Consider the following 57,510-nt stretch of genomic DNA (forward strand, 5'->3'; position numbering starts at 1 on the left):
CCCACGCTTATCGGCTGTTAATTTTTAAAGATCTGTCTGTCGCAAACGCGCTTGGCGCTGTTTGCATCGCTGCGAATCGTTTTGTTCGTCAGCAGCAGAGAAACGAGATTATGTAGCAGTTTGTTTATCGCGTCAACTACTTTTTTGCGATTCGTTTTAAATCTTTTCGTCTCGCTTAACTTCCGCTTTGACTACTTCCAATTAAAACGCCTTACAACCTGCTTCACTACTCCTTGCTTCGCCGACATCCGTCGCTCTGTTTTTCAACTTCACTTCGTGTGCCGCGTCAGCAGGGGGCGAACTATAGCAACGCACTACATGCCGCGCAAGCACTTTCGAAAAAATCTCGAAAATAATACAAGTGCGGTGCTTCGCCATCGACGCCAAATTCCCACAAACCCCTGACTGGAAGCGGTTTCCGCAGGATATGAATAAATAGTAAATCATTCAGAAAAAAGGGCCGCCCTGACGGGCGCCCCTTTCTTCTCCATGGAAAGAAAAATGATCAGGCGTTCTTGAACACCGCCGGCCGCTTTTCCAGGAAGGCCTTCATGCCCTCCTTCTGGTCCTCGGTAGCGAAGCAGCTATAAAAGAGCGCGCGCTCATACTTCATCCCCTCGGACAAGGTGGTCTCGTAGGCACGATTGACCGAATCCTTCACCATCATCGCCACCTGGCGCGGCATCTCGGTAATGGTCACCGCAACCGCCATGGCTTCTTCCATGAGCTTGTCGGCCGGCACGATGCGCGACACCAGCCCGGCGCGCTCAGCCTCCTGTGCATCCATCATGCGTGCCGTCAGCGCCAGGTCCATGGCCTTGGACTTGGAGACCGCACGCGGCAGGCGCTGCGTACCGCCAGCGCCCGGGATGATGCCCAGCTTGATCTCCGGTTGCCCGAACTTCGCATTGTCGGCCGCGATGATGAAGTCGCACATCATCGCCAGCTCACAGCCACCGCCCAGCGCATAGCCCGCCACTGCGGCAATCACCGGCTTGCGGATGCGGCGCAGGGTCTCCCAGTTGCGGGTGATGAATTCCCCATTGAAGACATCCATATAATCAAACCCGGCCATCACGCTGATATCAGCCCCCGCCGCGAAGGCCTTCTCACTGCCGGTCACGATGATGCAGCCGATCTCTTCCTGAGCATCGAAGGCCAACAATGCCGTTCCCAGCTCGCTCATCAGAGCGTCGCTCAAGGCATTGAGCGCCTTGGGACGGTTCAGGCGGATCAGGCCGACCTTGTCATGGGTCTCGACCAGGATGTTTTCATAGCTCATAGTGGGTCTCCTTCTTATGAATGAATCGGCAATCCGCCCGGGCGTGGCAGCAACCGGCACGGCGAACCGCAAGAATAAGCCAAAAATAATGCGCCAGTCCGACCTGGCGCAATGACTGCCAAGAATTTCATGCGGGCAAGGCACCACGGGACTATATTGGAGTCATTCCCTGTGCGCAGCGGCGCATTCCCTATCCCTATATGAGGAGGCGAACATGTTCAAGAATATCCTGGTCCCCACGGACGGCTCCGAACGCTCGGACAAGGCCATCGCGACGGCCATCGACTACGCCAAAAACAGCGGCGCAAGCATCGTCGGCATCTCGGTGGCCGAACCCTACCCCTTCTCGCCGCTGGCCGAGAGCTCGATGGCGATCGATCCCGCCCTTTATGAAGAAAACGTCAAAACCCTGGCCAATCAGCACATCAAGAAGATCGCAGATGCTGCGGCCGCCGCCGGCGTACCCTGCCAGACGGAGATCGTGATGTCCTTCAATCCCGATGAAGAAATCATCAAGGCTGCGACACTGCACGGCTGCGACGCCATCTTCATGGCCTCCCACGGGCGCAGCGGCCTCTCGCGCATCTTCCTGGGCAGCAAGACGCAGAAGGTGCTGACGCATTCGACCATCCCGGTGCTGGTACTGCGCTGATCCTTGTACATAAGCTCCTCAATCGGCAAAAAAGCCTGACCCCTCGACAGGATCAGGCTTTTTCATTGCCGCAAGGAAAGCAGGGAAATTCAGTTGCCTCCCGGCGGCGTCATCCCCTTGGGCAGCAGCACCCACATCATGCCGCGCTGCTTCATGGCCCCCGCGCGATCCTCGGCCTCGTCGCCAAAGCCCCAGAAATAGTCCGCCCGCACCACGCCACGAATGGCACCGCCCGTATCCTGCGCCACCACCAGCCGTTGCAGCGGACGGTCACTATTGGGCAGCGTGGTCGCCAGGAACACCGGCGCCCCCAGCGGCACATGCTGCGGGTCGATGGCGATGGAACGCTGCGGGGTCAGCGGGATGCCTTGCGCCCCCTTGGGTCCCTTGGAAGGATCCGGCAGCTTTTCTTCCTTGAAGAAGACATAGCTGGGATTGGCATTGAGCAACTCTTCCTTGCGCGCCGGATTGGCCTGCACCCAGGCCTTGATGTTCTGGGCGGATGCCTGGGAGAGCTCCATCTCCCCCTTGTCCACCAGATAGCGTCCGATCGACTTGTAGGGACGGCCATTCTGGTCCGCATAGGCCAGGCGAATGGTCTCGCGCGACTCCGGCAGATACACGCGGCCCGAGCCCTGCACCTGCAGGAAGAAGGCCTCCACCGGATCATCCACCCAGACGATTTCCTTGCCGGACAAGCTATTGCCCTGCATCAACTCGGCGCGCGTCGGATACGGCACCACCTTGCGTCCGACCACCTTGCCGCGCAGGCGCAGGTTCTTCAGTTCGGGATAGACGCTGGCCATGTCGATGGTCAGCAGGTCGTCCGGCGCCTGGTACAGCGGTGTCTGATACGGCCCGGCGCGGCGGCGCGAACCGCGCAGCAGGGGCTCGTAGTAGCCGGTCACCAGCCCGGTGTCGGTGCCATCAGGATTGAACAGCTGATACGGTGTGAAATAAGTCTCGAAATACTGGCGCAGGAAGCCCAGGTCATTGGCATTGACCTGCTGCGCCGCGCCACAGGCGGCGCGCCACTCGGGCTTGCGAATCATGACCGAGCAGGAAGACTGCAGCGCTGGCCAGGCCTCGCGCAGGTCGTCATTGTTCCAGCCCGGGAGCTGGGCGAAGGTGGTAGCACGCATGGCCGGGCCCGGCTGGGCCACTGGCTTGGGCGACGGCTGGCTCGGAGCCGGCGTGGTGAGCGGCGTGGTCTGGCAGGCCGCCAGCAGGACAGCGACCGAGACCGCCATCGCAGGTACACTAAGACGCCGCAGCGCCGACAGCTTGGCAAAACGATTCAATGACATTGGAGACAAATTCATGTTGTGGTTGATCCTGGAGGCCAGTGCCGCCTTCTTCGTGCTGGTCTTCATCGTCTGGTGGACCATGTTCTCGGGCCGCAAGGAACACAATGGCCGGCCCGTCAGCGCCAGGCAGAAAGAAGCGCAGGAAAAGAAACAGCAGCCAGCGCGAGAGACGACAGACAGCGACCCGCGCTGAAAAATCCGTCGTCCCGCCTCAGGAAGAAAAATTCAGTGCAAGGTGCGCGGCAGTGAAAGCACGAACTCGGGGATGCGCACGTCAAATTGCTCGCCATCCTCGGCCACGCAGAAATATTCACCATGCATGCTGCCCTGGGGGGTCCCGAGCGACGTACCGCTGGTGTACTCGAACTGCTCGCCGGGCTGCAGGAAGGGCTGATGCCCGACCACGCCCAGGCCGCGCACTTCCTGCGCGTGGTTGTTGGCGTCGGTGATGACCCAGTGGCGCGAGATCAACTGGGCAGGGACCGTGCCGGTATTGACGATGGTGATCGCATAGGCGAACACGTAATGCGAACGCGATGGATCGGATTGTTCCTCCAGGTACTGGGTCTTGACCGTCACCGTGAACTCATACGCTGCCATGGAATTTCCTGTGTTGTGAAGGGGACTGCCGCCGCGCCGGCGATCTGCAATCGGGCTTGCCCGCGCGGCTACCCCGGATTGCACACGAATTCAGCCGGCTGCGCAAGCCGATGCGTTCCGCCTGCTCTGCCCGTTCCGGGCCAAGCCAGCCAGCTCATCGGCCGGGCCGGCGACCGCTGCAGCAAGGTAGAATAGCGGTTTTGCCGTCTTCGCGCCTGCGCCCGACGGCCAATGTCGATTCAGCCATCCTTTGTTTACAGCCATGCCGACCTTCCGTATCGCCCCCAGCATCCTGTCCGCCGATTTCGCCCGCCTGGGCGAAGAAGTGCGCAATGTCGTCGCCGCCGGTGCCGATTTCATTCACTTCGACGTGATGGACAACCATTATGTCCCCAACCTGACCATCGGCCCGCTGGTGTGCGAAGCCATCCGCCCGCACGTGCAAGTGCCGATCGACGTGCACCTGATGGTCAAGCCGGTGGACCGCATCATCCCCGATTTCGCCAAGGCCGGTGCCAATCTCATCACCTTCCACCCGGAAGCCTCCGAACACATCGACCGCTCCCTGCAACTGATCCGCGACAACGGCTGCAAGGCCGGCCTGGTATTCAACCCCGGCACGCCGCTGCATTACCTGGATCACGTGATGGACAAACTGGACATGGTCCTGATCATGTCGGTAAACCCCGGTTTCGGCGGCCAGTCCTTCATTCCGGAAGCCCTGAAAAAGATCGCCGAAGTGCGCCGCCGCATCGATGAATCCGGCCGCGACATCCTGCTGGAAGTCGATGGCGGCATCAAGGTCGAGAACATCGCCGCGGCCGCCCGCGCCGGTGCCGACACCTTCGTGGCCGGTTCGGCCATCTTCGGCAAGCCGGACTACAAGGCCGTCATCGACGCCATGCGCGCCGAACTGGCCCAGGTCTGATCGCACCTCCCCTTCGCCAGACGAACAAACAACGAGGTTTACCGGGCATATGAAGAATCTGACCAACATCAAGGCCGCCATCATCGACCTCGACGGCACCATGCTGGATACGGCCGCTGACTTCCACGTCGCGGTCAACCGCATGCGTGAAGAATTGGGACTCACGCCCCTGTCCCAGGAAACCATCGTCAACTTCGTCGGCAAGGGGACCGAGAACCTGATCCGGCGTGTGCTCGCCGTGGACTATGCCGAGGACGAGGCAGCGCAATACTTCCAGCAGGCGCTGGACAGCTACACGGAGCACTACCTGGCCATCAATGGCGACTATTCCTCGCTCTACCCGGGCGTGGTCGAGGGCCTGCAAGCCCTGCGCGCCAAGGGCCTGCGCCTGGCCTGCGTGACCAACAAGCCGCTGGCCTTCGCCGTACCGCTGCTGCAGAAGAAGGGGCTGCGCGATTTCTTCGAGATCGTCTATGGCGGCGATTCCTTCCCGAAGAAGAAGCCCGATCCCATGCCCTTGCTGCAAGTCTGTGAGGATTTCGCCCTGCAACCCGCGCAGGTCGTGGCCATCGGCGACTCCAGCAACGATGCCCAGGCCGCCCGCGCGGCCGGTTGCCGTGTCCTGAATGTTCCGTATGGATACAATCACGGTGAATCTATACACGACGTCGATTCGGATGGTATAGTTTCGACGCTTGTAGAAGCAGCGCAGCAAATCTCGGTGGACTGACAACCCGTCAGCTCACCGGTCGACAGACCGAAGATCCAATCGCGACCCACATCAATGTTTCGTAACAACAAACGAACCGCTCAACCGACAGCCGCCCCTGAGGCCTGGCTGTGGCGACGCTGGCAATTCCAGGCGCAGTAATTGACGCCTGGACCTGGCCGCACCTGCGTGCCAGGTCGTTTGTTGTGGTACCGCATCCTCCGCATTTCCCGTAATTCTCATAACGACACCGCTGACGAGAGTCCGCACCTGTCTGCTGCATCCGCGTGCATCGCGTCCATGGCTTCATGGCGTCTGCGCGCCGGTCTGCGGCCAGGCCCGCGTACCCTACAATGGCGGTCTGGAGTGACACATGACCGAACTCGAATTCAAATCGCTGGCCGCCGAAGGCTACAACCGCATCCCCCTGATCGCCGAAGCCTTCGCCGACCTGGAAACGCCGCTGACGCTCTATCTCAAGCTGGCCCAGAGCCACAACACCGGCAAGAACACCTTCCTGCTGGAGTCGGTGGTCGGTGGTGAGCGCTTCGGGCGCTATTCCTTCATCGGCCTGCCCGCCTCCACCAAGATTCGCTGCAGCGGCCAGCAGATCGAGGTACTGAAAAATGACGAGGTCATCGAGACCGCCCAAGGCAATGCGCTGGAATTCATCGCCGAGTATCAATCCCGCTTCAAGGTCGCCATCCGTCCCGGCATGCCGCGCTTCTGCGGCGGCCTGGCCGGCTACTTCGGCTACGACGCCGTGCGCTACATCGAAAAGCGCCTGGAAAACAGCGCCCCGCAGGATACGCTGGGCCTGCCCGACATCCAGCTGCTGCTGACCGAAGAACTGGCCGTCATCGACAACCTCTCCGGCAAGCTCTACCTGATCGTCTACGCCGACCCCACCCAGCCGGAAGCCTTCTCCCGTGGCCGCCAGCGCCTGCGCGACCTGCGCGCCATGCTGCGCCGCCCGGCCGATGCACCGGTGACCACCGGTTCGGTGCGTACCGAGACCATTCGCGAATTCCCCAAGGACGAATACCTCAAGGCCGTGGCCCGCGCCAAGGAATACGTGATGGCCGGCGACCTGATGCAGGTGCAGATCGGCCAGCGGCTCAGGAAATCCTATGTGGATTCGCCGCTGATGCTGTACCGCGCGCTGCGTTCGCTGAACCCCTCCCCTTACATGTACTTCTACAACTTCGGCGACATGCAGATCGTCGGTGCCTCGCCGGAAATCCTGGTGCGCAACGAATCCATCGGCGAAGGCCAGAAGAAGATCACCATCCGCCCGCTGGCCGGCACCCGCCCACGCGGCTCCACCATCGAGCGCGATGAACAGCTGGCGCGCGAACTGCTGGCCGATCCCAAGGAAATCGCTGAACACGTGATGCTGATCGACCTGGCCCGCAACGACATCGGCCGCATCGCCACCACCGGCAGCGTCAAGGTCACCGACCAGATGGTGATCGAAAAATATTCCCACGTGCAACACATCGTCTCCAACGTCGAGGGCATCCTCAAACCCGGCATGTCGAACCTGGATGTGCTCAAGGCCACCTTCCCCGCCGGCACCCTCTCGGGCGCCCCCAAGGTGCGCGCCATGGAAATCATCGACGAACTGGAACCGACCAAGCGCGGCATCTACGGCGGCGCCTGCGGCTATCTCTCCTTCGGCGGCGAGATGGACGTGGCCATTGCGATCCGTACCGGCGTCATCAAGGACGGCACGCTGTACGTGCAGGCGGCCGCCGGCATCGTGGCAGACTCGGTGCCGGAAATGGAATGGGAAGAAACCGAAAACAAGGCGCGTGCCGTATTGCGCGCTGCTGAACAAGTACAAGATGGCCTGGACGGAGAAATCTAAATGCTGCTGATGATCGACAACTACGACTCCTTCACCTACAACCTGGTGCAATACTTCGGCGAGCTAGGCGAAGAGGTGCTGACCATCCGCAATGACGAGATCACGCTGGATGACATCAGAAAACTGAACCCGGAACGCATCTGCCTCTCCCCCGGCCCCTGCAGCCCCAAGGAAGCCGGCATCTGCGTGGACCTGCTCAAGGAATTTTCCGGCAAGCTGCCCATCCTCGGTGTCTGCCTCGGCCACCAGGCCATCGGTGAAGCCTTCGGCGGCAACATCATCCGCGCCAAGCAGGTCATGCATGGCAAGACGTCCAAGATTGCGCACACCGGCGTTGGCGTCTTCAAGGACCTGCCCACTCCCTATACCGTGATCCGCTATCACTCGCTGGCCATCGAACGCGCCACCCTGCCGGATTGCCTGGAAGTGACCGCCTGGACCGATGATGGCGAAATCATGGGCGTGCGTCACAAGGAGTTCGACCTGCAAGGCGTGCAGTTCCACCCCGAGTCCATCCTCTCCGAGCACGGCCACGCCCTGCTCAAGAACTTCCTGACCGGCAGCGCCCACGGCTGAGACCATTAGACAAATCGAGACAAGACATGCCCATCACTCCCCAAGAAGCGCTGCTGCGCTGTATCGAGCATCGCGAAATCTTCCACGATGAAATGCTGACGCTGTTCCGCCAGATCATGAGCGGCGAGATGTCGCCGGTGATGATCGCGGCCCTCACCATGGGCCTGCGCGTGAAAAAGGAAAGCATCGGCGAGATCGCCGCCGCCGCCCAGGTCATGCGCGAATTCGCCACCAAGGTGCCGATGGCCGACACCTCGCGCCTGCTCGACATCGTCGGCACCGGCGGCGACGGTGCGCACACCTTCAACATTTCCACCGCCTCCATGTTCGTGGCGGCGGCCGCCGGTGCGCGCGTGGCCAAGCATGGCGGACGCAGTGTCTCCTCCTCCTCGGGCAGCGCCGATGTGCTTGAAGCCCTGGGCGCAGACATCAACCTGCAACCCGAACAAGTGGCGCAATCGATCGCCCAGACCGGCATCGGCTTCATGTTCGCCCCCAACCACCACGCCGCCATGAAGCATGCGGCGCCGGTGCGCAAGGAGCTGGGCGTGCGCACCATCTTCAACATCCTCGGTCCGCTCACCAATCCGGCCGGGGCTCCCAACATCCTCATGGGTGTGTTCCATGCAGACCTGGTCGGCATCCAGGTGCGCGTACTGCAACGCCTGGGCGCGCAGCACGCCATCGTGGTCTGGGGCCGAGACAACCTGGATGAAGTCACGCTGGGCGGTGCCACCATGGTGGGCGAGCTGGTCAACGGCGAGATCCGCGAATACGAGATCCATCCGGAAGATTTCGGCCTGTCCATGTTTGCCAGCCGCAACTTGCAGGTCGGCAATGCCACCGAGTCCAAGGAGAAAATCTTCGAAGCCCTGCGTGGGGAACCCGGTCCGGTGCACGACATCGTAGTCATCAATGCCGCCACCGCGCTCTACGCGGCCGGCGTTGCGCCCTCGATCGCCGAGGGCCTGCAGACGGCGCGTGCCACCATTGCTTCCGGTGCGGCGCGTGCCAAGCTGGACCAGTTCGTCCAGGTGACCCGCCAGCTCGGCGGCAAGCACTGATCTCCGCCCCTCAACTCAGACCCCTGACAGGAGCCCCATGTCCGACATCCTCAACAAGATCCTCGACGTCAAGGCCGAGGAAGTCCGCATCGCCAAGCAGCAGCGCGACCTCGCCAGCCTGCGCCGCGATGTGGAAACCGATAGCGAATTGCGCTCGGAACTGCGCAATTTCGAAGAGAGCCTGCGCAGCAAGATCGCCAACGGCCAGGCCGGCGTGATTGCCGAAGTCAAGAAAGCCTCGCCTTCCAAGGGCGTGATCCGTCCCGACTTCAAGCCGGCCGAGATCGCGGTGAGCTATGCCGAACATGGCGCGGCCTGCCTGTCGGTACTGACCGATGAACAATTCTTCCAGGGCTCGCCGGACTACCTCAAGCAGGCGCGCGCCGCGTGTGCCCTGCCGGTGCTGCGCAAGGATTTCATGATGGATCATTACCAGATCTATCAAGCGCGCTCCTGGGGCGCGGACGCCATCCTGCTGATCGTGGCTGCGCTGGACCACGGTCTCATGGCCGACATAGAAGCCTGCGCCCATGAGCTGGGCATGAGCGTGCTGGTGGAAGTCCACGATCAGGCTGAACTGGACGCGGCCCTCAAGCTGAAGACCCGCCTGTTGGGCATCAACAACCGCAACCTGCGCACCTTCGAGACCACGCTCGACACCACGCTGAACCTGCTGCCGCGCATCCCCCCGGAAAAGCTGGTGGTCACCGAATCGGCGATCGCCACCCCGGACGATGTCAAGCGCATGCGCGATGCCGACGTGCATGCCTTCCTGGTCGGTGAAGCCTTCATGCGTGCCCCGGAGCCGGGCGTAGAATTGGCTCGCCTGTTCGCCTGATTCCCCCTCTCACGAAAAAACCTCGCCCGGTGCAGACCGGTGCGAGGTTTTTTTTCGTCCTGAGAGTGACGGTGACCTGAGCAGCGATCAAGCCGAGAAACCGCCATCGATCATCAGGTTGGCACCGGTGATGTAGCCCGCTTCCGGACCTGCCAGATAGGCCACGAAGCTGGCGATTTCCTCAGCCTTGCCATAGCGCGGCAGTGCCATCAGGCCGGTCAGGGAAGTGGCGAAGTCGCTGTTGGCCGGGTTCATGTCGGTATCGACCGGACCGGGCTGGACGTTGTTGACGGTGATGCCGCGCGAACCAAGGTCGCGGGCCAGCCCCTTGGTCAGGCCGACCAGCGCCGACTTGCTCATGGCATACACGGCACCGCCGGCAAAGGGTATGCGGTCGGCATTGGTGCTGCCGATGCTGATGATGCGGCCGCCTTCGCCCATGTAGCGCACGGCGGCCTGGGTCGCCACCACCACACTGCGCACGTTCACGGCCAGGGTGCGGTCCAGGTCTTCCAGCTTGAACTCATCGATGGGGCCCATGGCCAGCACGCCCGCATTGTTCACCAGGATATCGAGCCGGCCGAAGGTCTCCGCGGCCAGGCGGATGGCTTGCTGCAGGGCGGCTGCATCGGCGCTGTCGGCCTGGATCGCCAGCGCGCGGCCACCGGCGGCTTCCACGCGGGAGACCAGGGCTTGCGCCTTGTCCGGCGAAGTGACATAGGTGAAGGCGACGGTGGCGCCCTCGGCGGCCAGGCGCTGCACGATGGCCGCGCCGATACCGCGCGAACCGCCTTGCACGAAGGCCACCTTGGAGGCCAGGGTGGATGCGGATGGGGATGCGGCGGCGTTCTGGATTTGCTTGTTCATGATCTTGCTCCTTGAAAGTGATGGGTTGGTCCCGTCGGCCTGCAGCGGCGTGCTGCTGTGTGCGTCCGGGTTGAAGCAAGTATCGGCGTTTGATTATGTGGCGACTAGCTGGCAATCCCTATCTTCTTTTTAAACCAATGGTTTAGAATCGAGCGATGGAAACCATGACCAGCATCGAATGCTTCGTCGCTGCGGCCCACGCCGGCAGCTTTTCGGCGGCGGCACGCCAGCTCGGCCTGACGTCGGCGGCCGTGGGCAAGAACGTGGCACGGCTGGAGACTTCACTGGGCGTGCGCCTGTTTCACCGCAGCACCCGCAAGCTCTCGCTGACCGAAGCGGGCGAACGCTTCCTGCAGGAAGTGGGTGGCGGCCTGCAAGCCATCCGCAGCGCCGTGGCCAATCTCGCCAGCGCTGGCGGGCAGCCAGCCGGCACGCTCAAGGTCAGCATGGGAACGGGATTCGGGCGGCAATACATCGTGCCCTTGTTGGGAGAATTCCTGGGGCGCTATCCGGGCATCCAGCCGGACTGGCATTTCGAGAACCGCTCGGTGGATCTCATCACCGAGGGCTTTGATGCCGCCATCGCCGGCGGCACCGAGCTGTCGCCCGGCGTGGTGGCGCGCGAGCTGGCCCCGGCGCATCGGGTGCTGCTGGCTTCGCCCGCCTATCTGGAGACGCATCCCGCCTTGCGCTCGCCGGCCGACCTGGCCGAGCATGCGGGCATCCTGATCCGCTCGCCCCAGACCGGGCGCGTACGGCCCTTCTCGCTACGCGACCACGACGGCCAGCAGGCACCGGTCACGCTGCAGCAACGCATGACCATGAGCGATGCCAATGCGGCTTGCGAGGTGGCCGAAGCGGGGCTGGGCATCACGCTGGTGTCGATGCCGCATGCCCTGCTCTATCTGGATCGCGGCACGCTGGTGCGGGTGCTGCCGGACTGGTACGTGGATACCGGCATGCTCTCGCTCTACTTCACCGCGGCGCGGCTGCTGCCGGCCAAGACCCGGGTATTCGTCGATTTCGTGGTCGAGCACTTCCGCCGCGAGCGGCTGGCGGAGCGCTTTTCGGCGCACCGCTGAATACACGTCCGAGAAGTTCAGCGCTTGCCTTGCGCGGCGCGCATCCCGCCGCCAATATTGCTGCCAGCGTCCCGCGCCAGGCCGCGATAACCGATCACTGAAATCAACGTCACCACACCAGCCATCGCAAAGGCCCACTGAAAATCGCCCAGCGTGAAATGCGCGCCGGTGGCATCGATCTCCTCGCCGCGGATCGCCGCCGCGATACGCAAGGCCAGCGCACCGAAGGCGATGCCCATGCCGATGGTCATCTGCTGCGCGACGCTCCAGAGCGTGCTGGCCGAGGATTTGCGGGCATCGCTGATATCCGCATACGCCAGCGTGGCCAGGGTCGAGAACTGCATCGACCGCGACAGCCCGTAGCAGAAGATCACCCCCAGGATCACCGGCAGCGGCGTGCCCGGCGTGAGCAGACCGCAGGCGATGATGAGGCAACCGGCGATGGCCGCATTGTTGACCGCCACGCTACGGAAACCGAAACGCTGCAGGATGCGCGTGGTGAATGCCTTCATGCCGAGATTGCCGAGAGCGGTGGCCAGCAGCAGCAAACCCGACTGGAACGCCGTCAGGCCGAAACCGATCTGGAACATCAGCGGCATCAGGTAAGGCACTGCATCCACGCCAATCCGCGTGAGTGAACCCGTCAGCACCGTCACCGAATAGGTCGGAATGCGCAGATTGGAAAAATCCAGCAGCGGATGTTCGATGCGCTGCATGTGCCGCCACGCGCAGTACCCGAGCGCCACGCCGAGGGCCACGAAGCCAAGCGCCACCTTGATGTTGGACTCCATATGGCTAGCGATCTCGGTGCCATACAGCAGCGAGGTCAGCGCCGCGCCCGAGAGCAGGAAACCGATCACGTCCAGCGGCCGCTTGCTGTGGCCATGTTCATTGCGCACCACGCGCATGACGGCAATGAAAGCCGCAAACCCGAACGGCACGTTCATCAGGAAGATCCAATGCCAGGAAGCATAGGTGGTGATGAAGCCACCGATCGATGGTCCCACCACCGGTGCCACGATGGCCGGCCAGGTGATGGTGGCAATGGCTTTCATCAGCCTGTCCTTGCCGGTACTGCGTACCACGATCATGCGCCCGACCGGTACCATCATTGCGCCACCCAAGCCTTGCAATACACGCGCTGCGGTGAACTCCCACACGTTCTGCGAATAGCCACACAAAACGGAAGCCAGCGTGAAGATCGCAATGGCGATACCGAACACGGTGCGCGAACCGAAGCGGTCGGCTACCCAGCCGCTGATGGGGATGAAGACGGCCAGCGTCAGCATGTAGGCCGTCATGCCCAGGCTCAGTTCGTTGGGACCTACACCGAAGGACTGCGCCATCTGCGGCAAGGCCGTGGCGATGATGGTGGTGTCGAGATACTCCATGAAGAAAGTCGCCGCCACGATGTAAGGCAACATGCGTACGCGTGCATCGGACAGGCTGTTGTCGTTGGTTCCCACGGTGTTCTTGGCCTCTGTTGTTTTGGGTTGAACCATGCGAAACGCCGGCATAGGCCGGCGCTTGCTGAAGACAGTTTTAGATAGTTACCAAATTAACCAAACTATCTAAATCATCCAAATCATCCAAATCATCTAAATGATTTAAATCATTTACATCAATAGAACTTCAGGAAATGCATCAGCACCTGGATCACGATGATGCCGCCGATGAGCCCCCCGCCGAAATAGACGATCACACCCAGCAGCATGTTGGTGCGCCGCTGCTCGGCCAGCAGCTTGCGGATCAGTTCGGTGTTCTGCGGCTGGCTCTCGCCGTCGGTGTAGCGCGTCAGCGCCTGGTGCGCCAGGCGCGGCAGCTCCGGCAGCAGGCGGCTGTAACGCGGCACTTCCACCTTCAGCTGTTCGACGAAACCGCGCCAGCCGATCTGCTCGCTCATCCAGCGTTCGAGATAGGGCTTGGCGGTCTTCCACAGGTCCAGGTCCGGATCGAGCTGGCGGCCCAGGCCTTCGACGTTGAGCAGCGTCTTCTGCAGCAACACCAGTTGCGGCTGCACTTCCACGTTGAAACGGCGCGAGGTCTGGAACAGGCGCAGCAGCACCTGGCCGAAGGAGATGTCCTTCAACGGACGGTCGAAGATCGGTTCGCAGCAGGCACGCACGGCCGCTTCGAGTTCATCGACGCGGGTTTCCTTGGGCGCCCATCCGGATTCGATGTGGGCCTCGGCCACGCGCTTGTAATCGCGGCGGAAGAAGGCCAGGAAATTCTGCGACAGGTAATCCTTGTCGTAATCATTGAGCGTGCCGACGATGCCGAAATCCAGCGCGATGTAGCGGCCGAAGGTTTCCGGGGCTACCGACACCAGGATGTTGCCGGGGTGCATGTCGGCGTGGAAGAAGCCATCGCGAAACACCTGGGTGAAGAAAATCTCCACACCATCGCGCGAGAGCTTGGAGAGATCGACCCCTTCGGCGCGCAGGCGCTCGGTCTGCGAGATCGGGATGCCATACATCCGCTCCATCACGATCACCGAGGATGAACAATAATCCCAATACATCTCCGGCACCATCAGCAGCGTGGACTCGGCGAAGTTGCGGCGCAGCTGGCTGGCATTGGCCGCTTCGCGCATGAGGTCCAGCTCGTCGTGCAGGTACTTGTCGAACTCGCCCACGACTTCCTTGGCCTTCAAGCGACGTCCATCGGCCCACAGGCGTTCCAGCCAGTCGGCAGCCACATGCATCAGGCCGATGTCGTGATCGATGATGTCGCGCATGCCGGGACGCAGCACCTTGACGGCCACTTCCTTGCCATCCTTCAGGGTGGCGAAGTGGACCTGCGCAATCGAGGCCGAGGCCACCGGGGTGCGTTCGAAGCTGGCGAAGAGCTGGTCCGGATGCGCGCCCAAGGACTTTTCGATCTGCTTGACCGCCAGTTCCGATTCGAAGGGCGGCACGCGGTCCTGCAGCAGCGTCAGTTCATTGGCGATATCGGGCGGCATCAGGTCGCGCCGGGTCGAGAGCACCTGGCCGAACTTGATGAAGATGGGACCGAGATCCTCCAGCGCGCGACGCAGGCGCTCACCGCGCGGCGCAGTCAGGTCGCGCCAGAAGAAAATGCGGTTGATGATGCGGGCGATGCGCGGCGGCGCAAATTCGGAGGCGATGATTTCATCCAGGCCGTAGAGAATGGCGACACGGATGATCTTGAGCAGACGCATGGAACGCAGCAGCATTTAACGACGCTCCAGTTTCTCGATGCGTTTGGACAGGCGTTCCAGATCATCGCGCAGGCGCACGACGTCGGCAGAAAAATCCTGCAACTGGCGGGGGCGGATCAGCATCGGTTGTTCTTCCAGGAAATACTCGGCAAGGTTTTCGGTCAGCTTGCGCTGCGTGGTGCGTGCGGCGTCGAACAGGCCCCGCGCGCCGGAGACGATGCGGGTCGCAGCGACATCGCCGACCACGCGGGAGAGGTCATCCTCGGCATCCCAGCGCAGCTTCTGGCTCAGCTGCGAAATCACATTGGCGAAATCGGCATCGCCTTCCAGCTTGACGTAAGAGACGGCGCGCTCGCGGTTGGCGGCGATCAGCGGCAGGTCGGACAGCTTCAGGCGGATGGTGACGTTGGCCAGCGCATCGGCCGGCACCTCCTGCAGGTAGCCATCGCCGGTCACCTTCAGGCGCAATTGCATGACGCCGGTATCGATGCAGGCGACCTTGCCGGCATGGGCCATGAGGGTGTCGCGCGCCCACGGTTCCTGGGCCAGCAGGTGGTTGATCACCGCAGCGGCAGGTTTCATCGGATCGAGGCCGGAGACAAGAGTGGACGGATCGGGCAGCACGGACATGGATTCCAGAATCGGGGTGGATCGGAGGACTACGGGTTGAGTACGCCGGAGCAGAAAGAATTCCCTCCGCCAAAACAAAACCGCCCGCAAAAGCCGGGCGGTTTCAAGTGTACCAGCTTGGCGCACTGGCAAGGTTCAGGCACTGCGGCTGGCTTGATCCAGCGCGCCTTGTGCCTGCATCAGACCTGCTGGATACCCGCCAGCACCCAGCCGCCGCTGCCGTTGAGCGGCTTGGAGAGATTCCAGATCTCGGCGAAGGGTTCGGCCGAGGCATCCGGCGCTTCCTTGATGAGACCCTGGAAGCGCACCGTGGCCAGGTAATCGAAGGCCATGGTCTCGATGCCCAGCAGTTGCGCGTCGAGCTGCACGACATCGGTGGCATTGGGCGCTGCGCCACGTTCGCTCAGCTGCATGCGCAGTTCGGCGAACATCTCGGGCGTGGTGAATTCACGGATGTCGTTGACGTCGGCGCGATCCCACGCCGCCTGCAGGCGGATGAAATAGGTCTTGGCATTGCGCACGAATCCGGCCGTATCAAAGCCATCGGGGATGCCCCATTGCTGGATCTGCGCCGGCTGGGCCGTGCCGCCGTAGCCATTGCCTTGCAGGGCGGCAGGCGACGCGTGCGGGACCGCCGGCGGCGGATTGATGTCGCGCAGCCCGGAACCGATTTCCGGGGTGGCACCGGCAGCGCTGCCGATGGGGCTCACGCCCGGCATCGGTGTGGCATAGGCCGGGTTGTTGTTCTGCGCTTCACGGCCACGGGCAAACAGGCGGATCAGGAAGATCACCGCCGCGCACAGCAGCGCAATGGTCAGCAGCGAACCCAGCATGCCGCCGAGCGCGCCACCGATCCCGAAGTGCGACATCAGCGCACCGAGGCCGAAGCCCAGCAGTGCACCGCCCAGCACATTGCGCCAGGGACTGGCGGGCTTGGGCATGGGAGCGCTTTGCGGCGCGGCGGCCGGTGCGGCAGGACGGGAAGGCTGGCTATAGGACGGCGAAGACGGCGCAGAGGGGGCCGCCTGGCGCGAGTAATTGGAGGATTGCTTGCCGAAGGAACCACCGCCACCCAGGCGCTTGGCCTCGGCGGGCGACATGATGAGGGAGAGCGAAGTGATCGCCAGCAGCAGTGCGAGGAATATTTTTTTCATGGGCTTGCCTCTTGTGGATGATGCCGAAGTGGCGAGCGGGCCGAGGGAAAAGCAAGCCGCCACATCGGAGCCATCATTGTCGCCGGGCAGAATTAAGCCAGCCTTAATGCTGGCGCGCCCAGCATTAATCACATCTTAATGCCCGTATGCAGCGCAGCCACACCGGCGGTCAGGTTGAAATACTGTACGCGATCCAGGCCGGCCTGTTCCATCATCTGCTTCAGGGTTTCCTGGTCGGGGTGCATGCGGATCGATTCGGCCAGGTAGCGATAGCTGTCGGCATCGTTGGCGACCTTCTTGCCCAGCCACGGCAGGACCGAGAAGGAATAGACGTCATAGGGCTTCTTCAGCGGTTCCCAGACCTTGGAGAATTCCAGCACCAGCAGCTTGCCACCGGGCTTGAGCACGCGGCGCATTTCGGCCAGGGCGGCATCCTTGTGGGTCATGTTGCGCAGGCCGAAGGCCACCGAGACGCGGTCGAAATAATTGTCCGGGAAGGGCAGTTTCTCGGCATCGCACAGCATGGTCGGGGTGACGATGCCCTTGTTGAGCAGACGGTCGCGGCCCACACGCAGCATGGATTCGTTGATGTCAGTAAGCCAGACTTCGCCGCTCGGACCTGCCTGCTTGGCGAAGACCTTGGAGAGGTCACCGGTACCACCGGCGATGTCGAGCACCTTGAAGCCCGGACGCACGCCGGCCTGGGCGATGGTGAAGGCTTTCCAGATGCGATGCAGGCCCGCCGACATGAAGTCGTTCATCACGTCGTACTTGGCAGCGACGGAGTGGAACACTTCCGCGACCTTGCGGACCTTTTCTTCTTCTTTGACGGTTTCGTAACCGAAGTGGGTGGTGTTGGTCATGGCTGGGCCTGTAACGATGAAGACGACATTATAAGAGACGGGCCAGCGCAGAGCTTGCCCTGGATCAGCAGGAGGCGCGCCTCAGTGCGAATGGCCGCAGCCATGGCCGCCTGCCGCCTCGGGCTGGTGATCGCGCCCGCTTTCACGGGTGAAGCCGGCCGCTTCCAGTTTCTGCAGATAGGCTTCCCACAGGGCCGCCTGGTCACGGCCGAGCTGGTAGAGGTAATCCCAGGTGAAGATGCCGCTGGCGTGGCCGTCCGAGAACAGCGGTTTGACGCCATAGTTGCCGACCGGTTCGATGCCGTGGATCTCGACGTCGCGCTTGCCGGTCTGCAGCACTTCCTGGCCCGGTCCGTGGCCGCGTACTTCGGCCGAGGGGGAAAGGACGCGCATCAGTTCAAAGGGCAGGGAAAACATCACGCCGTCATCGAACTCGACTTCGACCACGCGCGAGAGCTTGCGTACCTTGAAGGACACCGGAACCGGAGAAGACGGGGCGCTCATGGGCTCTCCCTTGTTGAAATTGGTGAGAAGAAACATCGCGCCCGGCGGCGTCACCGCACGCCGGGCTGCTGCCAGCATCAGGCCGTCAGGCCTGCCGCATCGAGATGCCGGCGCACGGCTTCGCGCAACTGCGGCAGCAGTGCACGGCGGGCGGCCAGCGAGCCCTCATCGGCCGCACGGCGCGGCTCGGCCCAGACCGGGCTGGGGAAATGGCGATCATCGGTAAAGCGCGGGATCACATGCCAGTGCACGTGCGGGGTCATGTTGCCCAGCGTGGCCAGGTTGACCTTCTCGGGCTGCATCACCTCGCGCTGGGCGGCCTCGACCGCCCACACCGCATTGGCCAGCAGGGTGCGCTGCGCCGGGGCAAGGTCGGTCATTTCCTTCACGTGCGCATGGCAGATGACCCGGCAGAAGCCCGGATAGTCGGCCTCATCGACCAGCACCACGCGAAACGCGTGATGCTGCCACAGCACCTCGCCACCATCGCCGGCGCACAGCTCGCAAGCGGGAACCACGGAGGCACTCATGGCTTACACCAGGATACGTTCGATGCCGCCATTGTTGGCGCGCTCGACGTATTCCGGCATCCAGTTTTCGCCCAGCAGGTGACGCGCCATTTCCACCACGATGTAGTCGGCGGTGGTGCCGGCATCCTCGTTGTAGCGCGACAGGCCCTGGAAGCAGGACGGGCAGGAGGTCAGAATCTTGACGTCGCCGGTGAAGCCATCGGCGCGGACCTTGTCGCTGCCCTTCTTCATTTCCTCTTCCTTGCGGAAGCGGACCTGGGTCGAGACATCCGGACGCGATACACCAAAGGTGCCCGACTCGCCGCAGCAGCGATCGTTCTTCTCGATCTTCTGCGCGTCCACCGTGGTGATGAGCGAGTTGACGGTCTTCAATGGATCCTGCTGCTTCATCGGGCTGTGGCAGGGGTCGTGGTACATGTAGCGGGTACCGGTCACGCCTTCCAGCTTGACGCCCTTTTCCAGCAGGTATTCGTGGATGTCGATGATGCGGCAGCCGGGGAAGATCTTCTCGAATTCATAGCCCTGCAGCTGGTCGTAGCAGGTACCGCAGGACACCACGACGGTCTTGATGTCGAGGTAGTTCAGCGTATTGGCCATGCGATGGAACAGCACGCGGTTGTCGGTGATGATCTTCTCGCCCTTTTCGAAGTCGCCGGTACCACGTTGCGGATAACCGCAGCACAGGTAGCCCGGCGGCAGCACGGTCTGCACGCCCACGTTCCACAGCATCGCTTGCGTGGCCAGGCCGACCTGCGAGAACAGGCGCTCCGATCCGCAGCCCGGGAAATAGAACACCGCTTCCGTATCGGCCGTGGTGGTCTTGGGGTTGCGGATGATGGGGACGATCTTGTCGTCCTCGATATCCAGCAGCGCGCGCGCGGTCTTCTTGGGCAGGTTGCCCGGCATCTTCTTGTTGATGAAGTGAATCACCTGCTCCTTGACCGGCGGCTTGCCGACGGTGGCGGGAGGTTTCTGGGTCTGCTTCTTGGCAAACTTCTTCATCAGGTCGTTGCCCAGGCGCTGCGCCTTGAAGCCCCACTGCGTCATCACCTTGCGGGTGGCGTTGATGGTGGCCGGGTCGGTGGCATTGAGGAAGAACATGGCCGCATTGGTGCCGGCATTGAAGGACTTCTTGCCCATCTTGCGCAGCAGGTTGCGCATGTTCATCGAAACATCGCCGAAGTCGATATCGACCGGGCAAGGCGTGACGCACTTGTGGCACACCGTGCAGTGGTCGGCCACGTCCTCGAACTCTTCCCAATGCTTGATGGAGACGCCACGGCGGGTCTGCTCTTCATAGAGGAAGGCTTCCACCAGCAGCGAGGTCGCCAGGATCTTGTTGCGCGGCGAGTACAGCAGGTTGGCGCGCGGCACGTGGGTCGAGCAGACCGGCTTGCACTTGCCGCAGCGCAGGCAGTCCTTGACGCTGCTGGCAATGGCACCGATGTCGCTCTGCTGCATGATCAGCGACTCGTGGCCCATCAAACCGAACGACGGCGTGTAAGCGTTGGACAGGTCCGCTTCCATGCCGGGCAGGTTCAGGAGCTTGCCCTTGTTGAAGCGGCCTTCCGGGTCCACGCGCTTCTTGTATTCGCGGAATTCGCCGATCTCGTCTTCGGTCAGGAATTCCAGCTTGGTGATGCCGATGCCGTGTTCGCCCGAGATCACGCCATTGAGCGAACGGGCCAGCTTCATGATGCGGGCCACGGCGACGTGGGCATCCTGCAGCATTTCGTAGTGGTCGGAATTGACCGGGATGTTGGTGTGCACGTTGCCATCACCCGCGTGCATGTGCAGGGCCACGAAGACGCGGCCGCGCAGCACGCGCTTGTGGATGGCCTGGCATTCTTCCAGGATCAGCTTGAAGGCCGCGCCCGAGAAGATCTGGCGCAGTTGCGCCCGCACTTCCTGCTTCCAGGAGATGCGCACGGTGCGGTCCTGCACCACGTGGAAGACGGCGGCTTCGGGCTGGTCGATCAGGCGCTGCTCAAACACCGGCAGCATCTTTTCCAGGCCCAGTGCGGCCAGTTCTCCCTTGGCTTCATCCAGCGGCTTGTCCAGGTTGGCCAGCAGGTAGGACCAGCGTGCGTGGGTCTGTTCCAGCAGGCTCTCGGCCTGGTGGACGCGGTCTTCCAGCATTTCGGCGGCGGGGATGTCGTCACCCTCGGCGTCGTCGCTCTTGCCCAGCGGCAGGTTGCCCTTGACGAAGAAGCTGTCCAGTTCGGCCAGCAGTTGCAGTTTGTTCTTGATCGACAGCTCGATGTTGATGCGCTCGATGCCGTCGGTGTATTCGCCCATGCGGTTCAGCGGGATCACCACGTCTTCGTTGATCTTGAAGGCGTTGGTGTGCTTGGCGATGGCCGCCGTGCGCGAACGGTCCAGCCAGAATTTCTTGCGCGCTTCCGGGCTCACGGCCACGAAGCCTTCACCCACGCGGTTGTTGGCCATGCGGATGACTTCCGACGCGGCAGCGGCCACGGCATTCTCGTCATCGCCGACGATGTCGCCGATCAACACCATCTTGGGCAGCACGCCGCGCTTGGACTTGGTGGCATAGCCGACCGCGCGCAGGTAGCGCTCGTCCAGGTGTTCCAGGCCGGCCAGGATGGCGCCGCCCTTTTTGGTTTCGGCGTCGAGGTAATCCTTGATTTCGACGATCGAGGGAATCGCATCGCGCGCCTGGCCGAAGAATTCCAGGCAGACCGTGCGGGTCTGCTTGGGCATCTTGTGCAGGATCCAGCGGGCCGAGGTGATCAGGCCGTCGCAACCTTCCTTCTGCACGCCGGGCAGGCCCGAGAGGAATTTGTCGGTGACGTCCTTGCCCAGGCCTTCCTTGCGGAATTTCTTGCCGGAGATTTCCAGGATCTCGGTCTTGAAGACTTCGGTCTTCTGGCCCTTTTCGCCGGGATGCGACCACTCCAGCTTGAAGCGTGCCACTTCCACGTCGTGGATCTTGCCCAGGTTGTGGTCCAGGCGGGTCACTTCCAGCCAGTCCCCCTGCGGATCGACCATGCGCCAGCTGGCCAGGTTGTCCAGCGCGGTGCCCCACAGCACGGCCTTCTTGCCGCCGGCGTTCATGGCGACGTTGCCGCCGATGCAGGAGGCTTCGGCCGAGGTCGGGTCCACCGCGAAGACGAAGCCGGCCTTCTCAGCCGCATCCGAGACGCGCTTGGTGACCACGCCGGCCCCCGAGTAGATGGTGGCGTAGGGCTTGTCCAGGCCGGGCAGGATTTCCATCTCGACTGCGCCCAGCTGTTCCAGCTTTTCGGTGTTGATGACGGCCGACATGGGCGTGAGCGGAATGGCGCCGCCGGTGTAGCCGGTGCCGCCGCCGCGCGGGATGATGGTCAGGCCGAGTTCGATACAGGCCTTGACCAGGCCGGCCATCTCGTCTTCGCTGTCCGGGGTCAGCACCACGAAGGGGTACTCCACGCGCCAGTCAGTGGCGTCGGTCACATGGGAGACGCGCGAGAGGCCGTCGAACTTGATGTTGTCCTTGGCGGTATAGCGGCCCAGTACCTTGGTGGCGCGCTTGCGCAGGTCATAGGTCTGGCGGAATTCTTCAGCGAAATCACCGATGGCCTTGCGGGCGGCCTTCAGCAAGGCTTCCACGCTGGCACTGCGGCGCTGGGCCTCGGCGTCGCCGGATTCGGCCAGGTCGGTGGCCAGGCGGCGCTTGTCGACCTCGCTCAGGCGATGGTTCAGCGCCTCGATCAGGGCGGCGCGGCGCTTGGGGTTGTCCAGCAGGTCGTCCTGCAGGTAGGGATTGCGGCGGACCACCCAGATATCGCCCAATACTTCATACAGCATGCGCGCCGAACGGCCGGTCTGGCGCTTGCCGCGCAGCTCGTCGAGCAGGGACCAGGAAGCTTCGCCCAACAACCGGATCACGATCTCGCGATCGGAGAAGGAAGTGTAGTTGTAAGGGATTTCGCGCAAGCGCGGGGTCGCGGCGCCGTGCGGCGCGTCTGTAAGCAAAGCCTGGATCTGTGCGGGGGCGTTCATCGATGTATGAGGTAAATCTGCTGCCGGAGGTGCATTTTAGCCTATTGGCAAAACTCGCGATGGCCCGACCCGGGTTTTGGGCGCGCTTGCATGAGCTTTGGGAGACCTTGTGCGGCGGATCGGCGACGTTTGCCGCCAGGGGCGCGGCAATAGCCTCAACCAATTGGATTCATATTGACAATCAATTTCAATAAAACGATTGTCAAAATCTATAATTCATCTCAACGACTCAGCCCTCAGGGACATGCCCTGACCCATCGCGCCAAGGAGGCCCCATGTTGCAAACCCTGATGACCGAATTCCTGGAAAACCTGGCCATTACCCTGGCCGACTATGCCCAATGCAAGGCCTGACCCGGCCGCGACGACGCCACAAGGAGATCACCATGCACACCGCCATCCTCAACGAAGACACCGGCCTGGCCATGAAGCTCAAGACCCGCCACTTCGCCGTGCTGGGCGTGACGGCCACTTTCCTGGCCATCCGCCTGCTGGAAAACCTGGTGCCGACCCTGGCAGGATAATTCCAGCTTTCCCCCAGAAATGCCGACGGCGCCCTTGCGGCGCCGTTTTCCTTCATCTTTCCAACAATTTACGCCAGCCAGTTGCCCAGCTTGTGCCAGAAGCCATCCGGCACGTTCAGCAGCAGCCAGGTCATGAGCACGTAGCGGATGAACTTGCCGATGGCCATATAGAACACCGAAGGCCAGAACGGCAGCCGCAGCCAGCCGGCCAGGGTGCAGATGGGGTCGCCGATGCCGGGCAGCCAGGCCAGCAGCATGGTCTTGGCACCGAAGCGCTCCAGCCAGTGGAACCAGCGCGAGGAACGCTCCTTGGCGAAGGCCTGCTTGGCCCCATAGCCCATCCAATAGTCGACGATACCGCCCAGGGTGTTGCCGAAGGTGGCCACCAGGATCACCGGCCAGAACATCTCCGGACTGGCCTTGATGACGGCAAACACCGCCGGTTCAGAACCCAGCGGCAGCAGGGTGGCCGAAATGAAGCTGATCAGGAACACCGAGGTCAGGCCGACGGTAGGAATGGCGAGGATATTGAGCAGCCAGAGGACGGCGGATTCGATCATGCAGGAGGCAGGTAGATGAAATCGGCTGGCCGCAGCCAGGAGGAAAACTTGCCACCCGTCAAGCCGGTCGGGTGGCGCAGCGTGCATTCTAGCTGGTGCCGCCGGGCCTGAATTCAAGAAGTGAAGAAAGATTCATCTCCGGCATCAGACACGCCAAGCTTGCCGTGGCCTTGCGCGGCTCCCTTATAATGTCCAGTTCCCCTGGCCCGGACCGGTGACCTGCCGGCCCGGCCCAGGAGGAAATCCCCAGCGGCTTACCCAGCCTTGATTCCTTTTACCCTGAATGCGATATGACCGCGCCTGAACCCGCTGCTGCTCGCCTGACTTCACTTCATTGATGACCAACATGAGTAACGATTATCTGAAAAAGATCCTGACCGCCCGCGTCTACGACGTCGCCCAAGAAACCCCGCTGGAACTGGCGAATACGCTGTCGCAAAGGATTGATAATCGAATTTACTTCAAGCGTGAAGACATGCAGAGCGTGTTCAGCTTCAAGCTGCGCGGCGCCTACAACAAGATGGCCCACCTGACGCCGGCGCAACTGAAGCGCGGCGTCATCTGCGCCTCGGCCGGCAACCACGCCCAGGGCGTGGCGCTCTCCGCAGCCCGCCTGGGCTGCCGCGCCGTGATCGTCATGCCCACCACCACCCCGCAGGTGAAGATCGATGCCGTCAAGGCGCGCGGCGGTGAAGTGGTGCTCTTCGGCGACTCCTTCACCGATGCCTACGAACACGCCTTGACGCTGGAAAAGAAGCAGAAGCTGACCTTCGTCCACCCCTTCGACGATCCCTACGTGATCGCCGGCCAGGGCACGGTGGGGATGGAAATCCTGCGCCAGCACCCGGAACCGATCCACGCCATCTTCGTGGCCATCGGCGGCGGCGGCCTGATCGCGGGCGTGGCCTCCTACGTCAAGGCAGTGCGGCCGGACATCAAGATCATCGGCGTACAGACCACCGACTCCGACGCCATGGCGCGCAGCCTGAAAGCCGGCCGCCGCGTGGCGCTGCCGGACGTGGGCCTGTTCTCGGACGGCACGGCGGTCAAGCTGGTAGGTGAAGAAACCTTCCGCATCGCCAAGGAACTGGTCGATGAAATCATCATCGTCGACACCGATGCCGTCTGCACCGCCATCAAGGACATCTTCCAGGACACGCGCAGCATCGTCGAACCCGCCGGCGCACTGGCCGTGGCCGGTGCCAAGGCGTACGTGGAGCGTGCCAAGGCCAGCAAGAAGCCGATCAAGGGCGAATCCCTGATCACCATTGCCTGCGGCGCCAACATGAACTTCGACCGCCTGCGCTTCGTGGCCGAAATGGCGGACAACGGCGAGGCGCGTGAAGCGGTCTTCGCCGTCACCATTCCCGAAGAACGCGGCAGCTTCCGCCGCTTCTGCGAAACCGTGGGCCCGCGCAACGTCACCGAATTCAACTACCGCATCAGCGATGCCAAGGCGGCACATGTGTTCGTCGGTATCCAGGTGTCGGCGGCGGATGAAGCGGGCAAGATCGCGCGCAATTTCGAGAAGGCAGGCTTTGGCGTGCTGGACCTGACCCATGATGAACTGGCCAAGGTCCACATCCGTCACCTGGTGGGCGGCAAGAGTGACCTGGCAGGCGATGAACTGCTGTATCGCTTTGAATTCCCGGAGCGTCCGGGCGCGCTGATGAAGTTCCTTTCCAGCATGAATCCGGGCTGGAACATCAGCCTGTTCCACTACCGCAACCAGGGCGGCGATGTCGGCCGCATCCTGATCGGCCTGCAGGTACCAAAGAAGGAAATGAAGGAATTCCGCGCCTTCCTGGCCCAGCTGGGCTATCGCCACTGGGACGAAACCAAGAACCCGCTGTACAAGCTCTTCCTCGGCTGATCAAGGCCGACGCCGCGCGCCATTTCAACTGCGCGCGGCGGCAACATCACAGAACGTCACCCGCAGCACCGCAGGAGTATTCACATGGACCACACCAACCCGTCCGCATCCACCGTCGGCCATTCGCCGGAAAGTTCACCCCTGGGCAAGAGTTCGGAATATCCGACCCATTACGATCCCAGCCTGCTGTTCCCGATTCCGCGCGCGCCCAAGCGCGCCGAATTGCAGATCAGCGGCACCCTGCCCTTCTTCGGCGTGGACCTGTGGACGGCTTATGAAATCTCCTGGCTGAACCTGCGCGGCAAACCCCAGATCGCCATCGCCACCTTCATGGTGCCGGCCGATTCGCCCAACATCATCGAGTCGAAGTCATTCAAGCTATATCTGAACTCCTTCAACCAGGAACGTCTGGAAAGCGCCGACGAACTGATCACCAAGATGCGCACCGACCTCTCGGCCGCCGCCGGCGCCAGCGTGCAGGTGACGCTGACCGAATCCTCGCAGTTCGGACAGATGCAGTTTGGTGAACTCTCGGGCCTGCTGCTGGACCGGCTCGATGTGGAAATCGAACCGGCCACCGGCGCGGCCCATCCCGATGGCAGCCTGCTGCGTGCCCATACCGACGAAGCCACCGTGGAAGAAACCCTGGTGTCGCACCTGCTCAAGTCCAACTGCCCGGTGACCAGCCAGCCCGACTGGGGCAGCGTGCAGATCCAGTACGTGGGCGCGCCCATCGACCAGGAGCGGCTGCTGAAGTACATCATCGGCTTCCGCGAACACAATGAATTCCACGAGCAATGCGTGGAACGCATCTTCACTGACATCCTGCGCCACTGCAAACCGCAGAAGCTGGCGGTCTATGCCCGCTACACCCGGCGCGGCGGACTGGACATCAATCCCTGGCGCAGCAATTTCTCCAGCGCCAAGCCGCCTTCGCAACTGCGCAACGCGCGCCAGTAAGCGTCGACAATTCATCCCTGCAGGCTGTTCTCCGTGGTGCCAACACCACGGAGTGTCAGCAAATTGTTACAAAATCTTGCACCCAGCGGTGTCGTTGTCCCGTGGGGACAGCCATGGGCGCCATGATTTGGTAACATCTTGCGCTTCAGCAAGATCCACCTAGCGGGATATTTTTGCCACGATGGCAGTCCACACAAGCTGTGGATGAGCTGGCCGGCGACTCGCCTTTTGCCTGTTTCGCGGTCACCGGGCCGCCTGCACATCCCCTCGCTTACCCACTTGCCGTCGCGTTTTTTTGCTTTTCCCTTCAATAACAACCATGAAAACCACCACCCAGCTCCGGTGCCAGGCCGAAACCTTCACTTTTGGCGCGAAGTTGCGCAAAGCCGCCCTCGTCTCTGCCGCCACCTTGGCCCTGGCCCCCGCCGTCCACGCCGAAGACAACCAGTACAGCCTCTGGCAGCAAACCAAGGACCACGCCTCCAGGATCTGGAACCAGGGCGATGACGCCATCTACCTGTCCGGCGTGGCGCACCACGGCCGCAGCACCTACAGCCGCGACAAGCTCAATGAACTCAACGAGCATGCCTGGGGTGCCGGTTACGGCAAGACCCTGCGCAACGAGCAGGGCAATGATGAATCCCTGTACGGCTTCGTGATCAAGGATTCGCACCGCCATCCGCAGTACATGGCCGGCTATGCCTATGAATGGGTATTCCCGATCGCCAAGACCGGGCTGGAACTGGGCCTGGGCGGCACCGCCATGCTGATGAGCCGTCAGGATTACTTCCACAGCATCCCCTTCCCGGTGCCGCTGCCGCTGGCCTCCATCGGTACGCAGAAGGCCAAGATCATGTTCGCCTACGTGCCGCGCCTGTCGGCCAACAAGAACAATGGCGACGTGCTGCTGATCTTCGGCCGCATCGAGATGTAATCACTTCAGCCCGCCGGTGCATGCCGGCGGGTCTGCTTTGCGGCATTCGTCCCGGCCGATGCGACCGGGCAACAGATGAGCCGCCCTTTCCTGCCGCGCTTTTTTCCACACATCGTCACACATCATCGCCAACCATCACGGCGTGATATCCCTTGCGGCAACTTGTTGCCAACGATCATCGATCTTTCGTATGCAACTCGTGGCAATTCGCGGTTTTCTGCCCGAAATCCCCTCCTGTTCAGCGCTTTCAAAGCCTTCCGGCATCGGCAAAGAAGCCTATAATCCTGCTCAAAGCTTCAGTCCGTAGCAATTCCTTGAGCGTCATGACTAATCTCGCAAAAATCCTGTCTCCAGAAAACGTGGTTCTGGATCTGGAAGTGTCCAGCAAAAAAAGAGCTTTCGAACAAGCCGGCCTGACCTTCGAAAACAACAGCGGCATCGCGCGCTCCACCGTTTCCGAAAACCTGTTCGCACGAGAGCGTCTGGGTTCGACCGGACTGGGGCATGGCGTGGCCGTGCCGCACGGCCGCATCAAGGGCCTGAAAGCGCCGCTGGCGCTGTTCATGCGCCTGGCCGCACCGATTCCCTTCGAGTCGCCTGACGGCCAGCCGGTCAAGCTGCTGGTGTTCCTGCTTATTCCCGACAACGTGACGCAGCAGCATCTGGAAATCCTCTCGGAAATCGCCGAGATGTTTTCCGATGATGCCTTCCGCAATGAACTCACCGTCGAGTCCGACCCTGCCGTGGTGCATGCCCGCATCGTGACCTGGCAGACCTCGATGGAAAAAGCCGGCTGAGGCCGGCACAATCAGGCTGCACCAAGCCGGCGGCAATTCCGCACCCTATCCTGTGAGCAGATCCGGATCTCCATGCCCAATTATTCCGCGTTGTCGATTCAGCAGCTGTACGAAGAAAACCGTGAATCCCTGCAACTGGGCTGGTTCGCCGGCTTCCCCGGCGGCGAGCGCCTGATCTCGGGCGATGCCGTCTCGGCCTCCGACCAGGTCGGCCACCTGAACCTGATCCACCCTGGCCGCCTGCAGGTCTTCGGCCATCAGGAAATCGAGTACTACAACCGTCTCTCCAACACCTCGCGCGCCTACCAGACCGCCGAACTGGTGGCCGGTGAGCCGCCTGCGTTCATCATCGCGCAAGGCCTGTCGACCCCGCCCGATATCCTGGCGGTGTGCGATGAAAAGAACATCCCGCTGTTTTCCACGCCGTTGCCGGCCGCGCAGGTGATCGATTATCTGCGCGTGTATCTCTCCAAGAAACTGGCGCAGCAGATCACCATGCACGGCGTGTTCATGGACGTGCTGGGCGTGGGCGTGTTGATCACCGGTGAATCGGGACTGGGCAAGAGCGAACTGGGTCTTGAACTGATCTCGCGCAGCCACGGCCTGGTGGCCGATGACGCGGTGGAGTTCGCGCGCATCGCGCCCAACATGATCGAGGGCCGCTGCCCGCCGCTGTTGGCCAACCTGCTGGAAGTGCGCGGCCTGGGTCTGCTGGACATCAAGGCCATCTTTGGCGAGACCGCCGTGCGCCGCAAGATGCGCCTGAAGCTCATCGTCCACCTGGTCCGCCGCAGCACGCTGGAAGAAAACTACGAACGCCTGCCGCTGGATGCGCAATACGAAGAAGTGCTGGGCCTGCCGATCCGCAAGGTGGTCATTCCCGTGGCGGCCGGCCGCAACATCGCGGTGCTGCTGGAAGCCGCCGTGCGCAACACCATCCTGCAACTGCGCGGCATCGATACCCTCAAGGAATTCATCGAACGCCAGCGGCGCGCCATGAACGGCGAATAAGCCGGACAAGCCGGACGCAATTTTCCCGCTCGTCGGGAAAACTTTCGGTGGCGCATTGGCCTACCCGTGCCGCCACGCAGGCGCGGGTGATGCGTTATGATTCCGCCATGCGAATCGTTCTGATCACCGGCATTTCCGGCTCCGGCAAATCGGTAGCACTTCACGTGCTGGAAGACGCCGGCTATTTCTGCGTCGACAATCTCCCGCCCTCCCTGCTGTGCGACCTGGTGCAGACCCGCATCAAGGAAGGTGCAAGCATGCTGGCCGTGGCCACCGATGCCCGCAGTGCCGATTCACTGGCCACGCTGCGCACCGACATCGAGCAGTTGCGCGCCGATGGCCATGACGTCAAGGTGTTCTTCCTGACCGCCTCCGACGAAACCCTCATCACCCGCTTCTCCGAGACGCGCCGCAGCCATCCGCTGTCGCACCGCCTGCTGCCGGGCCGCCCGACCTCATCGGACCGCCTGACCCTGACCGAGTGCATCGCGCTGGAAAAGGAGATGCTGGGCGACCTGCAGGACATCGGCCTGGTCATGGATACCTCGCAGCTCAGCTCCAACAAGCTGCGCCGCTGGATCAAGGACCTGGTGGACCTGGAACGCTCGCCGCTGACCCTGCTCATCGAATCCTTCGGCTTCAAGCACGGCCTGCCGCTGGATGCCGACCTGGTGTTCGACGTGCGCATGCTGCCCAATCCGCACTATGACGCCGAGCTGCGCCCGCTGACCGGACGCGATGCGCCGGTGATCGAGTTCCTGGTGGCCTATCCGGAAGTGGCCGAGATGTACAACGACATCCGCGGCTTCGTCGAAAAGTGGCTGCCCTCCTTCAAGAACGACAACCGCAGCTATCTCACCGTGGCCATCGGCTGCACCGGTGGCCAGCATCGTTCAGTCTATCTGGCTGAGCAACTGGCCAGCCATTTCCGCGCCACTGAACAGGTGGTGTGCAGGCATCGCCAGCTGAACTGACAGGTGCGCGCTTCCGAAGTGTCAGGTGCGGGGACTTGAAGTGTCAGGTGTGAGACCCGCAACTGTCAGGTGAACTGTTCAGGCACTGGCCAGCAGATCATCCGCCCGCAAGACCCCCAGCAAGAGTTTCTTGACCGGTGCCGGCAAGGGCGCATCGGCCAGCTTGCGCGCCGGATACCAGACCAGCCCGCCTTCGGCGATGCGATGGCTGCGGCTCTTCAGGGCAACCTGGAACGGTGCCACATGCAGCTTGAAGTGCGTGAAGACGTGCGAGAACGGCTGCAGCTTGCGGCAGCCATCGAGCTCGCCATAGGGCGCCACCACGGTGCGCACGGCCGTGTCGAAGTGTTCGGCATTGCCGACGCCGATTTCCGGCAGCGACAGCAGGCCGCCCCAGATGCCGCTGTCGGGGCGCTGCTCCAGCAGCACATCCTCGCCCTGGGTGATGACCAGCATCACCGTTTCCTTTTCCGGCACGGCTTTCTTCGGTTTGCTCACCGGCAGTTCGGCCACGCGATCCTCGGCCAGCGCCACGCAGCGTCCGGCCAGCGGACAGCGCGTGCACGCCGGCTTGCCGCGCACGCACAGCGTCGCGCCCAGGTCCATCAGGCCTTGGGTGTAGGACTCGATATCCTCTTCCGGGAGCAGGGCCACCGCGCGCAGCCACAGCTGGTCTTCGACCGGCTTGGCACCGGGATAGCCATCCACTCCGAACACGCGCGCAAAGACGCGCTTGACGTTACCATCGAGGATGGCCGCACGGCGTCCATAGGAAAAGGCGGCGATGGCGGCTGCAGTCGAGCGCCCGATGCCGGGCAGGTCGGCCAGCAGCGCCGGATCGTCCGGGAAGCGGCCACCGTATTCCGCCACCACCCGCTGCGCACACTTGTGCAGGTTGCGCGCGCGCGTGTAGTAACCCAGGCCGCTCCACAGCGCCATCACGTCCTCCGAGGGGGCGGCGGCCAGCGCGAAGACATCCGGACAGCGCTCTAGGAAACGCTGGTAATACGGAATCACGGCAGCAACCTGCGTCTGCTGCAGCATGATCTCGGAGAGCCACACGCGATAGGCATCGCGCGTGTTCTGCCAAGGCAGCTTGTGACGGCCATGCTGCTTCTGCCAGGCGATGACCTCCGCCGAAAAGGAGGGATCTTCATACTGTGCGCCCGCGTTCTCGGCGGTGGACGCCTTCTTGCGGCGCGATTCGACAAGTCCCTTCATTTCTGGCAACTCACGCAGTAGAAGGTGGAGCGCTGGCCCTGCTTGATCTGGCGGATCGGTGCCGCGCAGATGCGGCAGGGCTCGCCGGTACGGTTGTAGACGAAATAATTCTGCTGGAAGTAACCCGACTGACCGTTGACTGCAATGAAGTCGCGCAGCGTGCTGCCACCCTGCTCGATGGCGGCGGCCAGCGTCTCGCGGATGGCTTCGGCCAGGCGCTCATAGCGCGCCAGACTGATCTTGTACGCCGGGGTCTTGGGATTGATGCGGGCCTTGAACAGGCTTTCCGACGCATAGATGTTGCCGACCCCGACCACGATGTCGCCCGCCAGCAGCACCTGCTTGATGGGCGCGCTGCGGCCGCGCGTCTGGTTGAACAGCTCGCGCGCGCTGAACTTGTCTTCCAGCGGCTCCAGCCCCAGGCTGCGCAACAGCAGGTGCTCTTCGATGTCGCCGTCGCTGAGGTCATGCCACAGGATGGCACCGAAGCGGCGCGGGTCGGTCATGCGCATGACCTGGCCGCCGACTTCGAGGTCGAAGTGGTCGTGCTTCTGTGGCGTGATGCCCGGCGGCAGGATGCGCAGGTGGCCGGACATGCCCAGGTGCACGATGAGCGTGCCATGGTCGAAATGGATCAGCAGATATTTGCCGCGTCGCCCGGTGCTGCGGATCACGCGCCCGGCCAGCAGGGTGTGCAAGCCCTCGGGGAAAGGCCAGCGCAGGCCGGTGTGGCGCAGCACGACGCCGCTGACGGTGCGCCCTTCCAAATGGGGCGCGACCCCGCGGCGGGTGACTTCGACTTCTGGTAATTCAGGCATGGGCTTGCGGATCGCGGTGATCCGGGAGGACGAGCAGGAAGCTGCATATGATAATGCACTTGCTGAAATCAAGACCTGAAGCCGCGTGTGCAACCTCGGGACAGAAGCTTGTCAAAGATGGATTACACTGCGTTATCCGTAGCATCGTCAGTCTCAATGCCGTCAGCAACGCCACGGTTGTTGCGCGTAAAATCGAACCTCTCCGAATCGTCAGGATGACATCTTGAAAAAAACCATCGCCCTCCTCACCAGTTCCCTGCTGCTGACTGCCTGCGCGAGCTTCCAGCAGCCCGGCGACAAGGCGAACGCCCAGGCGGCCACTGACCAGAAGACGGCTTCCTCCAAGCCGGCCAACCGCAAGAAAGCCCCCAAGGCCAAGGTCCAGCAGCAGGAAGACGCGCTGCCGGCCATGGAGCTGAGCGAGGACATCCTTTACAAAGTGCTGACAGCCGAGATCGCCTTCCAGCGCGGCCAATGGCAATCGGCCTACGTGACCATGCTGGCGGCGGCCCAGCAGACGCGCGATCCGCGCTTGGCCAAGCGCGCCGCCGAGATGGCCGTGGCCGCGCGCCAGGCCGGCGAAGCGCTGGTGGCGGTGCGCCTGTGGACCGAACTGGCGCCGCATTCGGATGAAGCCCTGCAAAATTATCTGGGCCTGATCATGCTCTCGGACAGCGTCGACGAAATCGAACCGCTGCTCACCCAGCGCCTGGCCGATGCCGCCCCGCAAGCGCGCGGACCGATGCTGCTGCAGATCCAGCGTCTGCTGGCGCGGGCCAAGGACAAGCAGGCCAGCTATACCATCCTGCAAAACATCAGCAAGCCTTATGGCGACCTGATGGAAACCCATCTGGCCCTGGCCCAGGGTGCCTTCGGCATGGGCGATGGCGCCACCGCCCAGCGTGAAGCCGCCGCTGCGATGAAGATCAAGCCCGATTCGGAACTGGCCGTGCTCACCGCCGCCCAGGTCGCCTCCAACAACAAGGATGCGACCAAGCTGGTGACCGATTTCCTGCGCAAGTATCCGGATGCGCGTGAAGTGCGCGTGGCCTATGCCCGCAGCCTGGTCGAGCAGAAGGACTTCAAGCTGGCCCGCACCCAGTTCGAGACCCTGTTGAAGGAAGACGGCGAAGACGCCACCACCCTCTTCGCGCTGGGCGTGCTGTCGGCCCAGACCGACCAGTTGAAGGATGCCGAATACTATCTGCAGCGCTACCTGCAGGTGCTCTCGGCCCAGCCCGAGGAAGACCGCGATCCCAGCCAGGCCCTGCTGCTGCTCTCGCGCATCGCCGAGGAGCGCCGCGACCTGGATTCGGCCCTGCGCTATCTGGACCAGGCAGAACCCGGTACCGAAGGCTATCTGAACATCCAGGTCCGCCGCGCCCAATTGCTGGCCCGCAAGAACGACATCGAAGGCGCGCGCAAGGCGCTGGAAGATGCGCAAGCCGAATCGACCAACGATGGCGAGCAGCTGCAATTGCTGCTGGCCGAATCGAGCCTGCTGCGCGATGCCAACCGCAACCAGGAAGCGGCCGACGTGCTCAAGGGCGGGTTGCAGCGCTTCCCCAACAATACCGACCTGCTCTACGACTATTCGATGGTCCTGGAAAAGCTGGGCAAGTTCGACGAGATGGAAAAGTCGCTGCGCCGCGTGATGCAGCTGGCACCGGGCAACCAGCACGCGTACAACGCGCTGGGCTATTCGCTGGCCGATCGCAACATCCGCCTGCCGGAAGCGCTGGAACTGATCCAGAAGGCGGCCGACCTGGCCCCGGAAGATCCTTTCATTGCCGACAGCCTGGGCTGGGTGCTGTTCCGCATGGGCCGCGCCGAACAGGCCGAAACCCAGATGCGCCGCGCCTATGGCCTGCGCCCCGATGTGGAGATCGGCGTGCACCTGGGCGAAGTCCTGTGGACCAATGGCAAGCAGGACGAAGCCCGCAAGGTCTGGCGCGAAGTGAGCCTCAAGGAACCCAACAATGAAGTCCTGAAAAGCACGCTGTCGCGTCTCAATGTGAAGTTATGAGCAAAACACGCGCTTTCCCGGGGGCTGCTGCCCTCTGCCTGGCCGCTCTGCTCGGCGGTTGCGCCACGGTGTCGCAGGATGCCGTGGCACCGGACGCCACCGCACCGGCTTACCAGTCCAGCATCGAGATCGATGGCCGCATCTCGGTGCAGTACGAGCAGGATGATCGTCCGCAATCGCTGCATGGCAGCTTCTTCTGGAAGCAGACCCCGCAGGAGCTGAACCTGGAGATGTTCTCGCCCTTGGGCCAGACCGTGGCCACCATCAACGTCAAGCCCGGCATCGCCACGCTGGTGCAGTCAGGCCGCGCACCGCAGGTGGCCGCCGATGTGGATGCCCTGGCCGCGCAATCGCTGGGCTGGCCGCTGCCGGTCTCGGGCATGCGCCAGTGGCTGCAGGGCAGCGGCATCGATGCCAGCGGCAAGCCCTTCGTGGCCAAGGCTGGCGAGAACGATGCCAGCTTCACCACCCGCGATGGCTGGCGCGTGACCTATGCCAACTGGGAGAGCGATGCCGCCAGCGGCCAGACGCGCCCCAAACGCATCGACCTCACCCGCAGCACGACGCAGGCCGGCAAGGTGGCGATCCGCATCGCCATCGATGGCTGGAAGAAGCCTTGATGGAATGCCTGATGGCAGAACCTGCACCGCGTTTGATCCACAACTGAAGAATTCGTACTGCGCATGACCACCACCCTCACCGCCTGCCCGGCGCCGGCCAAGCTCAACCTGTTCCTGCACGTGACCGGCCGCCGCCCGGATGGCTATCACCTGCTGCAATCGGCCTTCCAGTTGATTGACCGCTGCGACACGCTCGATTTCAGCCTGCGCGAGGACGGGCAGATCCGCCGTACCAATGAGGTCCCCGGCGTGCCCGAGGAGTCGGACCTGGTGATCCGCGCCGCGCACCTGCTGCGCGAGGCCAGCGGCCGGCCGCAACCGGGTGCCGACATCACCGTGCACAAGGTGCTGCCGATGGGTGGCGGGGTCGGTGGCGGCTCGTCGGACGCGGCAACGACATTATTGGTCTTGAATCATTTATGGAAATGCGGATACAATCGCGCCTCTCTGATGGAGATGGGCCTGAAGCTGGGTGCTGATGTTCCCTTCTTCCTGTTCGGCCGCAATGCATTCGCCGAAGGTGTGGGTGAAGAATTGTCGGCACTGCGTACCGCGGATTGCTGGTATGTGGTGATCGAACCGGGCGTATCTGTTCCAACTTCAATAATTTTTTCATCAAAGTTGTTGACAAGGGATACGAAACCAATCAGAATAACGGACTTTCCTGATGCGACGAAACAAGTTGCTTCCAGCTTCGGGAAAAACGATCTGGAAATGGTGGCAACCGCACATTTCCCCGAAGTGGCAGCAGCAATCGAGTGGCTGGGCAAATTCGGGAGTGCGAGGATGACCGGATCTGGCGCTTGTGTGTTTAGTGCATTCGAACACGAACATCAGGCAGACGAAGTGCTCAAGCAATTGCCTTCGCGCTGGATCGGCTGGAAAGCCAAAGCGATGCAGGAACATCCTCTCGCCCATTTAGTGCAGTCGTAATAGAGAATTAGAGAATTGGTTTGACGAAGACGCAGCGCCTGATGATGAGCGCGCCGGCACGGCAAACAGCAAGTTGCGTAGGGGAATCGCCAAGCTGGTTAAGGCACCGGATTTTGATTCCGGCATTCCAAGGTTCGAATCCTTGTTCCCCTGCCATTTAATTCGGACAGGCCTTGTTTGATCAGGCCCGGGTCCAGTCAGAAAAATAAGCCGTCAATGTGAGACCGAACAAGTCAAGCATTGTCGGCTTTTCGACTTTTTAACGATTGCATTCAGGGATACCCACATGGCACTTGAGAACCTGATGGTTTTTACGGGCAACGCCAACCCCGAACTGGCGCGCGGCGTCGCTGAGAAACTCGGTATCCCGCTGGGCAAGGCCAACGTTTCCAAGTTCTCCGACGGCGAAGTGATGGTCGAGATCAATGAAAACGTTCGCGGCAAGGACGTCTTCGTGCTGCAGTCCACCTGCGCACCGACCAATGACAACCTGATGGAAATCATGATCATGGTCGATGCCCTGAAGCGCGCATCGGCTGGTCGCATCACCGCCGCCATCCCCTATTTCGGTTATGCCCGCCAGGACCGCCGCCCGCGTTCGGCGCGTGTGGCCATCTCGGCCAAGGTCGTGGCCAACATGCTGCAGGAAGCCGGCGTCGAGCGCGTCCTGATCATGGATCTGCACGCAGACCAGATCCAGGGCTTCTTCGATATCCCGGTGGACAACATCTACGCTTCGCCGATCCTGCTGGGCGACCTGGTCAACAAGAACTACGACGACCTGCTGGTCGTGTCGCCCGACGTCGGCGGCGTGGTGCGCGCCCGTGCGCTGGCCAAGCGCCTGAATTGTGACCTGGCCATCATCGACAAGCGCCGTCCGAAGGCCAACGTCTCCGAAGTGATGAACATCATCGGTGAAGTCGAAGGCCGCAACTGCGTCATCATGGATGACATGGTCGATACCGCCGGCACCCTGACCAAAGCAGCTGAAGTGTTGAAGGAACGTGGCGCCAAGAAGGTCGTGGCTTACTGTACGCACCCGGTGCTGTCGGGTCCGGCCATCGATCGCATCGCCAATTCGCCGCTGGATGAACTGGTCGTCACCGACACCATTCCGCTGTCGCCTGCTGCACGCGGCTGCCCGAAGGTACGTCAGCTGACCTGCGCCGACCTGCTGGCCGAGACCTTCAAGCGCATCACGAAGGGTGACTCGGTGATGTCGCTGTTTGCTGAATAAGATTTTGCATTCGCCTCGCTGCGGTTTTTCGCAGCGAGGTTTTTTCGTATTCCCTGGTCGCGGGGAATATTTATCTCACGGGGCAACCGTCGGTGGAATGATTCCACGACGAGCCCCGCCAACATTGGAGTTATCACATGAAAGTCATCGCCTTTCCGCGTAATGAACAGGGCACCGGAGCGAGCCGCCGCCTGCGTCGCGCGGGTCAAACCCCGGGTATCGTCTACGGTGGCACCGCTGCCCCGCTGAACATCGCTGTTGACCACAACGCGCTGTACCACGCCCTGAAGAAGGAAACCTTCCACTCGTCCATCCTGGACCTGGAAATCGACGGCAAGGTCGAGCAAGTGCTGCTGCGTGACTTCCAAGTCCACGCGTTCAAGCAACTGGTCCTGCACGTTGACTTCCAACGCGTGGATGCTTCCCAGAAGCTGCACACCAAGGTGCCCCTGCACTTCGTGAACGCCGAGATCTCGCCGGCCGTCAAGCTGCACGCCGGCATCATCAGCCACGTGGCTGCTGAACTGGACGTGACCTGCCTGCCGAAGAACCTGCCTGAGTTCATCGAAGTCGACCTGGCCAAGCTGGACGTCGGTCAATCGATCCACCTGGCTGACCTGAAGCTGCCCAACGGCGTGACCGCCGTGACCCAGGAAAACCTGACCATCGCCACCGCCACCGTGCCGGCTGGTCAAGTGGCCGCTGAAGGTGAAGCTGCTGGCGGCGCTGAAGAAGCCAAGTAATTCGCTTTTTCCGCTGCAAGAAAAAACCCGCCAATTTGCGTTGGCGGGTTTTTTTTCGTCTGGCGGGATGGCGACGGGCATCGTCGCATCCAATCAGCGGCCCTTCAGGGTCAGCCATGCCTGGCGCTGGCGCAGCACCGCCACCGGCTTGGCCAGCGCCTTGAGCGTGACCTGCGGTGCGGTATCGGACTTGAGCCTGAGGCTGAATTCCATCAGCTCATCACGGCGGAAGGCGTGGATGCGCACGGTGTCGTTGATGCGATAGCGTGCCAGCAGGCCGTCGGGGCCCGAAGCCGGTACGCGCAGGCCATCGATAGCCACCAGTTTGTCGCCCGCCGACAGCCCCGCCAGCATCGCCGGGCCGCCCTCATAGACGGCGGCCAGCTTGGCATCGCCGCCTTCCTTGCCGATGCGTGCTCCGAGCCAGGGCTTGGCATCGGCCGGCACGCTGGACTCATAGGCCACACCGAAGGCCGGCAGCAGATCGTCCAGCGGCACGTCCTCGGTGCCGCGGATGTGGCGATCATGGAAGCGCTTGAGGTCAGCGCCACTCAACTCTTCCATGATGGCCAGGATCTCGTCTTCCGGCACGCCCTGCTGCTTGCCGTCATAGAAGTCGCGGCCATAGCGTGTCCACAGCCCGCGCATCACGTCATCCAGCGAACGGCGGCCACGGGTCTGGGTGCGGATGGTCAGGTCCAGCCCCAGCGCCACCAGCGAGCCCTTGGTGTAGTAGCTGACGATGGCATTGCTGGCGTTTTCATCCTGACGGTAATACTTCACCCAGGCATCGAAGCTGGACTCGGCCACGCTCTGCTTCTTGCGGCCGGTGCCGCGCAGGACGCCCGTGACCGTCTTGCCGACCAGCTTGAGGTAATTGTCCAGATCGATGACCCCGGTACGGACCAGGAACAGGTCATCGTAATAACTGGTAAAGCCCTCGAAGAGCCACAGCAGCGAGGTGTAATTTTCCTGACGCAAATCGTAGGGCGCGAACACCGCCGGCTTGATGCGTTTGACGTTCCAGGTGTGGAAATACTCATGGCTGCACAAGCCCAGGTAAGTGCGGTAGCCATCGGTCTGTTCCGGCTTGCCCTTGACCGGCAGGTCGGCCCGCGAGCAGATCAGCGCAGTCGATGCACGGTGCTCCAGACCACCGTAGCCGTCACCCACGGCCAGCGTCATGAAGACATAGCGATCCATGGGGGCACGCTTGCTGCGCGGCTCGAAGAAGGCGATCTGCGCCTCGCAGATCTTCTTCAAGTCATCGCACAGGCGTGCCAGGTCGAGATTGGGCACGCGGCCCGTGATGACCACATCGTGTGGCACGCCATGCGCCTGGAAAGTGGCCAGGGCAAAGTCGCCGATCTCTACCGGATGATCAATCAGCGCATCGTAGTTCGGTGCAACGTAAGTCCCGAAACCATAGCGCTTGGCCTTGAGTTCGGGCATGGCCGTGGCCACGCGCCAGCGCTTGAAGTCATCCCCTTCCGGACGGACGATGTCCACCACGTGCTCGCCCTCCTCGAAACCATGCGCGGCCAGGAAGACGCTGGTGCCATTGAAGAAGCCATGCGTGCGGTCCAGGTGGGCCGTGCGCACCGACAGGTCCCAGGCATACACCTGATAGTGCAGCGTGAGCGCACCCTTGCAGGGGGCGGCTTGCCAGGTGTGCTTGTCCAGTTTCTTCACTGCCACCTTGCGGCCATTGGATTCGCCACGCAGCTGCACGATGTTCTTGCCGAATTCACGAATCATGTAGCTCCCCGGAATCCAGGCAGGCAGCGAGAAGACCTGGCCGTCAGCGGCCGGGCTATCCACGGTGACGCTGACGTCGTAGAGATGGGAGGCAGGATCGAGGGAAGTGATGCGGTAGCGGATCGGGGTTGCCATTGCGATGTGCGTAGGGATGATGCCGGCAGGCGGCGATGGGCCATTTTACACGCGCGGCCAAAGGGCATGGGGCTTGGGGCGCAGGCATGGCACGAAACACATGACGAAAAAAAACCGGACCGGCTTGCGCCGATCCGGGTCCAGGGTCAAACGAAAAATGCAGAAAACTGCGTACTGCTTGATACTTTTTAAATCATATAAATCATTCAGCGTTCAGTACGAGGCGACCAATCAGCGCGGCAGCAGCGAAGAACCCATCAGGAATTCATCCACCGCACGTGCGCACTGGCGGCCTTCGCGAATCGCCCACACCACCAGCGACTGGCCACGGCGCATGTCACCTGCAGCAAAGACCTTGTCCACCGACGTCTTGTAGCAGCCTTCGCCATCGGTCGTGGCCTTGGCATTGCCGCGTGCATCCTTCTCGACACCGAAGGCATCGAGCACCTGCTGCACCGGCGAGACGAAGCCCATGGCCAGCAGCACCAGGTCAGCCTTGATCTCGAATTCCGAATCGGGCACTTCGACCATCTTGCCGTCCTTGAACTCGACGCGCGCCGCGATCAGCTTCTCGACCTTGCCGCCCTTGCCTTCCAGGCGCTTGGTGGTCACCGCGAAATCACGTGCGCAACCTTCTTCGTGCGAGGAAGAGGTACGCAGCTTGATCGGCCAGTAGGGCCAGACCAGCGGCTTGTTTTCGGATTCCGGCGGTTGCGGCATCAGTTCGAACTGGGTCACCGAAGCCGCACCGTGACGGTTGGAGGTACCGACGCAGTCGGAGCCGGTGTCGCCACCGCCGATGACGACCACGTTCTTGCCGGTGGCCATGATCTGGCTCTTGAGCTTGTCGCCGGCATTGACCTTGTTCTGCAACGGCAGGAAGTCCATGGCGAAATGCACGCCCTTCAGTTCGCGGCCCGGCACCGGCAGGTCACGCGGGGATTCCGCACCACCAGCGATGACGACGGCGTCGAATTCCTTCTTCAGCTCTTCCGGGGTGACGCTTTCCTTGGACCAGTTGTTGACGGTCTCGGGGAATTCCTTGCCGACGAACACGCCGGTACGGAAGCTCACGCCTTCGGCCTTCATCTGTTCGACGCGCAGGTCGATGTGCGACTTTTCCATCTTGAAGTCGGGGATGCCATAACGCAGCAGGCCGCCGACGCGATCATTCTTTTCAAAGACGGTCACGTCGTGACCGGCGCGCGCCAGCTGCTGGGCAGCGGCCAGGCCGGCAGGACCGGAGCCGACCACGGCGACCTTCTTGCCGGTCTTGACCGCAGCAGGTTGCGGCACGACCCAGCCGTTTTCCCAGCCCTTGTCGATGATGAAGTGCTCGATCGACTTGATGCCCACGGCGTCATTGTTGATGCCCAGGGTGCAGGCGGCTTCGCAGGGTGCCGGGCAGATGCGGCCGGTGAACTCGGGGAAGTTGTTGGTCTGGTGCAGGGTGTCCAGGGCTTCCTTGTAGTTGCCGCGATAGACCAGGTCATTCCAGTCGGGAATGATGTTGTTGACCGGGCAGCCGTTGTTGCAGAAGGGGATGCCGCAGTCCATGCAACGTGCGCCCTGGATCTTGGCGTCAGCGTCGCTCAGGTGCAGGACGAATTCCTTGTAATGCTTGGTACGCGCGGCAGGTGCCTCGCTGGCCTCTTTCAGGCGCTGGTACTCCATGAAACCGGTTGCTTTTCCCATTTTCCTCTCACATTCTCGCTAAGGATGCGGCGGGCGGCGCTCTTCACTTTTCGCGCCACGCCCGCCGGCGTGCTTGATTGATTAGTCCGATTGATGCCTGGCTGAAAAATCAGGCAGCGACCTTTTCCTTCTTCGTTTCGGCAGCGGCGGCCAGTTCGGCCAGCGCACGCTTGTACTCGGTCGGGAACACCTTGACGAACTTGGCGCGCGACGCCGCCCAGTTATCCAGCAGGTAGCGCGCACGCGTGCTGCCGGTGTACTTGAAGTGGCGTTCAATCAAGCCGCGCAGGATGGCTTCGTCGGTCTGGCGCTCGCCACCGCGCAGCAGGCTGTGCCAGATGTCGCGGCCCAGGGTCTGCTCCTGCTCGGTGTCGGACAGGACCTTCTCCAGGCTGACCATCGAGGTATTGCACTTGCCGGCGAAATCGCCTTCCGGGTCATACACATAAGCGATACCACCCGACATGCCCGCTGCGAAGTTGCGGCCGGTATTGCCCAGCACCACCACGGTGCCGCCGGTCATGTATTCGCAACCGTGGTCGCCGGTGCCTTCCACCACTGCCGTGGCACCGGAGTTGCGCACGGCGAAACGCTCGCCGGCTACGCCGTTGATGAAGGCTTCACCGCTGATAGCACCGTACAGGACGGTATTGCCGGAGATCATGTTGTCCACCGCACGGCCACGGAACTCGGTGTTGGGACGCACGATGATGCGGCCACCCGACAAGCCCTTGCCGACGTAGTCGTTGCCTTCGCCGACCAGGTCCAGGGTCACGCCCTTGGCCAGGAAGGCACCAGCGGACTGGCCTGCGGTGCCTTGCAGCTGGATGTGGATGGTGTCATCCGGCAGGCCTTCATCGCCGTAACGCTTGGCCACTTCACCCGAGAGCATGGCGCCGACGGTACGGTTGAGGTTCTTGATCGGGGAGATGAAGGAAACCTTCTCGCCCTTCTCCAGCGCGATCTTGGCTTGCGCGATCAGCTTGTGGTCCAGTGCCTTGTCCAGGCCGTGGTCTTGCACGTCGGTGTGGTACACCGGCAGGTTCGACTCGGGCTGGTGGAAGATGCGGCTGAAGTCCAGGCCCTTGGCCTTCCAGTGCGCGATGGCCTTGGAACGGTCCAGCAGGTCAGCGCGGCCGATCAGTTCGTCGAACTTGCGGATGCCCAGCTGGGCCATGATCTGGCGCGCTTCTTCAGCGATGAAGAAGAAGAAGTTGACCACGTGTTCCGGCTTGCCGGAGAACTTGGCGCGCAGCACCGGATCTTGCGTAGCCACGCCCACCGGGCAGGTGTTCAGGTGGCACTTGCGCATCATGATGCAGCCTTCGACCACCAGCGGTGCGGTGGCGAAACCGAATTCGTCCGCGCCCAGCATGGCACCGATGACCACGTCACGGCCAGTCTTCATCTGGCCGTCAGCCTGCACGCGGATGCGGTTGCGCAGGCCGTTCAGGACCAGGGTCTGCTGGGTTTCCGCCAGGCCCAGTTCCCACGGCGAACCGGCATGCTTGATCGAGGACAGCGGCGAAGCACCGGTACCGCCATCGTGACCGGCGATGACCACGTGATCCGACTTGGCCTTGGCCACGCCGGCAGCCACGGTACCGACACCCACTTCGGAGACCAGCTTGACCGAGATGGAAGCGCGCGGGTTGACGTTCTTCAGGTCGTGGATCAGCTGGGCCAGATCCTCGATGGAGTAGATGTCATGGTGCGGCGGCGGCGAGATCAGGCCCACGCCCGGCACCGACACGCGCAGCTTGGCGATGTATTCCGAGACCTTGTGGCCGGGCAGCTGGCCGCCTTCGCCAGGCTTGGCACCCTGGGCCATCTTGATCTGGATCTGGTCGGCCGAGATCAGGTATTCGGCGGAGACGCCGAAACGGCCCGATGCCACCTGCTTGATGCGCGAGCGCAGCGAGTCGCCTTCCAGCAGGGGAATGTCGACTTCGATGTGTTCGCGGCCGATTTCGGACGCCAGGGTCGCACCTTGCTTGATGGGGATGCCCTTCAACTCGTTGCGATAACGGTTGACGTCCTCGCCACCTTCACCGGTGTTGGACTTGCCGCCGATGCGGTTCATCGCGATGGCCAGCGTGGCGTGGGCTTCGGTCGAGATCGAGCCCAGCGACATGGCACCGGTGGCGAAGCGCTTGACGATTTCCTTGGCCGGTTCCACTTCATCGATCGAGATCGCCTTGGACGGGTCGATCTTGAACTCGAACAGGCCGCGCAGCGTCATGTGGCGCTTGGACTGGTCGTTGATGATCTGGGCGTATTCCTTGTAGGTGTTGTAGCTGTTCGAACGGGTCGAGTGCTGCAGCTTGGCGATCGCGTCCGGGGTCCACATGTGCTCTTCGCCACGGATGCGGAAGGCGTATTCGCCACCGGCGTCCAGGGCGTTGGCCAGCACCGGGTCGGCGCTGAAGGCGGCGGTGTGCAGGCGCAGCGCTTCTTCGGCCACTTCGAACACGCCGATGCCTTCGACGTTGGACGCGGTGCCCTTGAAGTACTTGTCCACCAGTGCCTTCGACAGGCCGATGGCTTCGAAGATCTGCGCGCCGCAGTAGGACATGTAGGTCGAGATGCCCATCTTGGACATGACCTTCAGCAGGCCCTTGCCGACCGCCTTCTGGAAGTTGTAGATGGCCTTCTCAGGCGACAGGTCGCCCGGCAGACCCTTGGCCAGATCGGCCAGCGTGTCCATGGCCAGGTACGGGTGGATCGCTTCGGCGCCATAGCCTGCCAGCAGGGCGAAGTGGTGCGTTTCGCGGGCCGAACCGGTTTCCACCACCAGGCCGGTGGAGGTGCGCAGGCCCTTGCTGACCAGGTGCTGGTGGATGGCCGAGGTGGCCAGCAGTGCCGGGATCGGCAGCTGGTCGGCATCGACCTTGCGGTCCGAAATGATCAGGATGTTGTGGCCCGACTTGACCGCATCGACCGCCTTGGCGCACAGCGAAGCCAGGCGCGCTTCGATGCCTTCCTTGCCCCAGGCGACGGGGTAGCAGATGTTCAGTTCGTAGGACTTGAACTTGCCGCCGCTGTGCGCGCTGATGTTGCGCAGCTTGGCGATGTCGTCATAGTCCAGCACCGGCTGCGACACTTCCAGGCGCATCGGCGGGTTGATGTTGTTGGTGTCCAGCAGGTTGGGCTTGGGGCCGATGAAGGACACCAGCGACATGACCAGCGCTTCGCGGATCGGGTCGATCGGCGGGTTGGTCACCTGCGCGAACAACTGACGGAAGTAGTTGTACAGCGGCTTGTTCTTGTTGGACATGACCGCCAGCGGCGAGTCATTGCCCATGGAGCCGATGGCTTCCTCGCCACCGCTGGCCATGGGGGCCATCAGGAACTTGACGTCTTCCTGGGTGTAGCCGAAGACCTGCTGCAGGTCCAAGAGCTTCAGGGACGAGGACGGCTGGCGCGGCTCTTCCTTCAACTCGTCCAGCTTGACGCGTACCGAGTTGATCCACTGCTTGTAGGGCTTGGCGTTGGCGTAGGTGTCCTTCAGTTCCTTGTCGTCGATGATGCGGCCGGCATCCAGGTCGATCAGGAACATCTTGCCCGGCTGCAGGCGCCACTTCTGGATGATCTTGGACTCGGGAATGGGCAGCACGCCGGATTCGGAAGCCATCACCACCAGGTCGTCATCGGTGACGATGTAGCGCGCCGGACGCAGGCCGTTGCGGTCCAGCGTGCCGCCGATGTGGCGGCCGTCGGTGAAGGCCAGCGCAGCGGGGCCGTCCCACGGTTCCATCATGGCGGCGTGGTATTCGTAGAAGGCGCGGCGGTTGTCGTCCATCGAGGTGTGGTTTTCCCAGGCTTCGGGGACCATCATCATCATCGCCTGCGGCAGCGGATAGCCGGCCATGACCAGCAGTTCCAGCGCGTTGTCGAAGCTGGCGGTATCGGACTGGCCTTCATAGATCAGCGGGAACAGCTTCTTGAGGTCCGAACCCAGCACGGCCGACTGCATCACGCCTTCGCGGGCGCGCATCCAGTTGAAGTTGCCCTTGACGGTGTTGATTTCACCGTTGTGGGCGATCAGGCGGTACGGGTGGGCCAGCGGCCATTCCGGGAAAGTGTTGGTGGAGAAGCGCTGGTGCACCAGGGCCAGCGCGGAGACACAGCGCTCGTCCTGCAGGTCCTTGTAGTACACGCCGACCTGGTCGGCCAGCAGCAGGCCCTTGTAGACTACGGTGCGGGCCGACATCGAGGGCACGAAGAATTCCTTGCCGTGCAGCAGGTTCAGGGCCTGGATGGCGTGGCCGGAGGACTTGCGGATCACGTACAACTTGCGTTCCAGCGCGTCGGTGACCATCACGTCGGGGCCGCGGCCGATGAAGATCTGGCGGATCACCGGCTCTTTTTCGCGTACGGTCGGCGACATCGGCATGTCGCGGTCCACCGGCACATCGCGCCAGCCCAGCACGATCTGGCCTTCGGCCAGCACCGCGCGTTCGATTTCCTGTTCACAGGCAATGCGGGAAGCGTTTTCCTTGGGCAGGAAGATCATGCCCACGCCATATTCACCGGGCGGCGGCAGGTCCACGCCCTGCTTGGCCATCTCTTCACGGTAATACTGGTCGGGGATCTGGATCAGGATACCGGCACCGTCACCCATCAACGGGTCGGCACCGACAGCACCCCGGTGATCCAGGTTCTTCAGGATGAGCAAACCCTGGTCAACGATGGAATGGGTTTTCTTGCCCTTGATGTGGGCGATGAAACCGACGCCACAGGCGTCATGTTCATTTGCTGGGTCGTAAAGGCCTTGCGCGTGCATAACGGTACTCCACCACATTGACAGTAAGGATTTGAAGAATAGTGCACTGCACCCAATAGTTCAATGAAAATAATTAGGGTCTGAGTGCAATTAAAATCCCCAAGATTTTCTGGATTTTTCTAATGGGGACAGAGTGAAGCAATGCAGATTCAAGTCCCTGATTAAAAAGACTTATTTTTGAAAGCTTACGATTCTTGCCGGACGGATACTTCATCCGCCTCGCCCGCAATGCGAACGATGGGGACGGCCACGCTTGGCCGGACTGACGCGCCGGTGGGTCTGGCGCTCCAGCCCCTGCTTGAAATCTTCCGAACCCAGCGCCCAACCCTTGAGCGTGGCATCGGTGATGCGCTCCACTTCGGCGCGCGCCAGTCCTTCTTCGGTGAGCTGGCGATAAGCGATCTCACGATCGAAGGGAGTGTTGCCAATCGACCAATATTGAGGATGGTCGGTGATCAGCCCATCCTGCTTGGCCCCGATGTGATGCATGTAGCTGGACCACGGATAATCCCCCGGGCTGGCCGCCAGGCCATTGCGCACCGGGTTGAGCTCGATGTAGCGGCAGATGGCCAGCAGGTAGAGCTCGGGGTCGATGACGGTGGCGCGGTAACGCCCCTGCCACAGCGTGCCGCTGCGTCCATGCTTCTGGTTGAAATACGGGACGTAGTGACGTCCGATCCATTGCATCATCCGTGCCAGGCCTTGATCGTCGGCCGGAGTAGCCAGCAGGTGCAGGTGATCCGGCATGAGCACATAGGCATGGACGGCCACCTTGAATTGTCTTGCAGCCTCCTTGAGCCAGCCGAGGAAGGCCAGATGGTCATCAGCATCACGGAAGATGGACAGGCCGTCATGGCCACGCTGGATGATGTGGTGCGGCTGGTGCGGAACGACGAGTCGGGGAAGGCGGGCCATGGCAGACGCTGCAAACCGGTTGAGTGGAGCAGACATTCTAATGCACTCCGTCCCCAATAAACGCGCGATGCCGAATTTGCATCGTTTTATCCACTTCGTTCACTCGCGCATAAAAAAACCGGCCAGATCGCTCCAGCCGGTCAAGCCCCACGTTGAATTGTTCACATCTCCATCAAAGCCGCTTATACCGCCGTGGTTTCCTTGTCCTTGCCCTTGGTCAGGACCAGGCTGGCGATGATGGAGATCACCAGGATGGCACCGACGATGGACAGCGAGACCAGCACCGGCACGTGGAACCAGTAGGACGCCAGCATCTTGCCGCCCACGAACAGCAGCACCAGGGCCAGGCCATACTTGAGCAGGTGGAAGCGCTCTGCCGAATCAGCCAGCAGGAAGTACAGCGCACGCAGACCCATGATGGCGAACATGTTCGAGGTGAAGACGATGAACGGATCCTTGGTGATGGCGAAGATCGCCGGGATGCTGTCCACCGCGAAAATCACGTCGGAAATCTCGATCAGCAGCAGCACCAGCATCAGCGGGGTGAAATAGCGCACGCCATTGATGCGGGTGGTGAAGTTTTCACCGTCATAGTTGTCACTGATCTTCATATGGCCGCGCAGCCAGCGCAGCAGCGGGTTGTCACCCAGATCAGCTTCCTTGTCGGCAAAGATCAGCATCTTGATGCCAGTAAACACCAGGAAGGCACCGAACACGTACAGGATCCAGCTGAACTGCGCGATCATCCAGGCACCCAGCAAAATCATCACGGCCCGCATGACGATGGCACCGATGACGCCGTACAGCAGCACGCGGCGCTGCATTTCAGCCGGCACCGCGAAGTAGCTGAAGATCATCAGGAACACGAAGATGTTGTCGACCGACAGCGCCTTCTCGATCAGGTAACCGGAGAGGAACTCGGCGCCCTTCTGGTTGGCGAACTCGCGGCCGACGTTGGCATCGAGGTACCACCACATCAGGCCGGCGAACAGGAAGGCCAGCGACACCCATACCACCGACCAGCTCAACGCCTCCCTGGGCGACACCCGGTGGGCGTTGCGGCCACCCAGGGCAAACATGTCCACGGCCAGCATCCCCAGCACGAAGACGATGAAACCTATCCACATGGGCAGGCTTGCGAAACTCTCTACACCGTTCACGTCATACCTCTCTTCTTGTTCACCCGCCGGCGGCGGGCTCGGTTATCGGTTTTGGGAAAAAATCTTCAATCGAAGTCGAAGATTTCACCCAGGAAGCCTTTTTTCTTGCGCTTGTATTCATATCCATGGCCACTGCGACCATAGCGGGCATCGTACCCGCCCTGCGGGGGCATCGGTGGCGTGTGCGGCGCAGGCGGCATGTGCGTCCGCGCTGCCTGTACCGGAGCAGGGGCGCTCACCTGGCTGGCGGCCGAGCGTTCGATGAGCTTGTCCAGCTCGCCGCGATCCAGCCACACACCCCGACATTGGGGGCAATAATCGATCTCGATGCCCTGACGTTCCGAGATCAGCAGGTTGTGCACTGTACAAACGGGACATTTCATCAGGCTTCTCCTTCATTCAGCGTTGGCAACGATACCCGGCACGGCGACAACTCCCCACCGCACCTGACAAGGCGCTACTGTAGGCCAAACCAGACTGAATGAAAATTCGAATATTTTGAGATAATACTTCGGAAAAACCGAAGTATTGCAATCGCCCCGCAACCAGGAAGCAGCCCATGGCCAGCCTCAACTACAAGCATCTCCACTATTTCTGGACGGTCGCCAAGACCGGCGGCGTGGCGCGCGCCAGCGAGCGGCTGCACCTGACCGCGCAGACCATCAGTGGCCAGATCAGCCTGTTCGAGGAATCCCTGGGCTACAAGCTCTTCAAGCGCGTGGGCCGGCGGTTGGAACTCAATGATGAAGGCCGCATGGTGTTCGATTACGCCGAACGCATCTTCAGCCTCGGCGAGGAGCTGGAAGAAGCCCTGCGCCTGCGCCCCGGTGGACGCACGCTGCAACTGCGCGTGGGCGTGGCCGATGCCGTGCCCAAGGCGATTGCCTACCTGCTGCTGGAAAGCGCACTGGCGATGCAGGACCCGATCCGCATCATTTGCCGCGAAGGCAAGCTGGACGTACTGCTGGCCGACCTGGCCATCCACAAGCTGGACATCATCATCGCCGACAGCCCGATGCCGCCCAATGTGGACGTGCGCGGCTACCACCACCTGCTGGGCGAATGCGATACCAGCTTCTTTGCCACGCCCGAACTGGCCAGGCGCTATCGCAAGGGCTTTCCGCAGAGCCTCGATGCCGCGCCCTTCCTGATGCCAGGGGAAGATGCGGCGGTGCGTCCGCGCCTGCTGCGCTGGTTCGAGAAGGAAGGCATCCGCCCACAGATCACGGGAGAATTTGACGATGGGGCCCTGCTGCTGGCCTTCGGCGACGCCGGCGCGGGCATCTTTGCGGCCCCCACGGCGATTGCCGGGCAGATCCGCAAGCAATATGGACTGGTGGAGATCGGCAAGACCGACGCCATCCGCGAGCAGTTCTATGCGATCTCGGTCGAACGCAGGCTGAGCCATCCCGCCGTGCTGGCGATCCAGACGGCGGCGCGTGGCAACCTCATCGTGGGCAGCACGCCACCCCGGCCCGACGGCAAGACCGGGACCCGGTGATGAGACCGGCGGACACAAACATGCAGGATGCGGAAAAAAACGAAAATATATGCACCTTGGTACATATCCCTTGCACACATGTGGCAAACTGACTCGTCATACCAGTGCAGTCGTAAATGACGGGAAATGCAGGGCTAAAAATGGGATGAAAAAACGCGGTACAAAAGAAAAACCCCACGGCCCTTGCGAGTCGTGGGGTAAATCCCATTCTCGGGGGGGAGAATGGAGGGGGAACTTCAATATAGGGAAATAGCCGAGCTGTCGCAGCCGTTTTTACAAATGGTTACACCCTCTTCATATGCTGCAACCGCAAACATATTTGTGGCGTGGAGGTTCATATCAAAACAATCCGGTATGAATCCAATATATCAAAGACTTGCCACAAGTAAAGAACGCAAGGCCAGCAGTGAAGCCGAGCTGCGTTCCCGCCGGCTGATCAGGAAGGTGGTCACGCGGCCATCGCGGCCCAGCGAATGGGTGGCAAATCCGTGCGGTTCCATCTGCATCGCGATCACCGAACGCGGCACCACCGCCACCCCGGCACCTGCCGCCACGCAGGCCAGGATGGCGTGATAGGAGGCCAGTTCCAGCGTGCGTACCGGCACCCCGCCCTTGCCTTGGCCGGCGAACCAGCTTTCTGCATGGCGGCGGTAGGCGCAGCCCTGCTCGAAGACGATCAGGGTATCCAGCATCACATCCTCGGGCGAGCGCACCCGGCGATGGCTGCGCGGCGTCACCAGCAGCAGTTCTTCCTTGTACAGCGGTGTCGCGGACAGGGCGGCATCCTCGATGGGCCCGGCCACCAGCGCAGCATCCAGCTTGCCGGCGCGCACCCCGGCGATCAGTACGTCGGTCGGCCCGGTCGACAGTTCCAGCCGCACTTCGGGCCAGCGCTGGTGGAATTCGGCCAAGGGTGCCGGCAAGCGGCTGGCGGCGGCGCTTTCCATGGAGCCGATGCGCAGGCGGCCACGCGGATTCTGCGGCGACACCACCTCGCGCGCCTCCTGCACCAGGTCGAGGATGCGCTCGGCGTAATCCAGCAGGGCTTCGCCCGAGGCGGTCAGCACCAGCCGCTTGCGGTCGCGCACGAACAGCGGCACGCCGATGGATTGCTCCAGCTGCTTGATGCGCGTGGTGACATTGGACTGCACCCGGTTGAGCCGCTCGGCGGCGCGGGTCACGCCGCCTTCGGCGACGACGGTGCGGAAGATTTCCAGTTCGGCCAGTTCCATGGCTGCTCCAGTGGATGTTCTCGAATCAAGATGAAGTCATCCCGATTATTCATTTTTTGGAATGACTGAAAGACGATAGCATAGACCCCTGTTCACCTCACGCCTTTGCGCTTGCCCATGACCCAGCCCGCCGCCTCACACCCCAGCGCCTCCCTTCACGCGCTGGCCTGGAAAGTCTGCCTGTCCGGCATGGTGGCCCTGTCGGTGGCGATGGGCATCGGCCGTTTCGCCTTCACGCCGCTGCTGCCGATGATGCTGCATGAAGGCAGCCTATCGCTGCAGATGGGCGGCTGGCTGGCCACCGCCAATTACCTGGGCTACTTCGCCGGTGCCATGCTGTGCGCCTTCCATCGCAGCAAGCGCGGCGTGGCCATGCTGCGCGCCGGGCTGGTGGTGACCATCCTGCTCACGCTGGGCATGGGCGTGCTGCATCAGGACTGGATCTGGCTGTGGATGCGCTTTCTCTCGGGCGTGGCCAGCGCCTATGTGTTCGTCTATACCGCCGGCTGGTGCCTGCAGCAGCTGACGCAGCTGGGCCGTCCGGAACTGGGCGGCGTGATCTTCTGTGGTCCCGGCCTGGGCATCGCGCTGACCGGCCTGCTCTCGGGCCCCATGATCGCGGCCGGCTGGCTGGCCGCCGGTGGCTGGATCCTCTTCGGTGTCATCGCGCTCGGGCTCACGGCGCTGGTGTGGAAGTCGTTCAGCTTCGATGCCGGGCGCGGTCTCAACGTGCATCCGCATGACAGCAATGCAGCACAGGCTCCGGTCCCGGAATCGGCGAGCCGGAAGCGGGAAGTGATGATCCAGGTGATTGCCTACGGCATCGCCGGATTCGGATACATCATCACCGCCACCTTCCTGCCGGTGATCGCGCGCCAGGCGCTGCCGGGCTCGGTGTGGCCGGATTACTTCTGGCCCATCTTCGGCTTGTCGGTGGCGGCCGGGGCCTTCAGCGCCACGCGGCTGTCGGTGCAGGGCGACCAGCGCCTGCTGCTGACCGGGGCTTACCTGATGCAGGCGGCGGGAGTGCTGGTGTCGATCCTGTTCCCCACTGCACCCGGCTTTGCGTTGAGCTGTCTGCTGCTCGGTCTGCCCTTTACCGCCATTACCCTGTTCGGCATGCGCGAAGCACGCCGCCTGCGGCGCGAACAGGCCAGCAGCCTGATGGCCCTGATGACCGCCGCCTACGGCATCGGCCAGATCGCCGGCCCGCCGCTGGCCACCGCCCTGGTGCACGGCAGCGGCTCCTTCACGCCCTCACTGTGCGTGGCGGCGGTGACGCTGCTCATCGGTGCGGGACTCTACTATCGACTCACGATCACGCATCGCCTGCCGCGCTGATCCGCTCTTCGACGCATCATGAAAAACGCCCGCGACATCGACTGTCTCGGGCGTTCGTCCTTGCAGCCACCAGCAATGTAGATCAGCGGAAGGCCGGCTCCGCGAAGCTGCGCAGCTTGCGGCTGTGCACCTGCTCGATGCCATTGTTGCGCAACAGCTCCAGCGCGCGAATGCCGATCTGCAAGTGCTGCGCCACGCGCTGCTCGTAGAAGGTATTGGCCATGCCGGGCAGCTTGATCTCACCGTGCAGCGGCTTGTCCGAGACACACAGCAGCGTGCCGTAGGGAACCCGGAAGCGGAAACCGTTGGCCGCCACCGTCGCGCTTTCCATATCCAGCGCGATGGCGCGGCTCTGCGAGAAGCGCAGCAGCGGCATGCGATGGTCGCGCAGTTCCCAGTTGCGGTCATCGACCGAGGCCACGGTGCCGGTACGCATGATGCGCTTCAACTCATAGCCATCGAGCTGGGTGATGCTGGCCACCGCATCCTGCAAGGCCAGCTGCACTTCAGCCAGTGCCGGGATCGGCACCCACAGCGGCAGGTCATCATCGAGCACGTGATCGTCCCGCACATAGGCGTGTGCCAGCACGTAATCGCCCATGCGCTGCGAGGCCGACAAGCCGGCGCAGTGGCCCAGCATCAGCCAGCCGTGCGGACGCAAGACGGCCACGTGATCGGTCACCGTCTTCGCATTGGACGGACCCACGCCGATATTGACCAGGGTGATGCCGCTACCATCGGCGCGCTGCAGGTGATAGGCCGGCATCTGCGGCTGCCGTGCTGGTGCCACACCGGAAACTGGCCTGGTCTCTGTACCGGTCTGGTTGGCACTCCAGGTGGTGACATTACCGGGCTCGACGAAGGCAGTGTACTGGCGGCGATAGGCCAGTTCATCCGGATCATCGGTCGGCTCCATCAGGCGCCGGCCCAGGCGCACGAATTCATCGACGTAGAAAGCGTAGTTGGTGAAGAGCACGTAGCGCTGGAACTGGTCCGGCGAGGTCGCCGTGTAATGGCGCAGGCGATGCAGCGAGTAATCGATGCGCGGCCCGGTGAACAGCGCCAGCGGATGCGGCCCTTCGCGCCAGGCACCGTTGTCCACTTCATAGGTGCCGTTGGCGATGCGGTCATCCATGGTCGCCAGGTCGGGCAGGTCGAAGTAATCGGGCAGCGTGCGCAGGTGTTCCGGGTCCAGGCTGCCTTCCACGTGTATGCCTTCGGGGAAGGCGAAGTGCACCGGGATCGGCAGCTCGCTCACGCCCACTTCCAGCGGCACCTCATGGTTCTGCAGCACCAGCTTGAATTGCGCCAGCAGGTATTGATGGAACAGCTTGGGACGCGTGAGCGTGGTCTCGTAGCAGCCGGGACCGGCCACGAACCCGAAGGACTGGCGGGTATCGGTATGGGTGGATTTTTCGGTGGTGATGCGCACGAAGGGATAGCAGGCACGCACCCGCTGCGGCATCCCTTCGCCGCTGGAGAACTGGCGGAAGGCATCGCGCAGGATGGCCGTGTTGTGTTCGTAGATCTCCAGCACGCGCGCATAGGCGGCTTCGGGGTTGGTGAATTTTTCTGTGGCAAACATCGTGGTTCTCCATCATTGCCGCGCGCCGCACCGGTGTGACAGCCAATGCGCTGGGGCGGCGCGGCCGGTTGGACCGGTCATTCATCGAAAGAACTTGTGCGCGGCACCATCTTACCTGAGAGCGCTGCTTTCCACGCAGCTGCGCCATGCCGCGATCAAGCAGGACAATGCCGCGCTTGTCAGGCTTTGCTGCACTCTGATTCGGTGATATCTTCCGAGTTCTTCGGCGCGATTTACTTATTTTTTCAAGCGCGCCCTACCTTCCCGTCAGCCCTGCACCGGCACACCCCGGCCACCTGCGTCAGCGCGCTGTCAGTTGCGGGTCTTTTTTCCCTTTTCGATCACCCCAACCGGTCCAAAACGCACCAAACGTGCGTGCACCCCCGTCGCAAAGGCCCGTCCCATGCGGCTTTCTCACCCGATAAAAAAACCTTTGATTGCCAGGCGCGCCGGTGCTATCGTGTCGGCGCTTTTGGCGGGATGAGATCGCGCGGCAAGACGTGAGACATCTTCGCAAGGCTACCAATAAAACTAAGAAAATCCATTCAACCACTCGTTCAGAGGCAAACATGTTCATCAGAAAAATCTTCCAGCAGATGCTGGTCCTGCTCTGCCTGGCCGCGGCCGCAGCCGCACAAGCACAAAACCTGCCCAACGTGGTCATCCTGGCCACCGGCGGCACCATCGCCGGTACCGGCGCCACCAGCACCACCACTGTCGGCTACACCGCCGCCAAGGTCGGCGTGGATGCGCTGATCGCCGCCGTTCCCGAACTCAAGAAGGTCGCCAACGTGCGCGGCGAGCAGGTCATGCAGATCGCCAGCGAGAACATGAACAACGACGCCTGGCTGAAGCTGGCCAAGCGCGTCAACACCCTGCTGGCGCAGAGTGACGTCGATGGCATCGTCATCACCCACGGCACCGATACCATCGAAGAAACCGCCTACTTCCTGGACCTGGTGGTCAAGAGCAAGAAGCCGGTGGTGATCGTGGGCGCGATGCGTCCCTCCACCGCCATCAGCGCTGACGGCCCGATCAACCTGTACAACGCCGTGCTGCTGGCCGGCTCCAAGGAAGCCGTCGGCAAGGGCGTGCTGGTGACCCTGAACGACCAGATCAATGCTGGCCGTGAAGTGACCAAGACCAACACCTCCACCATGGACACCTTCAAGACGCCGGAACTGGGCTTCCTGGGCTACATCCAGGGCAGCAAGCCGTACTTCTATCGCCAGTCCACCCGCAAGAACACGGCCGACACCCCGTTCGACATCATGAACCTGGACAAGCTGCCGCAAGTGGACATCGTCTATGGCTACGCCAACATGAACCCGATCGCCCTGAACGCCTTCGTGGCCGCAGGCGCGCAAGGCATCATCCACGCCGGCGTGGGTGACGGCAGCCTGAACAACACCGTCGTACCGTCGCTGACCGAGGCCCGCAAGAAGGGCGTCGTGATCGTGCGTTCCAGCCGCGTCGGCCAGGGCATCGTGGCGCGCAACGGCGAAGCTGACGATGACAAGCTGGACTTCGTGGTCTCCGATACGCTGAACCCGCAGAAGGCGCGCATCCTGCTGATGCTGGCCCTGACCAAGACCACCGACAGCAAGGAAATCCAGAAGATGTTCTGGGAGTACTGATCCTGCCGGTCCGGCGACCCTGTCCGCCGGACCCAGCATCAATCAATCCTCAGTCCGAAAGCCCGCTGCCCGTGCAGCGGGCTTTTTTTACGCAGGAACCAAGCACGGCAGGCTTCACTCTGTAGAGTTCGTCTTGCCCCGGACCGCTTCACAGGAGAACATCGCATGCCCAGCCGCCGTCAATTCCTCGCCGCCGCCAGTGCCGCTTCGGCATTGGCCGCCCTCGGCCTCTCGCCGCGTGCGCTGGCGGCGCAGGGCTTGCGCCTGGGCCGTGCGCAGCCGTTTTCCTTCGACAGCCTGATAACGCGCGCCCGCGACATGGCCCGCACGCCCTACCAGGCCCCGCCGGCCGTGCCGGCCGAGGTGCTGGACAAGATCGACTACGAAGCCCACGGCAAGATCCGCTTCAAGACTGCCGATGCGCTCTTCGCCCAGGGGCCCGGCGCGTATCCGGTGACCTTCTTCCACCTCGGCAAGTTCTTCCGTGTACCGGTACGGATGTTCATCCTTGCTGGCCAGGGCGATGGCACTGTACCGGTACAGTCGCGCGAAGTGTCTTACCGCGATGACTATTTCGACATGCCCGCCGACAGCCCCGCCCATCAGCTTCCGGCAGGCAGCGGCTTCGCCGGTTTCCGCTTCCAGGAAAGCCGCCTGGCCGACCAGAAGGAGAAGGACTGGCATACCAATGACTGGGTGGCCTTCCTCGGTGCCTCCTATTTCCGCGCCATCGGCGACCTGTACCAGTACGGCCTGTCGGCGCGCGGCATCGCCATCGATGTGGCCCAGGCCGACCGGCCTGAAGAATTTCCCGACTTCACGCAATTCTTCTTCGAACCCTCCGCCCCGGGCAGCGATACGGTGGTGGTGTATGCCCTGCTCGATGGGCCCAGCATCACGGGTGCCTATCGCTTCGCCATGCAGCGCAAGCTGGGCGGCGGCGTGCACATGGAGATCGACAAGTCGCTGTTCCTGCGGCGCGACGTGGCGCGCCTGGGCCTGGCCCCGGCCACCTCGATGTACTGGTTCTCGGAAACGGTGAAGGGCACCGGCGCGGACTGGCGGCCGGAGGTGCATGACTCGGACGGACTGGCGATCTGGAACGGCGCAGGCGAACATCTCTGGCGTCCGCTCAACAATCCGCCGCGCACCATGTCGTCGGCCTTCAGCGACCAGCACCTGCGCGGCTTTGGCCTGCTGCAGCGCGACCGCGATTTCGATCACTACCTCGACGGCGTGCATTACGAACGCCGCCCCAGCCTGTGGGTAGAACCGGTGGGCGACTGGGGCGAAGGCGAAGTGCAATTGATCGAGCTGCGCACCGATGACGAGATCCACGACAACATCGTCGCCATGTGGGTGCCCAAGGCCCCGGCGCGCGCGGGCAACGCCTATCGCATGCGCTACCGGCTCTACTGGCAGCAGGACGAACCCTTCCCTTCCCCGCTGGCACGCTGCGTGGCCACGCGCCTGGGACGTGGCGGCCAGCCGGGCCAGCCGAGGCCGCCGCAGGTGCGCAAGTTCATGGTGGAGTTCAAGGGAGAAGCGCTGGCGGGGCTGCCTTTCGGCGTGAAGCCGGAAGCGGTCATCACGGCTTCGCGCGGCAGCATTTCCTATGTCTATACCGAAGCGCTGCCCAACGGCGTGCCCGGCCACTGGCGCGCGCAGTTCGATCTCACGGCCAGCGGCGAGGAACCGGTCGAGCTGCGCCTGTTCCTGCGCCATCAGGGCCAGGCATTGAGCGAGACCTGGCTGTTCCAGTACCATCCGTTTGCCGCGCGGGAAGTCTATTGAAATGCGGCGAAATAGTTTTTTTGAAGGGCTGCGAAAAAATGTTTGTACTTTTTTGAAAAGCTCCTTATAATCTCGTTCTTTCGCGGCTGTAGCTCAGCT

General features: G+C 62.3%; 48 protein-coding genes and 2 tRNA genes (1 of these 50 only partly in view). 27 read left to right on the forward strand and 23 right to left on the reverse strand.

What is annotated here, in order from left to right; all coding sequences use genetic code 11:
• Nucleotides 1-505 precede the first annotated feature (505 nt).
• Nucleotides 506-1,282 carry an enoyl-CoA hydratase gene (locus tag JOD78_RS26855; protein WP_121045845.1) on the reverse strand — a complete coding sequence of 259 codons (777 nt, stop codon included), beginning with the start codon at nt 1,280-1,282 and terminating at the stop codon, nt 506-508.
• 214 nt (nt 1,283-1,496) lie between these two features.
• Between JOD78_RS26855 and JOD78_RS26860 the strand changes: the two genes are divergently transcribed.
• A complete protein-coding gene (locus JOD78_RS26860; RefSeq protein ID WP_039786852.1) occupies nt 1,497-1,934 on the forward strand; it encodes a universal stress protein in 438 nt (145 codons plus the stop codon).
• 89 nt (nt 1,935-2,023) lie between these two features.
• Here JOD78_RS26860 and JOD78_RS26865 read toward each other — a convergent pair whose 3' ends face one another.
• Complete coding sequence (locus tag JOD78_RS26865; protein WP_088756147.1) at nt 2,024-3,256, reverse strand: murein transglycosylase A; 1,233 nt, start codon at nt 3,254-3,256, stop codon at nt 2,024-2,026.
• On the opposite strand from JOD78_RS26865, the gene JOD78_RS26870 reads away from it, so the two are divergent.
• The gene (locus JOD78_RS26870; RefSeq protein WP_034340164.1) at nt 3,255-3,434 is read left to right on the forward strand and encodes a hypothetical protein; all 180 of its coding nucleotides are present in this window, start codon (nt 3,255-3,257) and stop codon (nt 3,432-3,434) included. The genes JOD78_RS26865 and JOD78_RS26870 overlap by 2 nt on opposite strands.
• A gap of 32 nt (nt 3,435-3,466) precedes the next feature.
• Here the strand turns inward: JOD78_RS26870 and apaG are convergent, their stop codons facing one another.
• Nucleotides 3,467-3,841 (reverse strand): Co2+/Mg2+ efflux protein ApaG, encoded by a 375-nt coding sequence (gene apaG, locus JOD78_RS26875; protein ID WP_039786847.1) that lies wholly within the window; start codon nt 3,839-3,841, stop codon nt 3,467-3,469.
• A 262-nt stretch (nt 3,842-4,103) separates the two neighbouring features.
• Between apaG and rpe the strand changes: the two genes are divergently transcribed.
• The 6 genes from rpe (at nt 4,104) to trpC (ending at nt 9,826) form a co-directional block, all read left to right on the forward strand.
• Nucleotides 4,104-4,769, forward strand: coding sequence for a ribulose-phosphate 3-epimerase (rpe, locus tag JOD78_RS26880; RefSeq protein WP_034340160.1), 666 nt, complete (start codon nt 4,104-4,106; stop codon nt 4,767-4,769).
• 49 nt (nt 4,770-4,818) lie between these two features.
• Nucleotides 4,819-5,499 carry a phosphoglycolate phosphatase gene (locus JOD78_RS26885; RefSeq protein WP_034340158.1) on the forward strand — a complete coding sequence of 227 codons (681 nt, stop codon included), beginning with the start codon at nt 4,819-4,821 and terminating at the stop codon, nt 5,497-5,499.
• 352 nt (nt 5,500-5,851) lie between these two features.
• Entirely contained in the window at nt 5,852-7,348 is a 1,497-nt protein-coding gene (gene trpE, locus JOD78_RS26890; protein WP_034340156.1) for an anthranilate synthase component I, read from the forward strand.
• On the forward strand, nt 7,349-7,924 hold the full coding sequence (locus JOD78_RS26895) for an aminodeoxychorismate/anthranilate synthase component II (protein ID WP_121045844.1): 576 nt from the start codon (nt 7,349-7,351) through the stop codon (nt 7,922-7,924).
• Nucleotides 7,925-7,950: 26 nt separating this feature from the next.
• Nucleotides 7,951-8,988: an anthranilate phosphoribosyltransferase gene (gene trpD / locus JOD78_RS26900; protein WP_034340151.1), complete on the forward strand. Its 1,038-nt coding sequence runs from the start codon at nt 7,951-7,953 to the stop codon at nt 8,986-8,988.
• Nucleotides 8,989-9,025: 37 nt separating this feature from the next.
• On the forward strand, nt 9,026-9,826 hold the full coding sequence (trpC, locus tag JOD78_RS26905) for an indole-3-glycerol phosphate synthase TrpC (protein WP_209569206.1): 801 nt from the start codon (nt 9,026-9,028) through the stop codon (nt 9,824-9,826).
• 87 nt (nt 9,827-9,913) lie between these two features.
• On the opposite strand, the gene JOD78_RS26910 is transcribed toward trpC, so the two are convergent.
• Nucleotides 9,914-10,693 carry a 3-oxoacyl-ACP reductase family protein gene (locus tag JOD78_RS26910; protein WP_121045842.1) on the reverse strand — a complete coding sequence of 260 codons (780 nt, stop codon included), beginning with the start codon at nt 10,691-10,693 and terminating at the stop codon, nt 9,914-9,916.
• A gap of 155 nt (nt 10,694-10,848) precedes the next feature.
• Here JOD78_RS26910 and JOD78_RS26915 point away from each other — a divergent pair, with 155 nt between their 5' ends.
• Nucleotides 10,849-11,775: a LysR family transcriptional regulator gene (locus JOD78_RS26915; protein ID WP_121045841.1), complete on the forward strand. Its 927-nt coding sequence runs from the start codon at nt 10,849-10,851 to the stop codon at nt 11,773-11,775.
• A 17-nt stretch (nt 11,776-11,792) separates the two neighbouring features.
• Here JOD78_RS26915 and JOD78_RS26920 read toward each other — a convergent pair whose 3' ends face one another.
• The 8 genes from JOD78_RS26920 to JOD78_RS26955 all read right to left on the reverse strand — a co-directional run bounded on the left by JOD78_RS26920 (nt 11,793) and on the right by JOD78_RS26955 (nt 22,642).
• Nucleotides 11,793-13,199, reverse strand: coding sequence for an MFS transporter (locus tag JOD78_RS26920; protein ID WP_245202324.1), 1,407 nt, complete (start codon nt 13,197-13,199; stop codon nt 11,793-11,795).
• A gap of 197 nt (nt 13,200-13,396) precedes the next feature.
• A complete protein-coding gene (ubiB, locus tag JOD78_RS26925) occupies nt 13,397-14,971 on the reverse strand; it encodes a ubiquinone biosynthesis regulatory protein kinase UbiB (protein ID WP_121045839.1) in 1,575 nt (524 codons plus the stop codon).
• The gene (locus JOD78_RS26930; protein ID WP_199725157.1) at nt 14,972-15,586 is read right to left on the reverse strand and encodes an SCP2 sterol-binding domain-containing protein; all 615 of its coding nucleotides are present in this window, start codon (nt 15,584-15,586) and stop codon (nt 14,972-14,974) included.
• Between the two features lie 179 nt (nt 15,587-15,765).
• Nucleotides 15,766-16,740 carry a Tim44-like domain-containing protein gene (locus JOD78_RS26935; RefSeq protein ID WP_121045838.1) on the reverse strand — a complete coding sequence of 325 codons (975 nt, stop codon included), beginning with the start codon at nt 16,738-16,740 and terminating at the stop codon, nt 15,766-15,768.
• Between the two features lie 128 nt (nt 16,741-16,868).
• A complete protein-coding gene (gene ubiE, locus JOD78_RS26940) occupies nt 16,869-17,603 on the reverse strand; it encodes a bifunctional demethylmenaquinone methyltransferase/2-methoxy-6-polyprenyl-1,4-benzoquinol methylase UbiE (protein WP_039786819.1) in 735 nt (244 codons plus the stop codon).
• Nucleotides 17,604-17,684: 81 nt separating this feature from the next.
• Entirely contained in the window at nt 17,685-18,107 is a 423-nt protein-coding gene (locus JOD78_RS26945) for a DUF971 domain-containing protein (protein WP_121045855.1), read from the reverse strand.
• Nucleotides 18,108-18,184: 77 nt separating this feature from the next.
• Nucleotides 18,185-18,637: an HIT family protein gene (locus JOD78_RS26950; RefSeq protein WP_209569208.1), complete on the reverse strand. Its 453-nt coding sequence runs from the start codon at nt 18,635-18,637 to the stop codon at nt 18,185-18,187.
• 3 nt (nt 18,638-18,640) lie between these two features.
• The gene (locus JOD78_RS26955) at nt 18,641-22,642 is read right to left on the reverse strand and encodes an FAD/FMN-binding oxidoreductase (protein ID WP_121045836.1); all 4,002 of its coding nucleotides are present in this window, start codon (nt 22,640-22,642) and stop codon (nt 18,641-18,643) included.
• Between the two features lie 385 nt (nt 22,643-23,027).
• On the opposite strand from JOD78_RS26955, the gene JOD78_RS26960 reads away from it, so the two are divergent.
• Nucleotides 23,028-23,165 carry a hypothetical protein gene (locus JOD78_RS26960; RefSeq protein WP_167386309.1) on the forward strand — a complete coding sequence of 46 codons (138 nt, stop codon included), beginning with the start codon at nt 23,028-23,030 and terminating at the stop codon, nt 23,163-23,165.
• A 68-nt stretch (nt 23,166-23,233) separates the two neighbouring features.
• On the opposite strand, the gene JOD78_RS26965 is transcribed toward JOD78_RS26960, so the two are convergent.
• Nucleotides 23,234-23,725, reverse strand: coding sequence for a YqaA family protein (locus JOD78_RS26965; RefSeq protein ID WP_088756130.1), 492 nt, complete (start codon nt 23,723-23,725; stop codon nt 23,234-23,236).
• A 337-nt stretch (nt 23,726-24,062) separates the two neighbouring features.
• Here JOD78_RS26965 and ilvA point away from each other — a divergent pair, with 337 nt between their 5' ends.
• From ilvA to rapZ, 6 genes are all read left to right on the forward strand, one after another.
• A complete protein-coding gene (gene ilvA / locus JOD78_RS26970) occupies nt 24,063-25,598 on the forward strand; it encodes a threonine ammonia-lyase, biosynthetic (protein ID WP_280921026.1) in 1,536 nt (511 codons plus the stop codon).
• 84 nt (nt 25,599-25,682) lie between these two features.
• The gene (gene queF, locus JOD78_RS26975; RefSeq protein ID WP_209569212.1) at nt 25,683-26,558 is read left to right on the forward strand and encodes an NADPH-dependent 7-cyano-7-deazaguanine reductase QueF; all 876 of its coding nucleotides are present in this window, start codon (nt 25,683-25,685) and stop codon (nt 26,556-26,558) included.
• A gap of 319 nt (nt 26,559-26,877) precedes the next feature.
• Nucleotides 26,878-27,492: a hypothetical protein gene (locus JOD78_RS26980; protein WP_209569214.1), complete on the forward strand. Its 615-nt coding sequence runs from the start codon at nt 26,878-26,880 to the stop codon at nt 27,490-27,492.
• A gap of 323 nt (nt 27,493-27,815) precedes the next feature.
• On the forward strand, nt 27,816-28,289 hold the full coding sequence (locus tag JOD78_RS26985; protein WP_034330862.1) for a PTS sugar transporter subunit IIA: 474 nt from the start codon (nt 27,816-27,818) through the stop codon (nt 28,287-28,289).
• Between the two features lie 72 nt (nt 28,290-28,361).
• On the forward strand, nt 28,362-29,300 hold the full coding sequence (hprK, locus tag JOD78_RS26990) for an HPr(Ser) kinase/phosphatase (RefSeq protein ID WP_034330851.1): 939 nt from the start codon (nt 28,362-28,364) through the stop codon (nt 29,298-29,300).
• Nucleotides 29,301-29,407: 107 nt separating this feature from the next.
• Complete coding sequence (gene rapZ, locus JOD78_RS26995; RefSeq protein ID WP_034330860.1) at nt 29,408-30,274, forward strand: RNase adapter RapZ; 867 nt, start codon at nt 29,408-29,410, stop codon at nt 30,272-30,274.
• A 78-nt stretch (nt 30,275-30,352) separates the two neighbouring features.
• On the opposite strand, the gene mutY is transcribed toward rapZ, so the two are convergent.
• Both mutY and mutM read right to left on the reverse strand, forming a co-directional pair.
• Nucleotides 30,353-31,495: an A/G-specific adenine glycosylase gene (mutY, locus tag JOD78_RS27000; RefSeq protein ID WP_209569216.1), complete on the reverse strand. Its 1,143-nt coding sequence runs from the start codon at nt 31,493-31,495 to the stop codon at nt 30,353-30,355.
• Nucleotides 31,492-32,313 carry a bifunctional DNA-formamidopyrimidine glycosylase/DNA-(apurinic or apyrimidinic site) lyase gene (mutM, locus tag JOD78_RS27005; RefSeq protein WP_209569218.1) on the reverse strand — a complete coding sequence of 274 codons (822 nt, stop codon included), beginning with the start codon at nt 32,311-32,313 and terminating at the stop codon, nt 31,492-31,494. The genes mutY and mutM overlap by 4 nt, the downstream gene beginning before the upstream one ends.
• A 223-nt stretch (nt 32,314-32,536) precedes the next feature.
• Between mutM and JOD78_RS27010 the strand changes: the two genes are divergently transcribed.
• The 6 genes from JOD78_RS27010 to JOD78_RS27035 all read left to right on the forward strand — a co-directional run bounded on the left by JOD78_RS27010 (nt 32,537) and on the right by JOD78_RS27035 (nt 37,872).
• Nucleotides 32,537-34,339 carry a tetratricopeptide repeat protein gene (locus JOD78_RS27010; RefSeq protein ID WP_121045829.1) on the forward strand — a complete coding sequence of 601 codons (1,803 nt, stop codon included), beginning with the start codon at nt 32,537-32,539 and terminating at the stop codon, nt 34,337-34,339.
• A complete protein-coding gene (gene lolB, locus JOD78_RS27015; RefSeq protein WP_121045828.1) occupies nt 34,336-34,959 on the forward strand; it encodes a lipoprotein insertase outer membrane protein LolB in 624 nt (207 codons plus the stop codon). The genes JOD78_RS27010 and lolB overlap by 4 nt, the downstream gene beginning before the upstream one ends.
• 63 nt (nt 34,960-35,022) lie before the next feature.
• The gene (gene ispE / locus JOD78_RS27020) at nt 35,023-35,892 is read left to right on the forward strand and encodes a 4-(cytidine 5'-diphospho)-2-C-methyl-D-erythritol kinase (RefSeq protein ID WP_209569220.1); all 870 of its coding nucleotides are present in this window, start codon (nt 35,023-35,025) and stop codon (nt 35,890-35,892) included.
• 79 nt (nt 35,893-35,971) lie between these two features.
• Nucleotides 35,972-36,048: transfer RNA gene (locus JOD78_RS27025), tRNA-Gln, on the forward strand.
• Nucleotides 36,049-36,178: 130 nt separating this feature from the next.
• On the forward strand, nt 36,179-37,129 hold the full coding sequence (locus tag JOD78_RS27030; RefSeq protein WP_008332043.1) for a ribose-phosphate pyrophosphokinase: 951 nt from the start codon (nt 36,179-36,181) through the stop codon (nt 37,127-37,129).
• A 137-nt stretch (nt 37,130-37,266) separates the two neighbouring features.
• Nucleotides 37,267-37,872 carry a 50S ribosomal protein L25/general stress protein Ctc gene (locus tag JOD78_RS27035; protein ID WP_039784118.1) on the forward strand — a complete coding sequence of 202 codons (606 nt, stop codon included), beginning with the start codon at nt 37,267-37,269 and terminating at the stop codon, nt 37,870-37,872.
• A 93-nt stretch (nt 37,873-37,965) separates the two neighbouring features.
• Here JOD78_RS27035 and JOD78_RS27040 read toward each other — a convergent pair whose 3' ends face one another.
• From JOD78_RS27040 to JOD78_RS27065, 6 genes are all read right to left on the reverse strand, one after another.
• Nucleotides 37,966-39,765: a M61 family metallopeptidase gene (locus JOD78_RS27040; protein ID WP_209569221.1), complete on the reverse strand. Its 1,800-nt coding sequence runs from the start codon at nt 39,763-39,765 to the stop codon at nt 37,966-37,968.
• A gap of 231 nt (nt 39,766-39,996) precedes the next feature.
• Complete coding sequence (locus JOD78_RS27045; RefSeq protein ID WP_121045824.1) at nt 39,997-41,460, reverse strand: glutamate synthase subunit beta; 1,464 nt, start codon at nt 41,458-41,460, stop codon at nt 39,997-39,999.
• A gap of 109 nt (nt 41,461-41,569) precedes the next feature.
• The gene (locus JOD78_RS27050; RefSeq protein WP_088756119.1) at nt 41,570-46,246 is read right to left on the reverse strand and encodes a glutamate synthase-related protein; all 4,677 of its coding nucleotides are present in this window, start codon (nt 46,244-46,246) and stop codon (nt 41,570-41,572) included.
• A gap of 210 nt (nt 46,247-46,456) precedes the next feature.
• Complete coding sequence (locus JOD78_RS27055; RefSeq protein ID WP_209569223.1) at nt 46,457-47,161, reverse strand: transposase; 705 nt, start codon at nt 47,159-47,161, stop codon at nt 46,457-46,459.
• Nucleotides 47,162-47,343: 182 nt separating this feature from the next.
• Nucleotides 47,344-48,321 (reverse strand): TerC family protein, encoded by a 978-nt coding sequence (locus tag JOD78_RS27060; RefSeq protein WP_121045822.1) that lies wholly within the window; start codon nt 48,319-48,321, stop codon nt 47,344-47,346.
• Nucleotides 48,322-48,386: 65 nt separating this feature from the next.
• Nucleotides 48,387-48,704 carry a zf-TFIIB domain-containing protein gene (locus JOD78_RS27065; RefSeq protein ID WP_121045821.1) on the reverse strand — a complete coding sequence of 106 codons (318 nt, stop codon included), beginning with the start codon at nt 48,702-48,704 and terminating at the stop codon, nt 48,387-48,389.
• A gap of 176 nt (nt 48,705-48,880) precedes the next feature.
• Here JOD78_RS27065 and nhaR point away from each other — a divergent pair, with 176 nt between their 5' ends.
• Nucleotides 48,881-49,822: a transcriptional activator NhaR gene (nhaR, locus tag JOD78_RS27070; RefSeq protein ID WP_134134399.1), complete on the forward strand. Its 942-nt coding sequence runs from the start codon at nt 48,881-48,883 to the stop codon at nt 49,820-49,822.
• A gap of 368 nt (nt 49,823-50,190) precedes the next feature.
• Here nhaR and JOD78_RS27075 read toward each other — a convergent pair whose 3' ends face one another.
• Nucleotides 50,191-51,054, reverse strand: a complete 864-nt coding sequence (locus JOD78_RS27075; RefSeq protein ID WP_134134401.1) for a LysR substrate-binding domain-containing protein — start codon at nt 51,052-51,054, stop codon at nt 50,191-50,193.
• Nucleotides 51,055-51,171: 117 nt separating this feature from the next.
• Here JOD78_RS27075 and JOD78_RS27080 point away from each other — a divergent pair, with 117 nt between their 5' ends.
• On the forward strand, nt 51,172-52,395 hold the full coding sequence (locus tag JOD78_RS27080; RefSeq protein WP_121045818.1) for an MFS transporter: 1,224 nt from the start codon (nt 51,172-51,174) through the stop codon (nt 52,393-52,395).
• Between the two features lie 82 nt (nt 52,396-52,477).
• On the opposite strand, the gene JOD78_RS27085 is transcribed toward JOD78_RS27080, so the two are convergent.
• Complete coding sequence (locus JOD78_RS27085; RefSeq protein ID WP_121045817.1) at nt 52,478-53,980, reverse strand: AMP nucleosidase; 1,503 nt, start codon at nt 53,978-53,980, stop codon at nt 52,478-52,480.
• 569 nt (nt 53,981-54,549) lie between these two features.
• Between JOD78_RS27085 and JOD78_RS27090 the strand changes: the two genes are divergently transcribed.
• From JOD78_RS27090 to JOD78_RS27100, 3 genes are all read left to right on the forward strand, one after another.
• On the forward strand, nt 54,550-55,617 hold the full coding sequence (locus tag JOD78_RS27090) for a type II asparaginase (RefSeq protein ID WP_034329596.1): 1,068 nt from the start codon (nt 54,550-54,552) through the stop codon (nt 55,615-55,617).
• A 165-nt stretch (nt 55,618-55,782) separates the two neighbouring features.
• Nucleotides 55,783-57,411 (forward strand): glucan biosynthesis protein D, encoded by a 1,629-nt coding sequence (locus tag JOD78_RS27095; protein WP_209569225.1) that lies wholly within the window; start codon nt 55,783-55,785, stop codon nt 57,409-57,411.
• A gap of 82 nt (nt 57,412-57,493) precedes the next feature.
• A tRNA-Arg gene (locus tag JOD78_RS27100) sits at nt 57,494-57,510 on the forward strand; it runs 60 nt beyond the window's last position.

Source organism: Herbaspirillum sp. 1130 (assembly GCF_017833835.1).
GTDB classification, from domain to species: Bacteria; Pseudomonadota; Gammaproteobacteria; order Burkholderiales; family Burkholderiaceae_D; genus Herbaspirillum; species Herbaspirillum huttiense.

Bases quoted from the DNA above. Each gene is read 5' to 3' on its own strand.
- mutM (WP_209569218.1), bottom strand. From the start codon at position 32,313: ATGCCTGAATTACCAGAAGTCGAAGTCACCCGCCGCGGGGTCGCGCCC.
- JOD78_RS26930 (WP_199725157.1), bottom strand. From the start codon at position 15,586: ATGTCCGTGCTGCCCGATCCGTCCACTCTTGTCTCCGGCCTCGATCCG.
- trpC (WP_209569206.1), top strand. From the start codon at position 9,026: ATGTCCGACATCCTCAACAAGATCCTCGACGTCAAGGCCGAGGAAGTC.
- JOD78_RS26960 (WP_167386309.1), top strand. From the start codon at position 23,028: ATGCACACCGCCATCCTCAACGAAGACACCGGCCTGGCCATGAAGCTC.
- JOD78_RS26910 (WP_121045842.1), bottom strand. From the start codon at position 10,693: ATGAACAAGCAAATCCAGAACGCCGCCGCATCCCCATCCGCATCCACC.
- JOD78_RS26855 (WP_121045845.1), bottom strand. From the start codon at position 1,282: ATGAGCTATGAAAACATCCTGGTCGAGACCCATGACAAGGTCGGCCTG.
- mutY (WP_209569216.1), bottom strand. From the start codon at position 31,495: ATGAAGGGACTTGTCGAATCGCGCCGCAAGAAGGCGTCCACCGCCGAG.
- apaG (WP_039786847.1), bottom strand. From the start codon at position 3,841: ATGGCAGCGTATGAGTTCACGGTGACGGTCAAGACCCAGTACCTGGAG.
- queF (WP_209569212.1), top strand. From the start codon at position 25,683: ATGGACCACACCAACCCGTCCGCATCCACCGTCGGCCATTCGCCGGAA.
- JOD78_RS27045 (WP_121045824.1), bottom strand. From the start codon at position 41,460: ATGGGAAAAGCAACCGGTTTCATGGAGTACCAGCGCCTGAAAGAGGCC.
- trpE (WP_034340156.1), top strand. From the start codon at position 5,852: ATGACCGAACTCGAATTCAAATCGCTGGCCGCCGAAGGCTACAACCGC.
- JOD78_RS27075 (WP_134134401.1), bottom strand. From the start codon at position 51,054: ATGGAACTGGCCGAACTGGAAATCTTCCGCACCGTCGTCGCCGAAGGC.
- JOD78_RS26935 (WP_121045838.1), bottom strand. From the start codon at position 16,740: ATGAAAAAAATATTCCTCGCACTGCTGCTGGCGATCACTTCGCTCTCC.
- nhaR (WP_134134399.1), top strand. From the start codon at position 48,881: ATGGCCAGCCTCAACTACAAGCATCTCCACTATTTCTGGACGGTCGCC.
- ubiE (WP_039786819.1), bottom strand. From the start codon at position 17,603: ATGACCAACACCACCCACTTCGGTTACGAAACCGTCAAAGAAGAAGAA.
- JOD78_RS26945 (WP_121045855.1), bottom strand. From the start codon at position 18,107: ATGAGCGCCCCGTCTTCTCCGGTTCCGGTGTCCTTCAAGGTACGCAAG.
- trpD (WP_034340151.1), top strand. From the start codon at position 7,951: ATGCCCATCACTCCCCAAGAAGCGCTGCTGCGCTGTATCGAGCATCGC.
- JOD78_RS27050 (WP_088756119.1), bottom strand. From the start codon at position 46,246: ATGCACGCGCAAGGCCTTTACGACCCAGCAAATGAACATGACGCCTGT.
- JOD78_RS26915 (WP_121045841.1), top strand. From the start codon at position 10,849: ATGGAAACCATGACCAGCATCGAATGCTTCGTCGCTGCGGCCCACGCC.
- JOD78_RS27065 (WP_121045821.1), bottom strand. From the start codon at position 48,704: ATGAAATGTCCCGTTTGTACAGTGCACAACCTGCTGATCTCGGAACGT.
- JOD78_RS27095 (WP_209569225.1), top strand. From the start codon at position 55,783: ATGCCCAGCCGCCGTCAATTCCTCGCCGCCGCCAGTGCCGCTTCGGCA.
- ubiB (WP_121045839.1), bottom strand. From the start codon at position 14,971: ATGCTGCTGCGTTCCATGCGTCTGCTCAAGATCATCCGTGTCGCCATT.
- JOD78_RS26985 (WP_034330862.1), top strand. From the start codon at position 27,816: ATGACTAATCTCGCAAAAATCCTGTCTCCAGAAAACGTGGTTCTGGAT.
- JOD78_RS26980 (WP_209569214.1), top strand. From the start codon at position 26,878: ATGAAAACCACCACCCAGCTCCGGTGCCAGGCCGAAACCTTCACTTTT.
- ispE (WP_209569220.1), top strand. From the start codon at position 35,023: ATGACCACCACCCTCACCGCCTGCCCGGCGCCGGCCAAGCTCAACCTG.
- JOD78_RS27040 (WP_209569221.1), bottom strand. From the start codon at position 39,765: ATGGCAACCCCGATCCGCTACCGCATCACTTCCCTCGATCCTGCCTCC.
- JOD78_RS27080 (WP_121045818.1), top strand. From the start codon at position 51,172: ATGACCCAGCCCGCCGCCTCACACCCCAGCGCCTCCCTTCACGCGCTG.
- JOD78_RS26950 (WP_209569208.1), bottom strand. From the start codon at position 18,637: ATGAGTGCCTCCGTGGTTCCCGCTTGCGAGCTGTGCGCCGGCGATGGT.
- JOD78_RS27035 (WP_039784118.1), top strand. From the start codon at position 37,267: ATGAAAGTCATCGCCTTTCCGCGTAATGAACAGGGCACCGGAGCGAGC.
- ilvA (WP_280921026.1), top strand. From the start codon at position 24,063: ATGACCAACATGAGTAACGATTATCTGAAAAAGATCCTGACCGCCCGC.
- JOD78_RS26965 (WP_088756130.1), bottom strand. From the start codon at position 23,725: ATGATCGAATCCGCCGTCCTCTGGCTGCTCAATATCCTCGCCATTCCT.
- JOD78_RS27090 (WP_034329596.1), top strand. From the start codon at position 54,550: ATGTTCATCAGAAAAATCTTCCAGCAGATGCTGGTCCTGCTCTGCCTG.
- rapZ (WP_034330860.1), top strand. From the start codon at position 29,408: ATGCGAATCGTTCTGATCACCGGCATTTCCGGCTCCGGCAAATCGGTA.
- JOD78_RS26865 (WP_088756147.1), bottom strand. From the start codon at position 3,256: ATGAATTTGTCTCCAATGTCATTGAATCGTTTTGCCAAGCTGTCGGCG.
- JOD78_RS26895 (WP_121045844.1), top strand. From the start codon at position 7,349: ATGCTGCTGATGATCGACAACTACGACTCCTTCACCTACAACCTGGTG.
- rpe (WP_034340160.1), top strand. From the start codon at position 4,104: ATGCCGACCTTCCGTATCGCCCCCAGCATCCTGTCCGCCGATTTCGCC.
- JOD78_RS27085 (WP_121045817.1), bottom strand. From the start codon at position 53,980: ATGTTTGCCACAGAAAAATTCACCAACCCCGAAGCCGCCTATGCGCGC.
- JOD78_RS27030 (WP_008332043.1), top strand. From the start codon at position 36,179: ATGGCACTTGAGAACCTGATGGTTTTTACGGGCAACGCCAACCCCGAA.
- JOD78_RS26860 (WP_039786852.1), top strand. From the start codon at position 1,497: ATGTTCAAGAATATCCTGGTCCCCACGGACGGCTCCGAACGCTCGGAC.
- JOD78_RS26885 (WP_034340158.1), top strand. From the start codon at position 4,819: ATGAAGAATCTGACCAACATCAAGGCCGCCATCATCGACCTCGACGGC.
- JOD78_RS26870 (WP_034340164.1), top strand. From the start codon at position 3,255: ATGTTGTGGTTGATCCTGGAGGCCAGTGCCGCCTTCTTCGTGCTGGTC.
- JOD78_RS26920 (WP_245202324.1), bottom strand. From the start codon at position 13,199: ATGTTGCCTTACATCGTGGCGGCGACTTTCTTCATGGAGTATCTCGAC.
- JOD78_RS26955 (WP_121045836.1), bottom strand. From the start codon at position 22,642: ATGAACGCCCCCGCACAGATCCAGGCTTTGCTTACAGACGCGCCGCAC.
- lolB (WP_121045828.1), top strand. From the start codon at position 34,336: ATGAGCAAAACACGCGCTTTCCCGGGGGCTGCTGCCCTCTGCCTGGCC.
- JOD78_RS27055 (WP_209569223.1), bottom strand. From the start codon at position 47,161: ATGGCCCGCCTTCCCCGACTCGTCGTTCCGCACCAGCCGCACCACATC.
- hprK (WP_034330851.1), top strand. From the start codon at position 28,362: ATGCCCAATTATTCCGCGTTGTCGATTCAGCAGCTGTACGAAGAAAAC.